Here is a 57,671-nt window from a genome sequence, read left to right on the forward strand (position 1 = left end):
TTAAACGCCCTACTTAATTGGGCGGGACATCAACAAAGCGAAGCGTTTAATTACACAGCTTATCGTGAAAGTGAAATTGAACGGCTTGCCGACAGCGTTGAGCAACACATGGATATAGATGAGCTTATTGAGACCTGTTGTGGGTTTAACCGTATCTAGTATAAACCAATGTAATTCTCTCTAATTGCCCCTTTCCAAGAGGGAACGTCTAGTAATTTTTTCCCTCCCCTTACAAGGAGAGAACTAAGGTGGGATGTATAAATTACCCTTCACTAAATCCATTAGGATTTTCACTTTGCCACTTCCATGCGTCGCGACACATGTCATCTAAATTCATACTTACTTGCCATTCTAATTTGGCTTTTGCTTTACTTGCATCAGCATAGAATTCTGCAATATCACCAGCTCGCCTTGATTCAATCCCATAAGAAATCGGCTGTCCACACGCTTTTTCAAACGCTGCGATCACCTCTAATACGCTGTACCCTTTACCAGCACCAAGATTGTACGCTTCAATGCTAGTTTTAGTCTGTTTAGCAAGCCGCTCTAGGGCTTTAATATGACCAAGCGCCAAATCCACCACATGAATGTAATCCCTCACGCCAGTGCCATCATGAGTTGGATAATCACCGCCAAACACACTTAGTTTGTCACGTTTACCTACAGCCACTTGCGCGATATAAGGCATCAAATTATTAGGAACACCATTAGGATCTTCACCAATCAACCCACTAGGATGAGCACCTACCGGATTAAAGTAGCGCAGTAATGCAACATTCCAACGAGAGTCTGCGACAAAAGCGTCTTGCAGAAATTGCTCGATCATGACCTTAGTACGCCCATATGGACTGGTAGAGCTCAGTGGAAAATGCTCAACATAGGGAATAGGATTGTTCTCACCATATACGGTTGCTGATGAGCTAAAGACCAAATTGAAAACCTGATGCTTAGCCATTACATCCAGCAAAAGTAAGGTGCTGGTGAGATTATTATGATAGTAAGTTAAGGGTATTTGAGTTGACTCACCAACTGCCTTGAGACCAGCAAAATGAATAACGGCTTCAATGTCATGCTTAGTGAAAATCGCATCAATGGCAACCTTATCGAGCAAATCAGCCTGATAAAAGATCACGGATTGCTGTGTGATGGTCTCAATTCGATTTAGCACCTCAGCATTAGAATTACATAGGTTATCAATCACAATGACCTGATATCCTTGCTCTAACAACTCAACACAAGTATGGCTACCGATAAATCCTGTGCCGCCCGTTACTAAGATTTGTTTCATATTCATTCCTATACTAAACCCTAAGATTATGTATATCTAAATCAATAGAAAATCAGGCCACCTCACGCGGCGAGGCAATACGCTTTCCTTGGTAGCGTTTTAATACCACTCGAAAACGCAAAATTAAAATGCACGCCAATAAAGTCAGTCCAGCACCTAAGCCCAAATAAAAACCACGTAAAGACAGAGTTTCAGACCAAGGACTATAATGTGATAACCAAAAGCCTAGCGGAATACTTAAGCCAAATAAGGATACACCAAAGGCAATCATAGAAGACCGCGTATCTCTAAAACCTCGCAAAGCCCCTGTGAATATTGTTTGCAGCATATCTGGGAATTGATAGAAAGAAGAAATTAACAAAATACTTGCGGCCAGCGCCACTACTTCTTCATCACGGCTGTAAAGATAGGGGATTTGCTGATGAAATACCTGTGTCGATATAAAACAAACACAAACATAGACCAAACCCAAGATCACAACCACACGCAGGCGTTTCATCACCCCTTCAACACCTTCTTTTGACATGGCTTTTGCAACAATAATGGCCGTTACCGCACTCATGGCCATCAAAGGTGTGAACAAAATCGAGGTATAAGACAGCACGATTTGACCGCCACCCAAGGCTAAATCACCAAAGGAAGAAATTAGCCAAGTCATTGAAGAAAAAAGGCCTACCTCAAACGCAAAAGCAAAACCTGCTGGCATGCCCACATTAAGTAGAATGCCAAATTGACGTGTATAACGCCAAACAACATGGGTAAACAAAGGCGACTTAGTAATAAAGCGGTCATACAAGAAAAAGACTAACACGGCTATATAAAGCGACAAACAAGAAGCAATGGCCGCACCTTTCGCACCAAGTTCTGGAAAACCAAATTGCCCAAAAATTAACACGTAATTGAATACAATGTTCAGCAATAAACCAATACTAGCAACAAACAGCGGTAAACTAGGACGCCCAGCGGCTTCAAATAAATTTTTGTACGCTGTCATCAAGGCCAACATAGGTAATGCTGGTGCAAATAGGTACAAATAGGCCACTGACACATCACGAGTTTCTGGTTCAGTCGCCATGGCTTCAGCAAACTGAGGTAAAACAATAATGGTAATAAGAACAGCCACCAAACCCAAAGAGACAGACAAACCTAGGGCTTGAGACATATATAGATTGACCAGCTTGGGCTGTCGACCATGCAAATGACGAGTAACCAATGGCGTAATACCAAAGGTAACACCAATCAAAAAACAGCCAATTGGCATCCATAAACTGGACGCTAATCCCACCGCAGCCAAATGCAAAGCGTCATAGTGCCCTAACATCACAGTATCCACCACACTAATCGACAACTCCAAGGTCATGGTCAAAATCATGGGAAACAGCAAATGCAGAACTTCTTTTAATACCACAAAACGCTTAGACACAGGCAACCAATCCATACAGCCAAAATAAAGCCGCTAATCTAACACCCTAGAAGAAACAATGCATCATTGCAGAGGCATCCAATGTAAAATCTCCTCTTAAAATCGTGGGCAGGATAAGTGAAGCAACATCCAACGTTAAAAGACAAAAAATACAATCCGAAAATAAAAAAGCCTCTTAAAAACCACGAGAATGTTGAACTCCTCACCAATAACCGACAAAATACCGCCTCTTTTTCATCTTGTCTGGGACTACGTATTCATGGCAATACTATCTACTCTTGGCCCATTACTATCTACTCTTGGCCCATTACTCATTGCCTTACTGATTGGTTACTGGCTTGATCTAAAACTTTTCAACGCAAAAAGAGTTTCAAAGTGGTTAGAGCAGCTGGTTTATCTCATTCTAGCACTCATCGGTTTTAGTCTAGGTTCGCTCGATAATCTGGTTGAAAAACTTATGATTGCGGGTTACCAAGCCATCATCATGATGCTCTTGGTTAGCGTTTTCAGCCTAGCTGGTCTCTACTTATCAGGTCGTTATTTCAACAACGAAATCGAGCAAAATACAGAACAACAAGCGCAAGCTAGTTTAAAACAAGCCCTATTGGATGCATTAAAAACCATCAGCTGGGTCTTGGCTGGGGTTATTATGGGCGTGATAGGCAAAAACTGGGCACTGGATATAGAAGAATACGTTACCGGGTTATTATATTTTCTCCTTTTCTTAATTGGCTGCCAACTTAGACAAGGTAACTATCGACTAAGAAAGATCTTTCTGAATAAACAAGGTGTCATCATCGCTCTGACCACCATAATAACCACTCTGTTGGCAGGCTGGTTTGGTAGCATGATCTTAGGTCTGGCGTGGTATCAGGGTCTAGCCGTGGTATCTGGTTTCGGCTGGTATAGCTTATCTGGCATCCTAATCACAGGATTGGGGGATCCCGTACTTGGCACCACTGCTTTCTTGATGGATTTAGGAAGAGAAATCATCGCATTGATGTTTATCCCTATTTTAGCTCGCATTAATAGCCACTTGTCCGTTGGCTACTGTGGCGCCACCGCAATGGATTTTACCCTACCTATTCTTGGTAAATTCCACGGTGCTCAAATCATTCCAGTGTGTATTGCCAGCGGTTTTATTATGAGTATATTGGCGCCCATTTTGATTCCCTTGTTTTTAAATATAAATTATTAAATAAAATATTCTGAATTATATTATTCATCTGTATAATATAATAAAATACAGTTAAGGAATGTATTTATGAGAACATTAGTGGTGGTAAGAACATTAAAAACGGGGGGGATGGAGCGAGTTGCGGTCAATCTAGCCGATGCCTTTTCAGAGCAAGGTCATGAAAGTCATCTTATGTATTTTAAGAAACGCTCTAATCCTATAAGTCCTAAAAATCGAAATGTAATAGTTCACCATTATGGCATAAACACTATCAGTTTTTTTAAACCAACAACCTTTTTTTTTACTCTAGTAGCAAAAATATTAAATCTATTTATCCGTAAATCATATTTTTTATTCTTTGGTTGGCATGGAGGCAAGCTACTTCAAAAAAAAGTATCACAACTTGAAAAAAATCATGGAAAATTTGATAAAATTATTTTTAGAGGTGAAGGCACTTATGAGATTATATGGTCTTTCAAGCATGATAAAGCAGTTTATGTATTAGAAAATATTGTTAAATCAAACACAAATAATTTTTTTATAAATACACAACGCAATAAAAAATTATTTCATCATAAAAATCTAGTAGCTGTTTCAACAGGTGTAAAAAATAGTGCCGATACATTTTTTTTAGAGAACAATATCACTCCAAAAAGTCTAAACGTTATTACAAACCCATGCCCAGTTGAACAAATTAGAGTATTAGCCGAAAAAGAAAGACCTAAAAGAGCTCCAACTGGCTCTTATATCGTCAATGTTGCTAGACTTGTTCCACAAAAAAATCACCACTTACTTATACAAGCTTACTCTAAAAGCAGTAAAAAACTTCCCCTCGTTATAGTTGGAGCTGGTAAACTTGAGTCAGAACTCAAACTATTAGCAATAAAATTAGGAGTTGAAGAAAATATTTACTTTGTCGGAAATCAGTCTAACCCTTATGTATGGATGAAACATGCAGAATTATTCGTGCTGAGTTCAAGCTTTGAAGGCTTGGGTATTGTACTTTTTGAAGCCCTTACTTGTGGTACTCCAATCATTTCAGTTGACTGTCCCGGTGGTGTTAGAGATATCTTAAAGGGAGAATTAGAAGCTTACCTCTGTCCCGCAGATCCTATAGAGCTTGCGAACAAAATCGACCACGTCCTTGAAAAAGGTGGTTATTCAATAAAAGAAGAATGGCTAGAAGATTTCAAGCCTGAAAATATCGTTTCAGCTTACTTAAAATGATAATCCCATACATTGGACCAAATAAAAGTAAGCTTTACGTCAAGAAAGAATTACAAGAAAACACGCTTTTGCAAACAGTGTCATGCTTTTGTAAAAGCGGTTGTTTCAAGCTATACACTCACATTAATCTCACTTTACGTCTTGTGCTTTGTAGAATCATTCTCTTAATAAAAGAGAGATCTTTTGGAACTCAAACAAAGTGTGCAGGTGAAGGGGTCGCTTTGGTATAGTGAGACACATAAGATTGGCATAACCTAACTAGGTTATGTTAGAACACTTATGTTATAAAAGAGCGATGGATCTGATTTTACAAAGCACAAGACCAATCATGTTCTTTGTCGTAACCTTGTAAAACTGCTGACACATAAATAGTAACAGAATCAAACTCCGTCGAAAGCCAATCCACTCATGTGGTAATAAATTTAACAATGGAACACTTTTTATTATGAAAAAAACTCTCATCGCGACGTTAATGATGTCTTCCGTTGCCCTAGTATACGCTCACGACCATGACGTGACACTAGAAACCAAAGAACAAAAACTTGGTTATAGTATGGGCACTATGTTTGGTTCGCGTATGGCGCAAAATCTTCCTGAATTAGATATCGATACTTTTATTGAAGGATTCAAATCGGCTTATCAAGGTGAAGAACCTAAAATGACAATGGAAGAAATCACTCAGTCGATTCAAAGTTTCCAACAAGAAGAAATGGAAAAAGCTCAACTGGCTCAGCAAAAGGCGATGGAAGAGTCAAAAGCCGCATCAGAAGCTTGGTTAGCTGAAAAAGCCATAGAAGATGGCGTGATGAAAACAGACTCAGGTTTGATGTACAAAATCATCACTAAAGGCGCTGGCGATATGCCAAGCGCAACAGATACAGTAAAAGTGGATTACGAAGGCTCACTAATCGATGGAACCGTATTTGACAGCTCTTATGAGCGTGGTGAGCCAATCACTTTTCAGCTTGATGGTGTCATTCCTGGTTGGACAGAAGGCTTACAGCTAATGCCTGTTGGCTCTAAGTACGAGTTGTATATTCCATCAGACCTAGCATACGGCCCTGGCGGCACAGGCCCAATTCCACCCAATGCAGCGCTTAAATTTGTCGTTGAATTGCACAAGATAGTAAACGAAGAAAGCGAAACAGAAGCCGCCAAGTAAATACTTTGCTGTGAAAAATAAATGGATTCAAAATGGTCATCAGTTGATGACCATTTCTTTACACCAAGTACCTAAGCGAATTACTTTGCATCAGTCTCCGCCATTACAATTTCACCGCACCAAATCGCAACTTTCAGTCATATCTTATATACCTAAACCCATAATTATTTGTATACTACGCACCGATCATTTTTTCCTTAACACTGATATGAGTTTACAATGATATTTTCTGCTACTAGATTTACCCGCTTATTTGAACGCAGAGCATCGGAAGAACAACCTGCTTGGCTTATATACATAGGTACTCTATCAGTAGTAATCTATGCAATTTCAAGAACAGGCTTCCCTAAAGTAGCAGAAATAACATCATCAATAGCGGTTCTTATTGGATTATGGGGACTGTTCAAATATGGAAAAATCGTAAATAGCCATATTTTATTAAGATTTCTGTGGATAGGAATTATTCTCCAACTAATATCTTGGGGGCTCGCCAATTATATTACCCCAGAGTGGGCGGAAAGCACGCCAAGGCTTAGTAACCTAAATGGCTGGTTTCTTTTTATTCCATTTGGATGGCTCATTGCTCAAAAGAAAAATGCAATTTGGCTAATATGGGGAGCTGCAGCATTAAGCGTACTACTATCTCCTTGGATAACTGGACAAGGATTTGATGAATTAATAGGAGGCATTAATGGTGGTAGAGTAGATTTTAACCTTTTAAATGCGCAACATACGGCTTTATTTTTTGGGTCAGTATTTATCGGCTTATGCTGCTTTTCTGTAAAGCTTTACAATAAAAACAAATTATTAACAATACCAATTTCGCTGTTAATATGTTACACTTTATTAGTTTTTTATATTATTCAAACACGTCAAGGGTGGATTTCCCTCCTCATTACAGCAGTAATAATGTCTATTTTTTTGGTTATTAAATATAGAAATAAACCATCAAAAAAAATATATATAGTTATCATTGCGTCTCTGATTATAAGTTTTATTTCATTAGCTTTTTTAACCTTTAAAAATGATAAAATAATACAAAGATTTATGGTGGAAAGAGAAGCTATATCTGCTATAAGCTCACTTAGGTTTGATGAGGTACCATATTCTAGTCTTGGAATAAGATTTCATTCTTGGGTAGCCGCTACCAACTTTATAAAGGAAAAACCCTTATTTGGATGGGGGGGAAATGGAAAGTCATTAGTAATGAAGCATACGCAATGGTTACCTGAAAATATTCAAAATCAATTTGGTCATCTTCATAATACTTATCTTGAACTACTAGTAAATTATGGTATTGTGGGCTTATTATTTTATTTTTCTATCTGGATAGTTATTGGTAGAATGCTTTATAAAGAAGTTAAAGCAGATAAAATTGATAAAGAATTTAGTTATATTTATATATCTATACTAATATTTTGGGGTATTATAAACTTCTTTGAATCATATCAGAACTTTTGGACTGGAGAGTTTTATTTTAATATTTTTATGACTGGAATATTATCAAGAATATGGCACTCAAAACTATCTCCTAAGTAAATAGAAACCAATTTAAGAAATAAAGAAGAGAGAAATGATTAATATATTATTGTGTTCTGATGAAAACTACGCAGCATATAGCTCTATTGTGATGATTTCTTCATTAATAAACACAACCTGTCCAGAAAAATTTTCCTTTTACTTATTAACACCTGGATTAAAAAAAGAAACAAAGAATAAACTATATAAAGCAGTTCAATACTATAGTGCTCAGTTAAAAATTATTGAAGTAGATAATTCAAACTTGAGCTATTCAAATATGGAATTAGGTCGATTTGGATTAAGTTCGATTTTACGTTTATTAATGCATATTCATCTACCTCCAAAAGTCAAAAGAGTTATTTATCTAGATTCCGACCTGCTTATATTGGGTGATCTGGAAGAGCTTTGGAAAAAAAACCTAGATAATTTCGCTTTAGGTGCTGTAACTGATCTTTGCTCTCCAGAAACTTTTATTAAAAGGAATTCTAATTATTTTAATAGTGGTGTACTTCTGATTGACCTAATAAAATGGAAGGAAGATCAAATTGGTGAATTATCATTATCTTATCTAAACAAGAACTCTGATATTTTAAAGTATCCTGATCAAGACGCTTTAAATTATATCTTAAGAGATAACTTTTTTCCCATTGATCTTAGCTGGAATTTTCAACCAACCTCTTACTCAGCTTATGAAAAGAGTTTTCATTATCTAGATAGCAGAAAAGATGAACTTTATCAGTCAATTAGAAAACCTAATATTGTACATTTCATTGGAGCATTGAAGCCGTGGCATGCAAATTGCACACATCCTTTGCAAGAATTATTTATTGATTTTTCTAAAAACACACCCTGGCCAATTAATATTAAAGAGCTACGAGCAAGCTTATCTATCTTTCAAAAAATAAAATTTTTTTTAAAGCAAAATAAAATTAAACGTCGCAAAATAATGTGCGATTATCAAAGACCTATTTAGTCACCCCTCAATAATGGCGTTTTAGGCTTTAAATGCCTTACGGCTTTCTCGATTTTCGCCATCAAAAACGCTATTACTGTCCACTTCCCCTAAACTGAGACAGACATAATTAGAGTTTTCTGTAATGATTAATACAGGAGACGACTATGAAAAAATCACGTTACACAGAGACACAGATCATCGCAGTATTAAAAGAAGTGGATTCCGGAATGAAGGTAGAGGAAGTATGCCGTCAGCATGGAATCAGCAGTGCAACCTATTACAATTGGAAATCCAAATATGGGGGGATGGAAGCCTCCGATGTGAAACGATTAAAAGAGCTTGAAGAAGAAAACGCTAAGCTTAAAAAAATGTACGCGGATGTCAGTTTAGAAAATCATGCGATCAAGGAATTAGTCGCAAAAAAGGGTTGGTGACAGCAGATAAACGAGATTGCGTTAGTGTATTGGTTGAAGCTGGTCTAAGTATTTTTAAGGCTTGTCAGTTTGTAAAGATTGGCCGTTCAACATTCTATCGCCCAGAGCAGGATTCTGGAAGTGTTTTGGTCGTATGCGATTTAAGGGCTATCCGTTTAACCATAAGCGTGTTTATCGTGTGTACTGCCAGATGGGGCTGAATTTAAAACGCAGAACGAAGCGTATGCTTCCAAAACGCGTTGCACAACCGTTGGCAGTGTTAGACCAAGTGAACCACCAATGGGCACTGGATTTTATGCACGATACTTTATACTGCGGCAAACGATTTAGAACACTTAATCTTGTCGATGAAGGGACACGAGAATGTTTGGCGATAGAAGTTGATACATCGCTTCCGGCTGAACGAGTGGTGCGCACTTTAGAACAGTTAAAAACAGAGCGTGGCTTACCTAATCAAATTCGAGTAGATAATGGTCCTGAGCTTATCTCAGCCAAGCTGACCGACTGGTGTGAGGCACATAATATCAACTTGGTTTATATCCAGCCTGGTAAGCCACAGCAAAATGGTTTTGTGGAGCGTTTCAACGGTTCATTCCGTAGAGAATTTCTTGATGTCTATCTGTTTGAGAGCCTTAGCCAAGTAAAAGAAATGGCTTGGTTCTGGCGATTGGATTACAACGAAGAACGAACACATGAAAGTTTGGGTAACCTGCCTCCGGCAGCTTACCGAGCAAAACTGGAAAACTCTAGTTTAGAGCTGTGCCATTAATGGGGAAGTGGACACTCCTGTGTTTAGATTATGAGAAAATTCTACTTTTGGCTGCTACTAATTTTCGGGAGGATTACCGGTAGATAAGATTGTACTGATTGAACACCTATCTCAATGTGGCAATTTTACAACTTCTAATGAAGTCTGTTTTTACTAGATCACTCATATTAAAGGAGAAACTGGGAGAAAGTTCTGTTCTTGGCCTTCAACCTTCTAAACTTGTTTCTTTAACGAAACCACCTTAGATTCAGCCGTATTTACTCTAGTCATTTTCTTTGTATTCCAAACTAAATCGCCAATACCATCAGTTGGATTAAAGTCCGTCGGCGCACTTAACAAAATCTCTCGAATACGCTCATGTTGAAAATCATGACAAGCTGCATCTAAATCAGACATCACACATTCGAAATCATCTAACGGAAGAAATCTCTCATTTGCCGTCATAATCCTTTCGTGCTGAGTTTCTTTAACATTATCCCCAATCAATAGCTCTTCGAAAAGCTTTTCACCAGGACGCAACCCAGTGAATTGGATTTCGATATCACCCTCTGGATTATTATCCGATTTTACTTCAAGACCAGATAACCGAATCAAGTTCATTGCAAGATCAACAATCTTGACTGGCTGCCCCATATCCAAAACAAATACATCGCCACCTTTACCCATGGCCCCAGCTTGTATGACTAATTGAGCGGCTTCTGGTATGGTCATAAAATAACGAATGATTTCGGGGTGAGTGACAGTAATCGGAAAGCCTTCTTGTATCTGCTTTTTAAAGACGGGGATTACAGAACCTGAGGACCCCAAAACATTACCAAAACGAACCATGCAAAAACGTGTGAATTTCTTTTGTCTAGTAGCCTTTTCCATTTCAGCTTCTGCCAAAGCTTGTAAACCAAGCTCTGCCATACGTTTTGTTGCGCCCATTACATTGGTCGGCCGAACAGCTTTATCAGTAGAAATTAAAACAAAAGACTCCACTCCACTCTCGATGGCCGCTTTTGCACAATAATAGGTACCAAAAGTATTATTGCGCACTCCTTCTACAACATTGTACTCTACTAAAGGCACATGTTTATAGGCTGCAGCATGGTATACCGTCTGAACCCTAAAAGCCTTCATAATTGACGCTAGACGATTGACTCGTTGAACAGACCCAATCAAAGGAACCAATTCAATGTCAGTATCGTTATCCAGAAGCTCTTTAAGCTCTTTGTCAATTTGATAAACCGCATATTCAGACACATCGAAAATTATCAAGACTTTTGGTTTAAAAGTAATAATTTGACGACATAATTCAGAGCCAATCGAACCACCAGCACCGGTAACCATAACCACTTTATGCTTTATGTTAGCAGACATTAGAGTGACATCAGGTTCAACAATTTCTCTACCTAAAAGATCATCTACCGCAACATCTTGTAGCTCACTGATTTTTGCTTTACCTGAGACAATGTCATTAAAATCTGGGACGGTTAAGACTTCAACAGAATATGGAAGAAGATTATCAATCACTTTCTTTCGCTCAGCACGAGTCGCTTTAGGAATAGCTAAAAGGACTTTGTCGATATCGTATTTTTTTATCAAATAATCAATATCATCAACTTTGTAGACAGGAACCCCTTGGATAATGGTATTTAATAAAGATACATCATGGTCAATAAAGCCTTTGACTCGAAAGTCACTAGTTTGACGAAGTGCCAGTGTTAATTGGCGACCAGTCGAGCCAGCACCGAAAACCAAAACAGCTTGGCTCCCTTTTCGAGGCACTTGCGACACTAGGCCGCGAATTACAGCACGAGAACCACCTGCAAGCAAAACAAGAAAAGGAAAGTAAATTATTGGTACAGTACGTGGTATCTGCGCATCAAAAAAATAAGCCAAGGATGTCATCGCAAGTGAAGATAAAGCAGAACCTAACAAAATAGTACTGAATGCATGAAAAGTTAAATAACGTAATACGGCTCGATATAAACCAAGTTTCACATTACCAATTAAAGTAAAAACTAGCGTGCCGGTTAATACCCACATCACTTCATTGTTAATAAACGAAGAAAACTCTCCGAGGCGAGCCCAATAAGCTAAAGAAAAGGCTAGAATGATAAAACAAGAATCAACGACGAGACTAATAATTCGCTTATAAAGTCTGGGCAAAGACCATATGAAATTAAAACTATTCATCATTAACACTACCTATTTTATCGCATGCCATTTAAAAATATACATCCTTAAGCCTGCCAACATCTAAAAATTAAATGCTACTACTTAGGCATCTAATCAAGAAGAAAGCAAATAGCAAAGTCAACTAAGTTTTCCGCCTCAACCAAAGCACCAATAGCTTAACGCTTTAAAACAATGAGTTAGTAAAATTAGTTTTTTACTCTGTCTCCTAAGCCACTTCCAGTCAGGGTTTTAATGACATAAACAAAGTAATTTTTAATAGACATGTCATTTATCATCTTTGCATCAGTTTCAGCCAGCAACTCAGGTGTCGACATATCAATATCCGAAATCTGTGCTAAACCCGTAATACCCGGACGCACAGCAAACACACCTTTTGTTTCACGGGCTTGCGTCAACTCAGTTTGATTAAACAACCCAGGGCGCGGACCAACTAAGCTCATATCACCTTTTAGTACATTCCACAGTTGTGGCAATTCGTCTAATTTCGTCTTACGGAGATAACCACCTAACCGTGTGATAGAACTAGTAGAAGCCAAATGACTCGCCACGGAGGCGGTATCTACTGACATAGTACGAAACTTCACCAGAGTAAACGGCTTCTGATGACGTCCCACCCGTTCTTGTCGAAACAGCGGAGAACCCGTGTCAAAAAGACCAATAATATAAATCAGCAAGAGAACAGGAAAGCCACATACTAAGCCCAACAAAGAAAACACAAAATCCAATAACCTAATCATTCACTTCATCCAATTTTTAATTTTTCTTCTTAGCTGCTAAGGCAAAACCATGCTCAACAGAATAAGGCGGGGCCCAGTCTAACGTATTTTTCGTATGTTCAATGTCCAGTTGCAAAGACCCAACCAAACGATCCGCCACGTCCTCTTTTTTAAACAGTTTACCAGCCAGTTTAAAACACCATACAGGTGCAGGAAGCGATAAATTGGCTTTGCCTTGTGCCTTTGCCATTAAATCAACCATACGAGATGTCGACATATCATCGTCATCAGACACTAAAAATACTTGGTTGGCAGCCTTAGGGTGATCGATACAGATCTTAATCAAATCAACCAGATTATAAACAGAAACCAAGCTACGCTTATTCTGATTAATAGCACGAAATGGCAAAGGGAAGCCTTTACCAACCAGTTTAATCAAAGAGGCAAAATTGGCTTTAACCCCTTCACCATAAACCAGCGGTGGACGGACAATAACAACCTCCATGCCAGTTTCTTTGCCTAGCGCTAATAACTGTTCTTCTGCTTCAGACTTAGACTGACCATAAGGGTCTTCTGGACTACGCGCATCAAACGCTGTAAAAGGCTGACGACCAGACGTGGATTCACCATTTACCTTGATCGAGCTCAAAAAAATAAAGCGCTTTACACCTGCTTCTACGGCTTGGCGAGCTAGGTTTAATGTTCCTTCTGTATTGACAGCACGAAACTCAGCAAGCGGATCAGAAGAAGAGTCATTCATAATATGGACGCGGGCGGCACAATGAATTATACAATTCACTCCGGATAAGGCATCACCCCATTGCGTTTTTTTATCAATTTCGGAAATTTCAACACATTCACAAAAATCTGCTGAGAGTTTATCTCGAACAACAGACAAAACTTGACGAGATTTTATAAGGACAGTGTAAAGTTGCTTACCTACAAAACCAGTAGCGCCAGTAAGCAAAATATTTGATTGCATTTTCATGTTTCCAAAAGATCTCTGTAAATCACCATATGTTGATCAACAATTTTTTCAATTGCAAAGACCTCTTCTGCCAAAGTTCTACCAGCTTCGCCCATTGATTTTCGTAATCCAGCATCTTGTACCAAAGTCTCAATTACATCAGCAAGGGCGACAGCATTTTTCACAGGAACAAGATATCCTGTTTTTCCAGGTATTATCGCATCTCTACATCCAGGAACATCAGTAGTAACAACCGGACGACCACACGCTGCTGCTTCAACCAAACTTTTTGGCAAACCCTCACGGTAAGAAGGCAAACAAATTATGTTTGCCTCACTATAATGTTTGGCAATGTTTTTTTGGTAGCCAAGCAATTGCACGTAGCCAGAAGCGGCCCATTGATCAAATTCAGTTTGAGTAACACTAGTAGGATTACCTATATCGGGCGAACCAATCAACCTCATATCAACCAAAACATTCCGGTCATTCAGTATTTTAGCCGCTTCAATAAACTCAATTACACCTTTGTCCTTAAGCAAGCGCGCAGCCATAGCAACAACTGGAACCCCTTCAGGGGCAGGTACAAAAGGATAATCCAAAAGGTCAACACCAGACCCTCGGATCATTCTTACCTGATATGCCTTTAATGTTTTTAAAGACAACAAAACATCACGATCGTCTGGGTTTTGAAAAATAACCGACAAGCGCTTCTGGTTAAAGGCAAAACGATACATCAGAATCACTAACCAGCGACGCAAACGAGCTATGATTGTTTCTGCTATAAAAACCGTCCCTAAACCAGATACCGCACTTACAACAGCTTCAATCCCGATCACACGTGCCGCGATACCACCATATAACACTGGTTTAATAGTAATAAGATGAACCAATGATGGCTTTAACGCCTTAAATAATTTAATCAAACTAATTAACGTTTTTAACTCATTAAGCGGATTCTGACCGCTTCTAGCAAAAGGCACAAGATGATGAGTAAAACCTAGGGACTGGATAGATTTAACTTCCGGTCCTTCAGCAGTAGCTACATGAACATCAAAACCTGCTTTTTGCGTCGCTAGAGCGAGAGGCAGTCTATGAGATAAGAAAAACTCGGACGCATTTACCACAAAAAGGATACGTTGTGTTTCTTTAATCAAAGCCCATCAACCTACATTTTTAATATACCAAGGCATAGCCTTGGCGATCCCATCCATAATACAGTATTCAGGTGCATAGCCTAATCTACTTTTGGCTTTGCCAATATCAGCTTGAGAATGGCGCACATCGCCAGCACGAAAATCACGATATACCGCTTGTATATCATAAACCAGACCGTTTTTAGCTAACGCAGTTTGCAGCGCATGAAATAAATCATTTAAGGTCGTACGGTCACCGAGAGCAACATTATACACTTCGTTTTTAGCATCTTCTGGAGCAGTGGCGGCAAGAATATTCATTTGAACGGTATTTTCAATGAAACAAAAATCTCGACTTGTTTCGCCATCGCCATTAATAAATACTTCATGTCCTTCGATCATAGACGCAGTCCACTTTGGAATAACGGCCGCATAGGCACCATTGGGGTCTTGTCGCTGCCCAAATACGTTAAAGTAACGCAAGCCTATCGTTTCAAAACCATAAGTTTTGGCAAACACATCTGCATAAAGTTCGTTGACATATTTCGTTACTGCATAAGGAGAAAGCGGCTTGCCGATATTATCTTCTACCTTGGGTAATGCAGGGTGATCGCCATAAGTAGAACTGCTTGCTGCATAGGTAAAACTTTTCACTTCTGCATCACGCGCTGCTACCAACATGTTCAAGAACCCACTGATGTTGGTTGCGTTTGTAGTGATAGGGTCGTTTATTGAACGAGGAACAGATCCAAGTGCTGCTTGATGCAACACATAATCCACACCTGAACAACCTTTTCTACAGTCATCCAAATTACAGATATCACCTTCAATAAAAGTAAAGCCAGCCCACTGCTCAGCATTGACCAATCCTTTAACCTCATCTAAGTTGTGCTGATGCCCCGTCACAAAGTTATCTAAACCAATAACTTTTTGGTTAAGCTTCAACAAATGCTCCAATAAATTAGAACCAATAAAGCCAGCAACGCCGGTTATCAGCCATGTTTTAGGCTGTAATTTTAATGTTTCAGTTGATTTTTGATACGCTGTCATTCTATTTATCTGTCCTTTCTTGTTTACAAGCGTAAATCAGCTTGTTCGCGAGGCAATACATATTTCAGATCATACAGTACATGCTCGCTCTTACCCAATGAGCGAATTTTAGCTGTCCCCATCTGTGCGAATTCATCATGAGCAACCGCTAGAATAATGCCGTCATATTGACCAGCAGCTGGGTCATCAATTGGAGAAATATCATATTCATGTTCCGCTTCTTTTGCATTGATCCAAGGATCATAGCAATCAACTTGCACACCGAAGTCTTGTAGTTCCTGAATAATATTGACAACCTTGGTGTTACGTAGATCAGGACAATTTTCCTTAAAGGTTAAACCTAATACCAATACCCGAGCACCATCTACATGAATACGCTTTTTCAGCATGGCTTTCACCAGCTGGCTAGCTACATAGACCCCCATACCATCGTTTAAACGACGACCAGCTAAAATAATCTCTGGATGGTAGCCAACAGATTGTGCCTTATGGGTAAGATAATAAGGATCAACACCAATGCAATGCCCACCCACCAAGCCAGGACGAAACGGCAAGAAATTCCATTTAGTTCCTGCTGCTTTAAGCACTTCTTCGGTATCTATACCTAATTTGTTAAAAATCAACGACAGTTCGTTGATAAGTCCAATATTGACATCACGCTGAGTGTTTTCGATGACTTTAGCCGCCTCGGCTACCTTAATAGAAGATGCTTTATGTGTGCCAGCAGTAATAATAGAACGGTACAATTGATCAATGGTTTCCGCTATTTCTGGTGTGGAACCAGATGTCACTTTCAAAATAGTCGTCACACGATGCTCTTTATCACCTGGGTTAATACGCTCTGGGCTGTATCCACAGAAAAAGTCTTTATTAAAAGTTAGTCCAGAAACACTCTCTAGAACTGGAACACAATCTTCTTCGGTCGCACCAGGATATACAGTAGATTCATATATCACGATGTCCCCCCGTTTAAGCACTTTACCAATGGTTTCACTTGCCTTAATAAGCGGAGTAAGGTCCGGCTGTTTATGCTCATTGATCGGTGTTGGCACGGTGACAATAAATACATTACAGGCTTTTAAACCATCTAACGAATTACTGTATGTTAAATATTCAGCCGACGCTAACTCAGCATCATCCACTTCTAACGTACTATCATGACCATTAGTCAATTCGGCCAAACGAATGGAATTAATATCGAAGCCTAGTACTGGATATTTCTTGCCAAATTCTACCGCTAGCGGAAGGCCTACATAACCTAAACCAATAATAGCAAGTCTAAAATGATTCATTAATTTACTCCAAAACTTCTTCTTTAAAATACAAAACAGAATTTGAATATTTAACCTACTATATCAGCGATTCTGATCTAACCAAGCTTGAAACATCAACACAGTCCATAGCTGAGCTTGCCAGTTTCGTTTACCCGCAATGTGCTCTTGCCATTTTTGACGTACTAGCGATACATCAAAGAAGCCCTCTTCCTGTAATCGTTGTGTATCTAATAAATTTTCTGCCCATGCTTTTAATGGTCCTCTTAGCCATTCAGCCAAAGGCACACCAAAGCCCATTTTAGGACGTTCAATAAGCTCCTTAGGCACATGTTTATACAAAACTTCTCGTAGTACCCATTTACCAACACCATTACGAATTTTATATTCAAGTGGTAACGATGCAGCAAACTCTATAACAGATGGATCAAGAAAAGGAACACGAGTTTCTAGAGACACAGCCATTGCAGCACGATCTACCTTAGCTAATATATCAGTTGGCAAATATCCGACCATGTCTTGTACCATCATTCTTTCTATAGGCTTTAAAAAACTAAGATCTGGGGTGGCTAATACTCCCTTATTCCGATTTATCAACCACATATCAGGTTCATCAACACTAGATATTAAGCTTGTATACAAATCATCAACATTTTTACTAGATAAAACCTTAGCACCTTTATGAAGCTTATCGCCTATATTTACCTGAGGCCTATTCGAGGGAGTTATAATATTGAATAATTTAGACCAATGCTCGGGTGAAACAGATTGAATGCTACTGCTAACTAACTTACGTAACGGTACTGGAATTGGCGATAAATATTTCCAAATATTGTTAGTCATAGTGTAACGGTTATAACCACCAAACAACTCATCACCGGCATCACCAGATAGACTAACGGTGACTTTTTGCTTAGCTATTTGAGAAACCAAGTACGTCGGAATTTGAGAGGAATCAGCAAATGGTTCGTCATAAATGTGTGGCAGCTTAGGAATAACATCTAAAGCATCTTGCCCAGATACATACATATCGTAATGATCTGTGCTTAAATGCTGAGCAACAGCACGTGCATGTTCTGCTTCGTTATACTCTTTGTCATCAAAACCAATAGAGAAGGTTTTTATTTTTTTCATTGATTGAGCTTGCATCAACGCCACGATAGCACTTGAGTCCACTCCGCCAGACAAAAAAGCACCAAGCGGAACATCGGCATTCATTTGCAATGCAACCGCGCCTTTTAGAGTTTCTCCTAATCGAGCTACCGCATCATTTTCAGTGCCGCTGAAGGGACTCATCATTCCGCTTCTTTGCACCTCAACTGTTGACCAATAAATAGCCTTATTAACTGCATCATCACCTATTTTAACGCTGACAATACAGCCAGGCTCTAATTTATAGAGATTTTCATAAATAGAATAGGGTGCTGGAATAGCGTTATAACGAAGATATAATGCTAGCGCATCATGAGAAATCAAGTTATTAAATTTTGGCAATGTTCTAAGAGCTTTTAATTCTGAAGAAAATACGAAGTTATCATTGACCCAACCATAATAGAGTGGTTTTTCCCCCATTCGATCACGCGCAAGTGATAACGTTTCATTTTCCTTATCCCACAAAGCAATGGCAAACATGCCTTTGCTCTTTTTTAGGGTTGCTTCTAATCCCCATTTCTCGATCGCTGCTAATAATGTTTCTGTATCAGAATGACCACGCCAAAGCCTTGTCTCATCGCGCTCTAATTCAGTACGTAATAAATGATGATTATAAATTTCACCATTGAAGACTAATGCATACCTCTCAGATATTGATTGCATAGGTTGATGCCCAGCAGAGCTTAAATCCACAATAGATAACCTAGCATGTGCCAAACCGATACCCGCACTTTGGTCAAACCAAATCCCTTGATCGTCAGGGCCACGATGCCGAATTGCATTAACCATATTAGATAAATCAATATCTGGCGAAGTAGACTTCCCTAAAAAACCCGCTATTCCACACATTATCTTTTGTAGCCTTCTAGTTCTTTATACAGATCTATATAACGAGACACCATTTTATCTACAGAATACTTCTCAACTATACGTTGATTCAGCACTAGCCCAAGCTCATTTCGCTCCTCAACTGTTTTTTCCAACAAATCGATAAGTTTATTAGCTAAGTCGATAGAGTTATTAATTTCAGCAATAGGTACATTTTCCCCACCTAATGCTGCGGCATCACCAGCATCAGTAGATATACATGGAACGCCCGCTAACATAGCCTCTCCCAATACATTAGGAAACCCTTCACTACGTGAAGGCAAACAGAAAATATCCATTGCCTTTAAACACACAGAGACATCAGAACGTTCACCAACTAAAATAAAATTATCAGGATAAGATGTTTTGTTAATCCATCCAGTGACTTTCGAATTAGATAATTCCAAATCACGACCAACCATCAAAAATTTTATACTTGGAAACCGTTGTGAAATTAAATCAGCAGCAGCTATAAAAACGTCTTGTCCTTTATCTTGTGATAAACGACCGATACAACCAATAACAAAATCATTTTTTGATATACCAATATCTTTTTTAAATAAAGACACAGAACTAAGATCGACCTGAGACGCCTCTATATCAAAACCATTGGGTATGACCTTCATTTTAGAGGCATCATACCCAATTTCTATATGTTTCTCTTTCGCTTTTTCAGCGACGACAACAATTTTAGTAGGAATCCAATAAGACAACCAAGACAAAACTTTACGAATAATAGCCGTAATATAAGAACCTTTTTTTAGTTCCGTTGTCCGAATTCCCCAGATAATTTTTTGCCCCCCTGATAACATACTCGCAAAACTAGCAACCAGATCTGAATAATATAACCACGATTGAATAATTTCAGGCCTTTCATCTTTAATTATTTTATTTAACTGCAAAATAGCACTGGGGAAATGCATGATACTTTTAACATTCAAACAAAAAACATCAATACCTTCTAACCTTAGGTCGTCTGCAATTTTGCCTTCACTTTTCAAAGTAACAACTTTGACTTGAACTCCATCAGGTAGGTTTAATATTAGTTTCTTAAGTGCTATTTCGGCACCGCCTACGTCTAGACTATTAATCAAATAAAGAATCATAATCTAATATCGTTTATCATAGAGAGTTGAATACGAATCTGTAAGATCCTTCCCACCCCAGTCAAACCAGGATGCGTATATAACATCATTTACAGATAGTGATATTATAGCGTTAATAAATGTAGGTCTATCAAACATAGAAAAAAACAAAAACAAAAAAATAAAAAAAGAATAGAAATAAAAGAAATAAAATGGCACACAAATCGATTTTAAAAAATTAAACCTCTTAAAAAATTTATCTTTTCCCATATAAAACACAATAGAAACAATTATCAGACCATAAATTTCTTGACGCTTTCTATCAAAAACTTCTTCAAGCAAATTCATTACACTATACTCATTAATATAAAATCTTATAGGTGCAGGAATTGAGGATGTAAACAACACAGAACTAGTAGAAACATAGAAAAAAAACAGTAAAAGAAAAAAAGTACATAAGAAATAAACAATATTTCTCCTAAAAAACACCACACCAGCTAGACATAACAAAAATCCGACAGGGTGAAAAAAACCACCCAAAAGAAACACTCGCCTACCTGTAATCAAATATCCAACAAACCACATTAAAACCAGAGAAAGCCCGGAATAAAAAAAGGCAAGAAGATAAAGAAAAGTAATAAAAAAAACATCAAACAACAAAATAGATTGCTTATTATTCTCCTGACGATTACGCATTATTTTCTTGGCCGAATAATATACTGGAAAAGATATCAGGAATGAAGCAAGATAGCCAGCTGGAATACCAAGCCTTGATAATATTTCATATAAGTAACTTAAAAGCCAATATCTTGGAAAAACAACCTCACCAAAGAGAAGGTCCACTTGGTTTAATGTTTCATCATAAAAATAATAAGATACACTATGAGCATAGAAATCAAATCCTGTAGAGTTGTTCATAAAGACTAGTACAGAAAAAAAAGAAACAACCAAGCCAAACTTACTGATTCGAACACTCACAACTTAGACCACACAAAATTTATTGAATAATAAGCTAACCGCAAAAAAACCTTTGATAAATTCTTTAAACTCAAAAAATACCAATATCTAAGCAATCGAAAATTAAATAAAACCATTTTAGAAGAGCGTTTATGAATAGCAGCGGGAGCACATAATCTATCTTCTCCCTCCGAATCATATACTCTACAAATCAGATCAGAAAGAAAACCACCACGTTTATACTTATGAAGTATTTTGTAATATGCTAGTGATTCACACCCTCTCAAACTGGTTGGATAAATAAACTCAGAAATGGCCATTTTCGCTAAAACAGGTAGACATTCTCCAGAAACGCCTCCATTAATTAAAAAACTTAAATCAAATCTTCTTGCATCAAGGGGGGGGCCAATCAATTTTTTTTTCTGAGAGTCAATGCATCTAAAAAAATAAATCGAATAATTTGGATTTGCTGATATAGTTGACAGTATACTAGCGCCAGCATTATTAGTAAAAATATCATCCGAGTCCATAAAGACAATATAGTTACCGCTGGCATTATCAACACCTATATTTTTAGCACCCGTAACACCAATATTTTCTTTAAGCGCTATTAATTTTAAAATCCCTTGAGAAATTTCTTTAGAAAACCTTTCAGACAAAAAATCATATGTTCCATCTTGTGAAGCATCATCAACCACTATTAGTTCTTGAAAAAAACCTTCATCAATAATTCTCAAGGAGGATTCGATCGATGAAACCACTTTTCCTTTTCTATTATAAGTAGGAGTTACAATAGAGATCATTTCTTTATTCCAAAGAAACTCAGAGCATAACCAAAAAATGCTTTTGCATTAAAATTAGATCTCATAGAAGCTAATAAGTACTTTCTATAATACAAGCCTCCTTTATACCAACGCATTCCTCGCAAATGATGAGACATAACGCGAGAGACATCTTTATAATAAAAAGGGTATTTTGATAATATTATAGAGGCTGATATTAGATGATCTTGAAGCAATTCAATTCTAAAATTATTTTTTTCATTGGATGTAATATTATCATTATGACGACGATGTTTACTGAGAATATAATCCAAATAATTTATTTTCCCACCGTTTTCTAACGATTCAACCCAATATAACCAATCACTTGCGATCGGTACACGACTATCAAATCCGTGTTTAGGAGTAGAGTTTCTTCTAACCATAGCGGTGCATCCACCTACAAAACAGCCATAACGAATCATATGCCGTATATTCCCATCTATGCGTGGAGACAATTTACTTGAGTATGCAATAGTTTTCCCCGAAGAGGAATCAAAAACTTCAGAATCAGAATAACAAATTGCACAATCATCATTAGTTTCCATATAAGAAACCTGCTTGCTAAGTTTCTCTGGCAACATCAAATCATCTCCTCCCATCCAAGCAATATATTTTCCTGAGCAAGCAAAATGGGCAACATTTGAATTTAGTGTTATTCCCTGATTTTTTTCTGCTAAACACAAGACAAATTTTCCTGGGTACTCGAGATCATAACTACGCAACATATCTTGAGTACCATCAGTTGAATAGTCGTCAGCCACAACAATCTCAAAGTTTGGATAATCTTGCTCAAGACACGATTCAATACACTCCTTTAAATAATCTCTTTGATTATAAGTAATAATTGCGACACTAACTAATGGTAAATCTTGTTTCATTTAGTTTTCTCGATATCAATATCATGTAAATAGCTTAAGCGTGCTTTGCCATTTCTTTGAACATTATATTACGGTGCAATAATTCTTCGTAGTTTCCTTCATCAATAACTTTGCCTTTATCCATCAAATAAATAATGTCACATTTTTGAACCGTTTTTAGCCTGTGTGCGATCATAATAATGGTTTTTTTTCCTCCAAAATCATGAATAGCCTCCATAATAATTTTTTCGGTAATACCATCCAAAGCGCTAGTAGCTTCATCAAATATCAGAACATCAGCTTCATGATATAAAGCTCTAGCAATGCCAATGCGTTGACGCTGTCCTCCTGACAATTTAACGCCACGTTCACCGACATATGTATTAACACCATTAGGAAGCTGCTCAACTAACTCAGTCAAATGAGCTAATGCTAAAGCTTTATTAACTTGATTAAGATTTATCTCAGAACTAGGCAAACCAAAAGCAACGTTTTCAGCAATAGTCCCCTCACTTAAATAGATACTTTGCGGTACAAAGCCTATTGCCTTCTGCCACTTATATTTATTATTTTCGGTTATTTCAAGCTCATCAATCATTAATCTTCCTGAATTCGGAGTTAATAAACCAATAAGTATGTCTATTGTAGTTGACTTGCCAGAGCCTGATGATCCGACGATACCAATCACATTATTTACAGGAAAAACCATATCCAACTCATTTAATACATGACTTTCTTTTCCTGGATACTGAAAACTGATGTCTTTCAATACTATTTTATTTTTTGGCGAATAGCTTTTTCCAGTTGAAATCATCATAAGCCTTTCATCCTTTAATGACTGAACCAAATCCTCTTTAATTACTTCAAAAGCAGCTAAACTACCTTTAATTTGAGTAGCACTACTATAAATTTGTTGCAAAGCTGGTAGCAATTTAAAAGCGGCTAATGCATACACACCTAATACAGGCAATACAGAACCGAGGTCGCCCTGATATAGCTTGATCAAAAGCAAAACCAAAATTATCATTGCTCCGAAAGCAGTTAGCTCTATAAAATAACGAGGCACTTGACTTATAGCCGAGTTTGTTCCTTTTGCATAAGAAATTTCTTTACCACCTTTCTTAAATTCAAGGATGTATTCGTTATACCTATTCAATAAAATAATATCCTTTATACCGCCAAACCCTTCGTTCATTAGTCTAAAACGATCAGTTAAAATATTAGAAACTTTATTTCCATTAACACTCAACTGCTTACGAACTATTCTATAAAGAAAAAAATACGCTGTAAAAAAAATCCCTCCCCCTGTAATTGCAACAATTGGGTCATAAACAAAAATACTAATCGATATAAATATTGCCAAAATCACTTTCGAATTCATCAACATAAGAGGTTGAATAATACTATCACTAACACGTACAGCTTCTGTTGAGATTTTCTTTGTTAATACAGCACTGCTTTCAGAAGAATGGAACAACCAGTCTTTCCCCATATAATATTCATAAAGGCGGTCAGATATTTCAGTACCAACAATCGAACCATATAAAGATAACCGCCAGATAGTAAACATCGAAATGGTTGTTGACACAGTCAGCAAAAACAAAACGATCAAACCGCAAATAAAAAGAAAATCCATTGGCTCTTTTAATCCGGACCATTGATAAATTTGAGAGAAAATGCCCGGTTTATCCAATAACCCAATATCTCCTACCACTGCCATAAAAGGTGCAATTGATGCAATACCAACTAGCTCAGTAAAAGCCATCAAAATCACTAACAACTGAAGAATATAAAACTGTTTTCTTTGATGCGGCAAAAGGATAGAAAAAATCTGTCTAATAGCATTTAACATTTTATATTTTCCTTAATGATTTTAAAATTCTTAAAATCCTTTCTGAAAGTAAAGATCTAGCCAATACATATATAGAATTCCGATTAAGACAAATTAAATTCGAGGCCAATAAAAATTTTATAGAAGTCAGTTTACATCCATCATTCCAAAGATATTCAGACTGAGACAACATAATATTCGACAGAGCTTTTCTTCTATATTTTTCATCAACAAGACGAGAAGCAACATCTATTCTCATAGGGAAGGTTTTCCAATATTTTTTATAGGTGTTATCACCATGATTTCTATACAGAAAACATGGTATATCATAGTAGCCTACGCTATAATCTCTTAAAGCAACAATGATCATTGCCCAATCATCACTTTTGTAATCTCGTCTGATATGCATCAAATCCTTAAACAACTCAACCTTAAACAAGCCTGATTGTGCTAATGGCCCCCCCCAGTCTTGTTGACTAACATACTCTAAAGCCCTCCCAATCTTATAAAATTCCTTGAACTTATTAAGAAAATATTCTATTTTGTTGTAGCCATCATATATATACCCCCTAGAATATACACAATCAAAACTAGGGTTATTTTCGAGAAAATTAACTTGCTCTTTTATTTTATCTCTGCACATAACATCATCAGAAGCTAGGACTTGAATATATCGTCCTACAGAGTATTCTAACCCTATATTTAGAGAATGATTTATTCCACAATTAGATTCTTTAAATACAACTTCTATAGATCTATTATCAGCTTTATAGTTAGTATATTTTTTTAAGACTTGCCTTGTAGAATCAGTTGAACAATCATCGATAATTACTATATCAATTTGGCCTTCATAATTCTGATGCAAACAGCTTTCTATGGTTTCATCGATATAGTCAGCATGATTATATGAAGGTATTATTACAGTTACTTTATCCATTATTGCTCTCATAACTATTAATTATCCCTATAATTTCTATTATTTCATCATCTTCAATCATAGGACTAATTGGCAAGCTGAGTATTTTTTGATGAATAGCTTCTGTTATTGGGTAAACACTGCTATTCCAAGCTTCATAAGCCTTTTGCTTATGGGGAGGTATTGGATAGTGTATCAGTGTTTGTATGCCAGCTTCAGTAAGGTATTCTTGAAGGTTGTCACGGTTTTTTGTTTGCATTACGAATAAATGAAAAGCGTGGTTGGCTAGGCTTTCTAGGGTTAAATCAGGGCTTATTGGTAATTTTATCGCTGGGTTGGTAATGCCTTTTACGTAGGATAGGGCAACCTCACGACGGCGCTGTGTTTCGGTATCTAAATGGCGAAGCTTAACCCTAAGCATGGCGGCTTGGATTTCATCTAGTCGGCTGTTTACGCCTTGGTAGAGGTTTTCGTATTTTTTATTGCTGCCGTAGTTACCTAATGCTCGTATTGTCTGTGCAAGTTCATCGTCATTGGTCGAAATAGCACCTGCATCACCTAGTGCACCTAAATTTTTTCCTGAGTAAAAACTAAAACCACTAGCATGTCCCCAATTACCCGCTTTTATGCCATTTATACTTGCACCGTGCGCCTGTGCAGAATCTTCGAGGACTAATAAATTATGACGGTTGGCAATATCCATAATGGCTGGCATATCGGCCATTTGGCCATATAAATGAACAGGTAAAATAACCCGTGTTTTTGAGGTGATTGCCGCTTCTGCATTCTTTGGGCATAAGTTGTATGTCAACAGATTTGGTTCAACCAGCACTGGAACTAAACGATTTTCCGTTATCGCCAACACACTGGCAATATAAGTATTCGCAGGGACAATAACCTCATCCCCCTCTTTTAGCTTGCCCATTTCTTTCCATGCACGTAACGTCAGGATCAAAGCGTCCAAACCATTTGCCACACCGATACAGTGTTTAGTTCCGCAGTAATCAGCAAACTCTTGCTCAAAAGCTTTGACTTCTGTGCCTTGAATGTACCAACCTGAGTCAATAACACGCGCCGCGGCTTCAACAAGTTCGTTACGATATTGGGCATTAATTGCTTTAAGATCTAAAAATGGAATCATTTCATATACCTAATAATTTTTGCAGGGCTTCCAACAACAATCGCATAATCTGGAACGTCTTTTGTTACTACAGAACCAGCGCCAACCATTGCTTCAACGCCTATCGTAATGCCTGGTAATATTGTGGCATTCGCACCAATACTTGATCCTCTTTTTAACGTTATCCCTAAAAATTTTTCTGGGTATGCTTTAGAGCGCGGCATTAAGTCATTAGTGAAAGTGACATTTGGACCAATAAAAACATTATCTTCAATGCGAGTCCCATCCCACACGAATACACCTGATTTAATAGTAACGTTATTACCGATGGCAACATCTCCCTCAATTAGCGTATGAGCACATACATTACAATTACTTCCAATTTTAGCACCGTTTAAAATGACCACAAATTGCCATATTTTGGTATCCTCACCAATAATACTGGGCGCAACATCTGCTAAAGGATGCACATAAGCCATTATTTTATTTTCCCTATAAATTCAACATAATCACGAATATAGTCACTTTCATCGTAGTATTCACTGGCTAACACTAAAAGCACGCAGTCTTCACTGAAATCATGCATTTCTCGCCATACCATGTCTTCAATTAAAATGCCTTTTGAGGCCGAATCCAACCACACTTCTTCACGATACTTACCATCATCTAAAACCATACGGCATCGACCTGTCACACAAACCGCTACTTGCTTTAGCTGCTTATGCGCATGAAAACCACGAGCAACACCTTCCTGAGTACCAAATATGTAGTAAACGCGTTTAATATCAAATGGAATGGATTGCTGACTCTCTAACGCGACTAATGAACCACGATCATCACCTAAAGAAGGGAAATTAATTAACTGAATCAAACTCACTTGCTTTCCTTAATAATTTCCAGTAAATATTGGCCATAGCTGTTTTTTTGAAGTACTTTTGCCTGTTTTTCAAGCTCTTCTTTTGTTAACCAGCCATAATTAAACGCAATCTCTTCCAAACAGGCTATTTTGTAACCTTGTCGCTTTTCAATGGTCTCGACAAATTGCGCAGCTTCTAGCAAACTCTCATGAGTACCAGTATCTAACCAAGCAAAGCCTCGACCTAGCATCTCCACATTTAGCATATTTTCCTTGAGGTACATTTCATTGAGACAAGTAATCTCAAGTTCATCACGTTCAGAGGGTTTTATCTTTTTAGCCAACTTAACGACAGAGTTATCGTAAAAATACAGTCCCGTTACCGCAAAATGAGATTTTGGTTTAATCGGCTTTTCTTCTATCGAAATGGCTTTTTGGTTTTCATCAAATTCGACAACCCCAAAACGCTCAGGATCTTTCACTTGGTAACCAAATACAGTTGCACCTTGACCATTTTTCGCGTTTTCCACAGCATGCTTTAACTTAGGTGTAAAACCTTGACCGTAGAAAATATTATCTCCCAAGACCAAACACACACTATCACTGCCAATAAAGTCTTCACCTAGAATGAAGGCTTGAGCAAGCCCATCAGGGCTCGGCTGCACCACATAACTTAATTTAACACCAAACTTCGTCCCATCATCCAAAAGACGCTGAAAGCTTGCTTGATCTTCCGGCGTGGTAATAATGAGTATCTCTCGAATACCGGCCAACATAAGCACAGAAAGAGGATAGTAAATCAGTGGCTTGTCATAGACAGGAAGTAGTTGTTTAGACACCCCAATGGTAATTGGATAAAGCCGCGTACCTGAACCGCCAGCTAGTACTATGCCTTTCATTGTTGCAACTCCTGATCTAAAGTACCCAAGCGCTCACGCTGATAAGAACCATCTTGAACATTGTTACACCAATCTTGGTTAGCCAAATACCATTCAACGGTTTTACGTAGTCCTGTTTCGAAAGTTTCACGTGGTCGCCAGCCCAATTCACAACTCATCTTTGATGAATCAATGGCATAGCGACGATCATGACCTGGGCGATCGGTCACAAATGTGATCTGTTCCGCGTATTTAGTTTCTTTAGGACGAAGTTCATCCAAAATCGCACAAATGGCTTTAACCACGTCAACGTTTTTCTTTTCGTTGTGACCGCCGATATTGTAGGTCTCGCCTACTTCACCTTCAGTAACAACTTTATACAAGGCTTGAGCATGATCTTCTACATACAACCAGTCGCGTACTTGATCACCTTTGCCATATATAGGCAAAGGCTTACCTTCTAATGCATTTAGAATAACCAATGGAATTAGCTTTTCTGGAAAATGATATGGTCCATAGTTATTAGAACAATTAGTCACTATCGTTGGGAAACCATAAGTGCGCAACCAAGCACGAACCAAATGATCACTGGAAGCTTTACTCGCAGAATAAGGGCTGCTAGGTGCATAAGGTGTGGTTTCTGTAAATAATGGTAGCTCACCTTTGATTTCATCAGGGTGTGGCAAGTCACCGTAAACTTCATCTGTGGAAATATGGTGGAAACGAAATGCGTTTTTTCGATTTTCTTCCAAAGAATTCCAATACTCACGAGCTGCTTCCAACAATGTGTAAGTTCCCACTATATTGGTTTGAATAAAATCGGCAGGACCAGTAATAGAGCGATCAACGTGACTTTCTGCAGCTAAATGCATCACAGCATCTGGTTGCTGTGTTTGAAAAACACAGTCTAGCGCTACTTTATCACTAATATCAACCCGTTCGAAGGCATAACGAGCTGACTTATCAACATCAGTAAGACTTTCGAGATTTCCCGCGTAAGTCAGCTTATCAACATTCACTACACTGTCTTGGGTATTTTGGATAATGTAGCGGATTACTGCAGAACCAATAAAACCCGCACCGCCTGTTACTAATATACACGCCACTGTGCAATAACCTCTTCATTCCAGTACATAATCTTGATATTACCTCCTAACCCTTACCTATCAACCCAAAAAACACTAAAAATAAAAGAAAAACCAAAAAAACATTACCAAAGCAGCTATTAAGATTAATTATTAAAAAAACATCCTCTATCGCAAACTATTCTACTACAATCCAGTCTGCTGGATAATAATCTTCAGGATAGTTATATTTTTCAATGCCACATGCCTCTCTAGCTCTTAAAACAATTTTATTGGGATTTCTATTAAGGTATGCAGCCCACCAAGCAAAAGAACTAAAACCAGTCGTTATATTATTCTGGCAGCAGCTCATTAAATATAAATCTTCATACCCATGGTCAGCGTCATTATGATCAACCAATCGATAATTCTCTGGAAGATTAAAATTCTCTCTAACCCAATCCATATCGTTAGAAAATATAAAAAACACTGGATCCTCTATTCTATCCAAAAAATAATTTATAGCTTTTTTATAATACTCCCTATTTATAATACCTTTATACCATAAAGAAACTTCATCAATACTTACAGCATCACCTCTTCTTATATGAACAGATATAGAATTAACACTTTCAATATGAGACTTAACATCTCTACCAATATCACTCAATGGAACCTTCAAGGTCGAAAGCTCTTCAATCAGATCTTCTTTAATAAAATCAAAATACTTATAACTTGAAAAAAAACCTCTCAAAAAACAATCTTTATCGACTAAAAATATATCTTTACGAAAGCTTAACGTCCAATCTACTCTATCATCTTCTAAAAAGACTTTTCTATTATCAAAAACACCATCAGAACTAGGCAATTTAATTATTTTACTAGATCTTAACCTTCTAGCCAAAAAAAGCAAAATACGATTTTTTCTAACAAAGTCTACAAACCAATTAATCAACCCTTTCTCTTTTTTTACTCCTGATATAAAAAAATCAACCTCATCCTCTGAAATAAAATCTAACTCTTCAACAAATTTATCTAAACCAAACCACTCTTCATCTAGATTTATCGGATCCTTATACAATTTAAGAGTTGTACCTTTCATTTTAGCAATAGCTTTACCTGTACTATACTGAAAAAGCTGATTACCTAGACCGCATTTCAAGTTAATTATAATCAAAACCAACACCTAAAATTAAATTTCTATTGAACTAAACCATGACACTTAGCTAGAACTTTACCAAAAAGTATCACAACTCAGCGATATTACCTTCTAGCAAAAATTTTCCATAGGCTCTACATTTTTTCAATATCACAAATAGAACTGAGCACAAAATCAGAATTCAGTGTAGTAGTGAAACTGCCCACCTTGGGCTGTACTAAATAACATCATTATCTTTACTAAAATTAGCATTTAACACTCATTTGATTCGCCAAAAACCACTCATAGCTTTTCGTCAAACCTTGCTCCAAGCCAACCTTCGCAGTCCACCCAAGCCTTCCCAAACGAGATACATCCATGAGCTTTCTAGGTGAACCATCTGACTTACTGGTATCCCATTCAATTTTCCCTTGGTAGCCCACCACCTTCGCAACCGTTTCTGTAAGCTCTTTGATCGTACAATCAACCCCACTGCCTACGTTAATGTGTGACAGCATCGGCCGAGTTTCTTTCTGATAGGTCTCATCGTCTAAATTCATTACAAAAATAGACGCTGCTGCCATGTCATCCACGTATAAGAACTCACGCATGGGCGTACCCGTTCCCCATGCAATCACCACTGGTGAATTAGCTTCTTTGGCTTCATGGAAACGACGAATCAACGCTGGAATAACATGACTATTTTCTGGGTGAAAATTATCGTTTTCTCCATATAAATTTGTTGGCATGACACTACGGTAATCACAACCATATTGACGATTATAGCTTTCACAGAGTTTGATACCAGCAATCTTAGCAATAGCATAAGGCTCATTTGAGGGCTCTAATATTGCTGTAAGTAATGCATCTTCTTGCATCGGTTGCTTTGCTAACTTTGGATAGATGCAGGATGATCCTAAAAACAAAAGCTTTTGAACATCATTTTTGTGTGCAGCATGAATAACATTAGCTTCAATCATGAGATTTTCATAAATGAAATCAGCTGGATAAACATTGTTTGCATGTATGCCGCCAACTTTTGCTGCAGCTAAGTAAACTTGGTCTATAGACTGTTCTGCGAAAAAATTTTGTACCGCTTGCTGATTCGTCAGATCAAGCTCATTTCGATCAGCTGTAATAATATAATTATTCAGATCTTGGGACAGTTGGCGAACCAGCGCACTCCCCACCATCCCATTATGACCAGCTACAAAAATTCTTACACTCATTTAAATATCTACCTTTTATTTCATAGCCTCAATATTCAAACTCATTAAAAGCCCGTTTTCCTTATCCATATGAGGCAGATATGCCTGTGAAAAATCATCTAAATCACAGTGTTCAGTATTTCTCCAGTCATATAATGCAACTTCTCTAAAGCCCACACACTTCAACTTTTCTGTTAGTAAATTTTCATCAAAAATCATGTTGTGATAGTCATTCTGATTAGCTTTCTGCCCCCCCACCACCAACCCCAAAAGAAGCTCTAGATCTTTAGGATTATCATTATAATACTTAACAACTGCACCAAAATCAGGCACTGCAACCCTTAAAATACCGTTTGGCTTTAACACTCTAAACCATTCCATGAGCACCTTTTTATACTCATTTCTTCCAAAATGCTCTAGAACGTGTGAAGCATAAATAAGATCAACAGAGTTATCCCCCGCAAAATGTAAATCATCAACCGAAGTTTTATAATCTATGTGATCTAAATCTAACAAATCTATATGAACAAACCCTGCTATAAATTTTTTACCACATCCTAAATGTAGCTTCATAAATTACTCCTAATTTCAATTTCAAAAGAAAATTTCTTGTCTTAACCATAACTATTTAGCAAAGAATAACGTTTAGCGAGCTTTAAGTCTTCTCCGACCATTTCAGCACACATTTCTTGCACAGTAATCTCTGGTATCCAACCCAATTTTTGCTTCGCTTTACTTGGGTCACCCAATAGGGTTTCTACTTCTGCAGGGCGGAAATAACGTGGGTCTATCTGTACCACCACATCACCGACTTTAAGTGAAGGCGCTTTATCACCCTCAATTTCGGTAACAATGGCCTTTTCATTTATCCCTTCACCTTCAAACTTCAAACTAATACCCAGCTCTTTTGCCGACCATTCGATAAACTGGCGCACAGAATATTGCACACCTGTGGCAATTACAAAGTCTTCCGCTTGTTCTTGTTGAAGCATCATCCACTGCATGCGCACATAGTCTTTAGCATGGCCCCAGTCACGCAAAGCATCCATGTTCCCCATGTACAGGCATTTCTCTAAACCTTGTGCAATGTTTGCCAAACCACGGGTAATCTTACGAGTTACGAAGGTCTCACCACGACGAGGCGATTCATGGTTAAACAAAATGCCATTACACGCATACATGCCGTAACATTCACGATAATTCACCACAATCCAATAAGCATACATTTTCGCTACAGCATAAGGCGAACGAGGATAAAAAGGCGTGGTTTCTTTTTGAGGTATTTCCTGCACTAAGCCGTAAAGTTCAGAAGTAGAGGCTTGATAGAATTTGGTTTTTTTTTCTAAACCCAACAAACGAATCGCTTCCAACAAACGTAGTGTACCCATAGCATCTACATCCGCTGTATATTCAGGTGATTCAAACGAAACCGCCACATGAGACTGAGCTCCAAGGTTATAAACTTCATCCGGCTGTACTTCTTGTAAAATACGCGTTAAGTTCGAAGAATCGGTCAAATCACCATAGTGTAAAATGAAGTTAGCATTATCCACATGAGGATCTTGAAGAATATGGTCGACACGCTGCGTATTAAATGAGGAAGCACGACGTTTAATACCGTGTACTTCGTAGCCTTTTTCTAATAAAAACTCGGCTAGATAAGAACCATCCTGGCCTGTTACACCGGTAATGAGTGCTTTTTTCTTCATTTGAACTCCAAACTATTCTTTTCTTTGTAATTAATATCTAGTTAACTAAATCTATAACTTTTTTAACTATTTGAATTGATTGCCAATAACTACTAGCTTCCACATAACACCTCAGCTCAGGTGCATTCCCAGAAGGTCTTAAGTGAATAATATCGTCGTTATTTAGCGTTATTCGCAGTCCATCGGTTTCATCCATAGAAACCACTTTTAGCGTTTCGCCTTCCACTGATATAGCTGACAATAGTTCAGCTTGCTTCACTTTACTGTTTTTTAACTCGGTAATTAATTGCTTACTGTTTTCTGTTGGTATGTCTTTAACTCGATCACTCGCAGTATATCTTGCAGCAAAGTTTTCGGATAAACGGCTAATGGGCTTATTCTCATTGTGAGACATGGCGAAGACGATGAGGATAGGTAATATAGAGTCGCGCGTTGGTAAGGCTTTCAAAATTTGTTCATTCAGAAGCAAATCTGATCTAACCAAAAAACCACCGTTCGCTTCATATCCTACAACACTAGCATTCTCATTCGATTCAGCCAGTTTTTCCATCCCTGCAATCACATAAGGAGAACCTATCTTGGTTCTTAAACTGGCTCTTTTAGGAATCTGTTTTATTCCTTCCAACTCCAAAACAGAGTTCACATTCACCGGCGCTGCGACATGCGTTGCCTTAAGGTAATTTGCACAGAGCACACCAAGAATATCACCTCGTAACCATTCGCCTTTGTCGTTGGCAATAAGCGGTCTATCACCATCTCCATCCGTCGAAACAATAGCATCCAGTAAATGATCTTTCGCCCAGTTTAATCCTTTTTGCACATCCTCTTGTGATACCGCTTCGGTATCAATTGGCACAAAGGTATCTGTTCGCTCTAACGAAACTACTTCGGCACCAAAGTGCACCAAAAGATCTTTGATGACATCACGGGCAACACTGGAATGCTCATATACGCCAATACGCTTTCCTTGAAGCATGTTTTTTGGGAACAAAGTAGTGTATCGCTGCTTAAATGACGCAATCGCAGAGGTATCTATTTTCGGTAAAGTAAAATTAGCAACTTGATCGACAATGGATTCAGGGATCTCAAAACTGCCCTCCAAGATAGCCGCTTCATCCATTTTACTTATTTCACCATCAGGTCGATAAAATTTGATGCCATTGCGATCAAAGGGAATATGGCTACCAGTAATCATTACGGCTGGCATGGTGTTTTGCATGGCATAAAAAGCAAGAGCGGGGGTTGGCAAATCCCCACAGTAAATCACTTCCACCCCTTTAGATTCAACGGCAAGAATGCAAGCCTTAGCCATATCAGGACTACTGGGTCGCAAATCGATCCCTATCGCAACTCGATCAGCAGTAGGGCAAACCGTTTGCAAAAACGAGCGAACATAAGCAAAGCATAAGGCAGGAGTAAGGTCCTTAACCAATCCTCGCACACCACTGGTACCAAATGCCACACCCAATGCCTCACTCAGCTGTTGTACTTTTAAGGCCTTTAACATCATATTCATTATCGCCCATAACGATCGCTGAAGCGCACGATATCATCTTCGCCCAAATAACTACCGGACTGCACTTCCACCAGCTCTAGTGGTATTTTGCCTGGGTTTTCCAAAGCGTGAACCACACCGACAGGAATGTATGTGGACTCATTCTCGGTAAGTAAAATCTCTTGGTCGCCATTTTGTACTTTGGCGGTGCCAGATACCACCACCCAATGCTCTGCACGATGGTGATGCATCTGAACACTGAGTTTCTCTCCGGGCTTGACCATAATACGCTTTACTTGGTGACGATCACCCAAATCCACCGTTTCATAGGTTCCCCAAGGGCGATGCACCGTCGTATGGAACATATGCTCTTCGCGGTTTTCTTGTTTGATACGCTTCACGATTTTTTTAACGTCTTGGGCTTGGTTTTTATCCATGACCAAAACGGCATCAGCGGTTTCGACAATAACTAAATCTTTAACACCCACTGCGGCAATCAAACGGGACTCAGAACGAATCAAGGAATTGCTGGTCCCTTCCACCATCACATCACCTAACAGTACGTTTTGATTTTCATCTTTATCGGCATAGTCATACAAAGCATCCCAAGCCCCAATGTCACTCCAATCTCCCGTATAAGGCACCACTTTGGCTTTATGGGTCGGCTCCATGACAGCAAAGTCAATCGACTCTTCAGGACATTGTGCAAAGAGTTCTGCATCAATACGCACAAAATCCATGTCTTCATTGCGCTTTTCATAAGCTGCAATAACAGCATCTGCAATGTCTTTTCTATGAGTATATAATTCCGCTAGATAAGAAGCCGCTTGGAATAAGAACATGCCGCTGTTCCAAAGATACTCTCCCGAAGCTAAATAGCCTTGCGCGGTTTCAAAATCAGGCTTCTCAACAAACTCAGCAACTTGGTAATTTTCACCAGAACGAATGTAACCATAGCCGGTTTCAGGACGAGTTGGCTGAACCCCGAAGGTGACGAGAGCATCCTCTTTAGCAAGTTCTGCCGCTTTTAAAATACTGGTTTCAAACGCCTTAACATCGCGAATCACATGATCGGCAGGCAACACTAACATAAGCGCATCTTCGCCGTATTTTTGTTTCACTTCCAATGCTGCTAACTCAATGGCTGGCGCGGTATTACGACCTTCTGGTTCTAGTACAATGCTCGTTTGTTTAAAACCAATCGATTGCAACTGTTGCGCAATCAGGAATCGGTGATCCTCATTACAGACCACAATAGGATCGGAAACATCCAATGAGTGAGTGCGAAGTAGAGTTTGCTGCAGAAGGCTGTATTCTTGATCCGTAAAAGGCAAACACTGCTTAGGGAAATGCTCACGAGAAAGCGGCCAAAGGCGGCTACCAACACCGCCCGATAAAATTACTGGTATGATTTTCACTTTGTATCCTTGGCTATTTCCTAATTTTAATTAAGTTACTTTTTTGCAGACACCTCAAGACGAAGCTGTTCTATTTCTTTTTCCAGCGCCTCGTATTCAGCTACTTTTCTTTTCAAAAATTTCTTGGTTAGAGAAACTTTTTCCTCAATACCCTTTGGCGTTAAAAGGTACAAATAACCAACTTTATTGGTATTGTTTTTAAAGTTATCTACTTTGACTAGACCCTTTTCAATTAACGCTTTTAAGCAAAAGTTTGTTTTTCCTAAACTGATACCTAAACGCTTAGCCAACTCACGCTGACTGATGTCGGGGTCTTGCTCAAGCTCTTTTAAAATTTTCAAACGATACTCATCGATCGACACGAAGCAAGCCTTTTTAAAGTGTTAAGCAAACTAATCCCTAAAACAGGAAACTATGCGAATAATAGCGAACACCGTTCACAATGTGAACAATGCTAAAGCAATGTTTAGATATATGCAAAGAGGAATATTTGATTTTCCATACCCATTATGGCTTTCCATACCCACTTGGCTCCCCGGCATTTTTGGTTTAGTCTTTTAAACTGTCTGTGCGGTACAGGGATACTTATGCTAACGATCAAACACCACGGAGCAGTACGCGGGGTGACGGGTTCTTGTCACGAGTTGATGGTTGATGGTTGATGGTTGATGAGCAGAATTCCATTTTGGTTGACTGCGGTTTGTTTCAAGGAGCTGAGACATCTGGAATTGGGGCGAACACCAATCAACTAGAGATAGATTTTGACCTTTCTGCCGTTCGCGCTTTGGTGGTAACGCACGTTCATATTGACCATGTTGGGCGCATTCCTTATTTACTAGCTGCTGGCTTTGATGGGCCAATTTACTGCTCTAAGCCCAGTGCAAAATTATTACCTCTGGTGATTGAAGATGCCCTGAAAGTTGGCGTCACCCGCAACAAAAGCATTATCGACGCTTGTTTAGAGCGCTTAACAGATCAAATCGTCGCTTTGGACTATCAAGAATGGACTAAGGTGGTGGTTTCTTCCAACACTAAAGTGCAGTTAAGGTTGTCACGAGCAGGTCATATTTTGGGGTCGGCTTATGCGTCTTTCCGAGTCAGTAATGAAGCACTCAAGAACAAAACCAAAGACAAAGCGTATCATGAAGTAGTGTTTTCCGGTGATCTTGGAGCAACACACTCCCCTTTATTACCCGCTCCCAAATCCCCACATCATGCCGATCAATTGGTGATTGAAAGCACCTATGGCGACCGCAATCACGACGATAGAAGTAGCCGAGTCAATCGCTTACAGCAAAGCCTTGAACATGCATTAAGTGATTCAGGCACGGTATTGATTCCTGCTTTTAGTATCGGCCGAACGCAGGAGCTGTTGTATGAACTTGAATCTATTATCCATAAAAATCGACAAAAGCCCGTCAGCCATACGACATCTGGTAAGAAACTAGACTGGCAAGACATTGATATCATTGTCGATTCCCCTCTCGCCAATCGCTTCACTGAGGTTTATCAGTCATTAGCTCCCTATTGGGATGACGAAGCACAAAGCCGTCTAGCTGATGGCCGTCATTCTCTAGACTTTAAGCAAGTGACCACTATAGATGACCACGAAACTCACCTGCAAACTGTCGATTATCTTAAACGTCAGACACGACCAGCTATTGTGATCGCAGCATCTGGCATGTGCGCTGGCGGCCGCATTGTCAATTATTTAAAAGCACTATTAGGCGATGAGCGAAACGACATTCTTTTTGTGGGTTATCAAGCTATCGGCACACCTGGACGCGACATTTTAACTTACCACGACAAAGAAGATGGCTATGTAGAACTTGATGGTGAACGCTTTGCTATTAAAGCGCAGGTACAGCAAATTAGTGGCTACTCCGCCCATGCTGGACAAGAAGATTTATTGAACTTCATCCGCCGCATGCGCAGCCAACCAAAGCAAATTTATCTCGTCCATGGTGATGACAAAGCCAAGCAAGCCCTAAAAAAATGCATTAGAAAAGAGTTCAAAGGAATTAAGATCTTTGTGCCCGCATAAAATCACAAACTTTTGTGTCTCTACCTCCTCTCATTAAAGCGTTAATCCATACATAAAAATCAATTTATTTCGACACTTTAATGGGAAGTTCACAAAGATAAGGGTACAATTGCGCGAATTTTATCCCATATCAAGATCCGATGTGCTTGAAAGTCTGTTTCGCATGGGCGAAACGGCACTCCCATTTTGAGCCACGCTTATTACAGAGAAAGAAGATGTCTATTGATATTAGTAAGTTACGCAACGTTGCTATCATTGCACACGTTGACCATGGTAAAACTACGCTGGTTGACCAGCTATTAAGTCAGTCAGGTACACTAGATCGTAAAGATCAAGGTGCAGAACGCATCATGGACTCTAACGATCAAGAGAAAGAACGTGGTATTACCATCTTAGCAAAGAACACGGCAATTAAATGGAATGATTACCGTATTAATATCGTAGACACACCAGGACACGCCGACTTCGGTGGAGAAGTAGAACGCGTATTGTCTATGGTAGATTCAGTATTACTATTGGTTGATGCTGTCGATGGACCAATGCCACAAACTCGCTTCGTAACCTCTAAAGCCTTTGAGCGAGGTCTAAAGCCTATTCTTGTTATCAACAAGATTGACCGTCCAGGTTCTCGTCCTGACTGGGTTATGGACCAAGTATTTGATCTGTTTGACAGCCTTGGCGCTACGGAAGAACAGTTAGACTTCCCTGTTATCTATGCCTCTGCCTTAAACGGTATTTCTGGTGATGATCCAGAAGACATGTCAGATAACATGGAACCTTTGTACCAGATGATCGTTGATAACGTTCCTGCACCTGAAGTTGATCCTACTGCTGCTTTCCAAATGCAAGTTTCTGCCTTGGATTACGATAGCTACGTTGGTGTTATTGGTATCGGCCGTATCACTCGCGGCACCTTGAAGCCGAACCAACAAGTTGTGGTGAAATCTTCTGATGGCAAAGAACGTAAAGGTAAAGTCCTAAACGTAAAGGGATACCATGGCCTTCAGCGCGTCGACACAGAGCTAGCATCCGCTGGTGACATAGTCTGTATCACAGGTATCGACGGCCTTAGCATTTCCGACACATTATGTGATCCTGACCATATTGAAGCTCTACCAGCATTAAGTGTTGACGAGCCAACAGTAAGCATGACTTTCTTGGTAAACGACTCTCCATTTGCAGGTAAAGAAGGTAAGTTTGTCACTTCTCGCAATATCAAAGAACGTTTGGATCAGGAATTGATTCATAACGTAGCACTGCGTGTGGAGCAAGGCGATACACCAGATAAATTCATCGTTTCTGGTCGTGGTGAATTGCATTTATCTGTATTGATCGAAAACATGCGCCGCGAAGGTTTCGAGCTCGGTGTGTCTCGTCCTGAAGTAGTTCAAAAAGAAGTAGATGGGCAAATCCAAGAACCGTTTGAGCAAGTGGTGATTGACGTAGAAGAACAACACCAAGGTTCAGTGATGGAAGAGCTTGGTTTGCGTAAAGCAGAAATGACCAACATGGAGCCAGATGGCAAAGGTCGCGTTCGTCTTGAGTTCGTCGTACCCTCACGTGGTTTGATTGGTTTCCGCGGTCTATTTCTAACCCTTACCTCCGGCTCTGGTATCATGACCAGCGTATTTGATCACTACGGTCCAGTAAAAGACGGTGAAGTATCCAGCCGTCAAAATGGTGTTTTGGTCAGTATGGTTAAAGGTAAGACCTTGTCTTACGGTCTTTACAACCTGCAAGATCGTGGTCGCCTGTTTATGGGTCATGGTGAAGAAGTGTACGAAGGCCAGGTCATTGGTATTCACTCACGCTCAAACGACCTAGTGGTCAACCCGACCAAAGCGAAACAATTAACTAACGTTCGTGCCTCTGGTACAGACGAAGCTTTGACGCTAACGCCACCAATTCGTCATACTCTTGAGCAAGCGCTTGAGTTCATCGAAGACGATGAGTTAGTGGAAGTCACACCAGAAAGCATTCGTATTCGTAAAAAACTATTAACGGAAAATGAGCGTAAACGCGCTGGCCGTAAATAAAATTTTACTTTCTGTTCCATATGAAGTGAGCAGATGCGAAAGCGAGCAGCAGCAAATAAGCCTTTTGGCTTAGGAGCGACAAAAGCGCCTTAGGGCGCTTTTGTTTTATCTAGTAGACCAAACAGTAGGACAAACAAAGATGAAAGTATTGGTACAAAGAGCATTGAATGCCAGTGTCACTGTCGAGGGCCAAGTGGTTGGCGCCATAGATCATGGACAACTCGTTTTAGTTGGCATTGAAAAAGGCGATAGCGAAGCCGATACTCAGCGTTTGGCCGACAAGTTACTAAAATACCGCATGTTCAGTGATGAAGATGGCAAGATGAATCTAAATGTCCAACAAGTGAGTGGTGGCATCTTGCTGGTCTCGCAATTCACCTTAGCTGCAGAAACCAAAAAAGGCTTGCGCCCTGGTTTTTCTAGTGCTGCATTACCAGCTGAAGGAGAACGATTGTTCAATGATTTTGTAGAAAAAGTACGCGCTCAATACGACAAAGTGGCCACAGGACAGTTTGGCGCGGACATGAAAGTGGCTTTCATTAATGACGGGCCAGTCACTTTTATACTGGATTAATAGGGTGTTGACTGACCATTTCGACGAGTAGTTAGCTTTAAAAAGACTTTAAGATTCAGAAACTTGCGAACTGTCCTGTTGCTCTTCTTCGTTATCTTGGTTTTTTACTGTTCGTCCCGCCAACAAACCTAATTCAAACAACATCCACATAGGAATGGCTAGCAAGGTTTGCGAAAAAATATCCGGTGGCGTGATAAGCATCCCGATAACGAAACAACCTAAGAAAATATAAGGACGCTTTTTCGACAGTTTGGCAACCGTAGTCACTCCTGCCTTAATCAGCAAATAGGTAGCAACAGGGATTTCAAAGGTCACACCGAACGCAAAAAAGAGTTTCAAAACGAAATTTAAATACTGATTAATGTCTGTCATAACAGTCACTTCACTAGGCCCTACACTGGTGAAGAAACCAAAAATAAGTGGCAAAACCACAAAATAAGCAAACAAAATTCCTAAATAAAACAATAGAATACTAGAAATCAGCAGAGGAATAGCGATCTTTTTTTCGTTCTTATACAAAGCCGGGGCGATGAAAGACCAAGCTTGAAATAGGGTGTAAGGCACTGATAACAAAACCGCAACAGCAAAGGTCAGCTTTAGTGGAGCCAAAAAAGGTGAAGCCACTTCTGTGGCAATCAGCGAGCTACCTTCTGGCAGCAGCAAGCGCAGAGGTTCAGACACCATAAGGTAAAGATCATTGGCGAAGTAATACAAGCCAACAAACAAAACAAGAATTGCCAATACGGATTTTAATAATCGATTGCGCAACTCAACCAAATGTGTGACTAATGGAGCTTGATGGGAAGCGTCTGTACTCATAAAAGCTTAGCGTATTACCTCTTAACCACTGACTTTATTCTGCTGAGATGAATCGGATTCGACAGCATTTAGCTCATTTAAAGCATTATTTTCTGATTTTTTATCTTCTTCTGCAGGAACTTTTTCAGCCACTGGCTCAGGACTAGCATCAGTTAGCGCTGTTTCAGGCAGTGGTGTAATGGCATTTTGAATGGCCCGCTCTTCTTGTAATATTCGCTTATTGGATTCGGCAATTTTTTGTTGCATCTCTTCATTATCAAGCTGAGCGTTTATCTCACGTTGTACCGAGTTAATGCTACGACGAATTTTACGCACCCAAAGCCCTGCCGCTTTGGCGGCATGGGGCAAACGCTCTGGTCCTAGTATCAATAGGCCAACAACAAAAACGACCAATAATTCCGAAAAGCCAATATCGAACACGACTTATGCACTCTTATCGTCTTTTTTGGCCTCACCATCGATGACTTTCTGTTGAGCCGTTTTATTGCTCTCGTCATCACCATCTTTATCAACCGCTTCTTTAAAGCCTTTGACAGCTCCACCTAAATCAGAGCCTAAATTTTTCAACTTTTTCGTACCGAAAATAAGCACAAGGATGGCTAATACGATAAGAAGTTGCCAAATACTGATTCCGCCTAACATAACTTTTCTCCTGCTTATTCATTTTTACTGCGAATCGTTTTTTACGTTATTTCGTTCTACTGGCTTTTTCTTCTAAGCCAGACAAATTAAATCGACGTGCTAATTCATCCAGTATAGCATCAGGACCAATGTCCAAATGAGACAACATGACTAATGTATGAAACCAAAGATCTGCAGTTTCGTACACTAGATCCGATTTGTCACCAGACACAAGCGCATCTTTCGCTGCAATAATTGTTTCAATACTCTCTTCACCAACTTTTTCAAGGATCTTATTTAATCCTTTGGCATGCAGGCTAGCGACATAAGAAGAATCTGCTGAAGCGGTTTTGCGTTGCTCTAACGTGGCGGCTAACTCCGCCAAAACATCGGTTTTCATTATAGTCTCTCAAATATTACGGTTTTAAGACAAGTAAATACAGACCCAATATAAACAATCCAATACTGGCTATATCCAGATGTCGCAATTGATCAAGTGTATCTGGCTGTGTCGCCAACCAAGCCGCCCCTAAACTGAACACACCCAACAAACGAAAAGGCCAACTTTTACGGCGTTGTTTAAGCTCTTGCGTTAACTGTTTAATCTCGTCTGTTTGCGCTTGCATACGCTCTTCTTGATGAGACAATTGTGTTAATGCACTAAAGACCAAATTGGGTATTTGTGGCAAATGCCCTGCCCATTGTGGTGCTTGCTTACGAACTTCTTCCATCACGCGTTTAGGGCCCATTTGTTCGCGCATCCACTTTTCCAAAAAAGGTTTAGCCGTGACCCACAAATCCAAATCAGGATACAACTGACGTCCCAAACCTTCGATGTTTAATAAGGTTTTTTCCAGTAACACTAACTGGGGCTGCACTTCCATATTAAAACGACGCGCAGTTTGGAATAAGCCAATCAACACCTGACCAAAAGAAATGTCTTTCAATGGTTTGGCAAACATGGGTTCACAAACACTGCGAATGGCCGATTCAAAAGCGTGTACAGGTGTGCCTTTAGGAACCCAACCACTTTCCACATGCAACTCTGCCACTAAGCGATAATCACGTCGGAAAAACGCCAATAAATTACGCGCCAAATAACTTTTATCTTCATCATCTAAGCTGCCCATTATGGCGCAGTCAATGGCAATGTATTTAGGTTTGTCTGGATTACTCGGATCAACGAAAATGTTACCAGGGTGCATGTCGGCATGAAAAAAACTGTGCGAGAATACTTGTGTAAAAAATATCTCCACACCTCGCTCTGCCAAACATTTCATGTCGACCTTAGCCTTATTAAGCGCAGCAATGTCTGCCACAGGAATGCCTGAAATACGCTCCATGACCATCACATTACGATGGCAATAATCCCAATAGACTTGTGGCACATACAGTAATTCGGAATCAGTAAAATTTCGCTGTAGCAAACCTGTGTTGGCAGCTTCTTTGGCCAAATCCAACTCATCTAAGATGGTGTATTCGTAATCCGTTACTACTTCAATGGGGCGCAGACGACGACCATCTTCACTCACTTTCGCAACAAAATACGCCAAACTGTAAAGCAAACTAATGTCTTTACTAATAGTTAATTCGATTTTAGGACGAATCACCTTTACCACCACAGCTTCACCGCTATGTAATGTGGCTGTATGCACCTGAGCAATGGATGCTGACGCCAAAGGCGTTTCGGAAAACTCAGCAAAGAGCTGATCAATTGGCGCTTTTAAATCCCGCTCGATAATGGCTTTTGCAATTTGTCCGGAAAACGGCGGCACTTTATCCTGAAGTTTAGCCAACTCATCTGCTAAATCATCATCTAACAAATCCCGACGGGTGGATAGGATTTGTCCAAACTTAACAAAGATGGGACCAAGAGATTCCAATGCCAAGCGCAAACGTTCACCACGATTTTTACTAGCGTGTTTACGACCAATCGAGCACACCACGCCTAAACTGTAGCGTATGTACCAAGGCAAAAGATGAAAGGGAATAAAAACATCCAGACGAAAGCGCACCACGGTATAAAAGATACGCAAAAAGCGAAACACACTGGTGAACATAGTTAGAATTTAAATCCTTTATGAAGTGCCACAATGCCACCCGTTAAATTTTGAAAACTGGTTCGCTCAAAACCAACATCATCCATCATGCTTTTTAGTGTCTCTTGATCTGGGTGCATACGAATGGATTCGGCCAAGTAACGATAGCTGTCCGCATCATTGGCAATTAATTTGCCCATCGCAGGCAGTAGTCGGAAAGAATATTGATCATACACTTTTGATAAGATTTCAGATTCTGGCTTGGAGAACTCCAATACCAATAAACGACCACCCGGCTTTAACACACGATACATGGATGCCAAGGCCTTAGATTTATCCGTCACATTACGCAAACCAAAGGCGATGGTAATGCAATCAAAAGTATTATCAGGAAAAGGCAACTCTTCTGCATTAGCTTGAACAAATTTAACATTACCCACCACACCTTGATTGGCCAGCTTGTCACGACCTACCTTAAGCATAGAATCGTTAATATCAGCCAAAACAACCTGTCCTTCACTGCCAACAAGACGAGAAAATTTCAGTGTCAAATCCCCTGTACCACCAGCGATATCGAGAACTTTATTACCCGCACGAACACCAGACTGACTAATGGTATGACGCTTCCAAAGACGATGAATTCCACCCGACATAAGATCGTTCATTATGTCGTACTTGGCTGCTACAGAGTGGAACACCTGCGCCACCGCTTGCACTTTTTCATCGGTAGGGATTTCTTTGAAACCAAAGTGGGTGGTTTTGTTTTGCTCATCTTGCATAAATTCATCCTAACAAACTGCTGGCAAACCAAACTAAAGGGTCGCGCTGGATATGTTTAAACTGCTATTGGACGGTATTGTACCTGTCGTAGCCAGAGGCTGGTACTGATATTCGTCTATTTTTCTGCCACCACACGGTTTCGTCCTGTTTCTTTGGCTTGGTACAAGTGTTTATCGGCGCGCTCAAATAAGCTTTCGGGGGATTCTTTCGGTTTGTGCTCTGCTATTCCAATGGACACAGAAATGGACACAGGCTCACCCTGCATATTAAAAGGTGTTTTCTCAACCGTTTGACGAATCACCTCAGCACGCTCTATGGCTTTGTTAAGAGAGGTATTTGGAAACACAATAACGAACTCTTCACCACCATAGCGAAAAACCAGATCTTCTTTTTCCAACACAGTGCGGATTTGTTTTGGTACTAAACGTAGCACTTTATCACCCGCCAAGTGGCCCCAAGTATCATTTACCTTTTTAAAGAAGTCGATATCACATACCGCCAAGCAAAGCGGCTTCTTGGTTTTTTGCATTACTTGACACAAAGGTAAGATAGCGTCTTGATAAGCAGTACGATTAGGCAACTCAGTCAGAGCATCTGTCATCGCCTGAGCCAACTTTTCTTGTAACATAGAACGCAAGGAAGCAGAGTCTTTTTCCATACGCGTCACTTTATTTTTTAATGCGGTAATTGATTGAGTGGCTTCTTTTTCCTGTTCCTGCATACGTGAGCGGTATTCTGACATGGTGCTTGAAATACTGCTCAAGCGCTCATCTATTAGATTCTTTAGACCGTCTAAATCATTGATTCCTCGAACAGCTACACTGGTGTCTTCTACCTGTTTCTGTAATTTAGAATTGAAGCCCTCACGACTTTCAGAGAGGGATTTTTGTGATTGATAACTGCTGGTAACCGAAGCATTAATACTGGCCAGTTGTTTGTTTAATTCATTAAGGTATTTAGTAAGGCTTTCCTGAGTTTTACCAATGGCAATCATCACTAATGCGATGACTTCATCAAGTAAAGTAGGCAATTGCTCAAGATTGCTATTGCCTGTTAATGCTTGTTTTAAGCTATTCATTTCATCTTGATAATGTTTCGGTAATGACAAATTATCAATCAAACCCGCCAGTGTATGACTGATCTGCTCCATGATGGCCTGATCGTTCACCACATCACCTTGATCAGTTTTATTGCGGTTAAACAAGCGTTTTAGTAATGAGCTTTTTTCATTGACCGTATCACTAGTCTGACTGAAGGTTTGTTGAGCCAACTCTAGAAATAGCTTGAGTAAATTAGGCCACTCATAAGGCAATTGCCATTTACTGCGAATTTCATATTCCAGTTGCTTTTTGAGTGGTGCAGGAAGCGGCTGATGGGCATTTTTATCCAATACATCGATCAAACTCTGCAAACTGGCTCTCACCAGCTTGGCTCGTTCTTCTTGGGCTTTATCACTGGTAAGTAATAATGGTTCAGCTTGATTAAGAAGCTTTTCTATCTCGTTAGCATCCACTCCTTTAGTAATGCTCTGCCGAATTTGACGGACAACGGAATCAAGCTCGGGATAATTCCCTTCTGCGAGCATGCTGGTTCTTGAAACTGCCTTACGTAAAACTTCAATCAACTTGTCGCTAGATGATCCCGCCATACCACCTCATCTCATATTATTTCTGACGTTCTTTGTCGATTAGGAAATCGACCACTTTGAAAATATTCTCATTGCCATTGGCTGTTTGAGCCGACACCAAATATTTGCCATTCACAATAATGCCCGGTACGCCACGTGCACCATAAGCTCGGATTTTAGCGTCCGCTTGACTTAAACGGCTATTAACGGAAAACGAATCGAATAATTTGCGGAAATCGTCTTCATTAACACCGTAATTTGCAAAAAACTCAGCCAAATCGTCTTCTGAGTTTAGACGACGATGCTCAACATGGATAGCATTAAACAAATCTGCACGCAGTTTATCTTCTACACCCAAGATATCTGCAATGTAATAGGCTTTTGCATGAGCAAGCCAACCACGGCCAAATACTGCTGGCATGTATTGAAAATCCACATCGGCTGGCAGGTCTTTTTTCCACGCCTGAACCAATGGCTCAAGGGCGTAACAATGCGGGCAGCCATACCAGAAGATTTCGGTAACTTCGATTTTATTTGGATCATTGGTGCGTACCGGATTTTTAATCTCAGTATAGCCATTACCATCAGTGTAACCGGCAGCCATCGCCGTTAATGGCATCAAAAGTGAAAAAAGCAGAGCTGTAAACAGCTTTTTCATAACAAACTCCTAACCGTATAAATGAAACTTTTAGAAACATCATGCACTTAAAGATAAAAGACTTCGATGCTACGCAACCTGATTGGTTCTACCTTTTCAGCAAGTTTACACAAAACTTACAACAATGGGGCCTTCTAAAGCCAACCAAATGCCTTTTACATGGCAACTTAGGGCGTTTGCTGGCATCATATGCAGCTTAAATCTGACATCTGATAATGTATTAAAAACAACCCAACGGCAAACAGCAATTTTATGACTCCTTACGACTCCATTTTTCAATCGGCTTATTTCATTAAAAGTGCGGAGAAGCTTTCCCAATGTCCGCTTGATCAAGGGGTAGAAGTGGCTTTCGCAGGTCGCTCTAACGCAGGCAAATCTACTGCTCTTAATACTCTAACGAGTCAGAAAAAATTAGCTCGCACATCAAAAACCCCTGGACGAACTCAGTTAATCAACTGTTTCGGACTGAATCTAGATGACAGACGCTTGATCGATTTACCCGGTTATGGCTTTGCAAAAGTGCCTATCGAGATGAAAAAAGTCTGGCAAGCGCATATGCAAGATTACTTAATGAACCGTCGTTCATTAAGTGGTGTGGTGTTGGTGATGGATATTCGACATCCTTTAAAAGAATTTGATGAAATGATGCTAGATTGGGCAAAAGCCAATGGTATGAAGGTACATGTATTGCTCACCAAATCCGACAAGCTTAAACGCGGCCCTGCCAAATCCACCATGCTATCCATCAAACGTGTTCTCAAAGAACAAGGCATCGATGGTTCCGTACAAACTTTCTCGGCGCTCAATGGTGATGGTGTAGACGATTTACGTCTCAAGTTGGCACAATGGCTAGTACTTGATAACCCGGAAGAGATCCCCGTTTCTCCAAATGCCTAATGGTACTTAGTTTTCAATAAATCTCGCCATTGTTGTCTGTAGAGATTCAACAAAGGTCTTAATTGAACGTCTTGAGTAACGAGGCTCAAACGCCCTTTCAGTTTTAGACCTTTATTTGATAACAAGGCTGCGCCTCCTGATGTTCCTGTTACGTCTCTGGAGGCATATATTTCATTATTTACTCGCATACTGGCTAATAAAGTCAGAAAATGCGCGTTGTTACTAAATGCCCCTTCCACGATAACCGTTTCACTCGAATCCATTTCATCTAAGCAATAATCTGTCATTAAGGCGACATATATGTCTGCAAGAGCAGATCTCTGCTCCTCAGTAAGTTCGATATCTCGATCAATAATATAGCCATTTCGCTCTTTAAAAGGACCGCCGCCCTCTGCAAAAGATGGCATTGCCATCACTCCATGCTCAAGTATAAAGCTAATATCTTCGGAACAAGCCGGGTGACTGGTACGCAAAGCCTCCCACTCTCGCCCCCCCATAAATCTCATGGTGGGCGTTGCTCTACCAAACGCATCTACATTAGCCAACATGTCTTTCTTTTCACAAAGAGAATCAAGTTCACCATTAATAGTTGCCAAAACAGTCCAGGTACCACTGGAAATAACGGTTAATTTTTCGCGGGGCTGACCAAGATATGGCACTAAAGAGGCGTTAGAATCATGAATGCCATTAAAAATCACACAATTTAGCGGTAATCCTAATGCTTCTGCTAACTCAGGTAGAATCGTTCCTAATTTGGCTCCCGTTTCTAATAAATCCGGAAAAAGGTGATGCCAATTCTGCTCATCACATAATGATGAATATTGGCAACTGGTGGGGTTCCACAAATCCGTATGACATCCTAACGACGTGACTTCAGAAACTTTCACTCCGGTAAACTTGTATCCCCAATATTGTGGATAAAGCAATAAAGAGTCCACCATTGAAAAGGAATCAGGGTATTTATTTTGCAGCCAATATAACTGTGCGCCAAGATTCAAACCCAGTGGTAAATGAGGGCTATAAGTTTCACTATATAGAGGACGAATCTGCCTATATTCCTCTTTTAACTCTTCAATAGCCTGATATTCATAATCTAATATTGGCATCGCCAATTTATTTTCCGATAAACAGGCAATGGTTGCTCCATGGGTTGTGATCGCAATACTGTTGACTTCAAATTGTTGAGAAAGCTCTCTAAATGTTGTTTGAATCCATTGCCAAATAAGCGCTTCATTCACATGAGGATAAGGAGGTTGATCAAGAACTTGATTTGTCGTCTTTGCAATATGCAGCAATGCTCCGGATTGACTATCCATAAGACAAATCTTGATATTAGTCTTACCTATATCCAAAACCGCCACGACTCGCTTTCTCTCGGACGTCATTAAATTAAAACAAAACATTTCCCTTAGCGGATCTGCAACAGGTTCAAAAGAAGAAGCTTTGGTTTGCATAATATCCGCCATATATTCCCACCAGCGTTGCATTACTGGATGTGCCGCTAAGGCCTGTGTATCAAGTTGATCTGCATCAAACGAAGCAAATAAACAATTCGTCTTCTGATCAAAATGAATGTAATAATTTTCCAGCCCTTGCTGCATCAAGTGTTCAGCTAATTCTGGCCATAGCTCGTCATGACGTTTTTTGTACTCATTCTCGCAACCTGGGTTTAAGTACATTACAGAAGCATACCTCATGACTGGTGCACCTCTTTTTTGCTCAAACGATTTTTATAGAAAGAGATAAGAGCAGGCAAACTCACAACCGTAATCAACATCACACCAACAATGATAGTCATCACAATGCCTGGAATATTCAACAACCCCATTCCAAAAGTCACCATACCCATTAATACCGCCGCCAAGACTACGCCACCAATAGTACCGCTGCCCCCGAGAATGCTTACACCACCCAATACAACCATGGTAATAATGCTGAGTTCCCACCCCATTGCGATACTTGGGCGTGTGCTGCCTAAACGAGATGTTAATAACACCGCAGCAATGCCAGACATAACGCCAACTAAGGTAAACAGAATTAAGCGATGTTTATCGACTTTTATACCTGAATAATATGACGCTGTCGGATTATTCCCTATAGCATAGGTGTATCGGCCAAAGGTGGTACGATGTAACAACCAATAAAACAGCAAGGCAAATAAAACCAATAACAACAGCTCAAACGAGAACACCCAATACACATAACCCTGCCCAAAAAATTCAAAGCCATCTGGATAATCACGAACCACTTGATCACCCAAGAGTATGTAACTAATGCCTCGGAACAAACTCATGGTACCAATTGTGACCACAATGGACGGGATCTTAAATTGCGTCACCAAAACGCCATTAAACAAACCACAAGTAGCCCCCACTAACACTCCCACCAATACCACCATATAAATAGGTGCCCCCATCTGCGCTACTAAGCCCATTAAGGTGCTGGAAAGTGATATGATGGCCGCCACAGAAATGTCGATTTCTTTGGCAATAATCAACATTGCCATCGGTAAAGCGATTAAGGCTTTTTCGGTAAAGTTAAAGGTCGCATCTGATAAATTCCATGGGTCTAGAAAGTAAGGTGATAAATAGGAGTTCATCACGCATACCAGAAAGACAATCAGAATTAAGAAGGCCTCCCAACGCAAGAGCGCTTGTAACCTACTCGTTGAAAGGGCATCTGGTGTTGTGGATTTTTTTATTATTGTGTCCATATAAAACTCTTTCTTTTAATGTGATTGTGCCGACAGGGAAGTGGAAGCTTGATCCGGTTTACGCAAGATAATGCGCGCTTTCTCTTTATTCGATGAGGCATTCGCAATAACGGCAATAATGATAACAGTGCCTGAAATGGCCATTTGCCAAAAAGGCGAGACACCAATAATCGGTAAAGCATTATTCACCACACCGATAAAGAGTGCTCCAATCACACAGCCGATGACAGAACCTAACCCGCCAACAATGCTGACACCACCAATTACACATGCGGCAATGACCTGCAACTCAAATCCATTTGCCACATCCACATAAGCCACAGCAAAACGTGAGACCCAAAAATAGCCACACAACCCCGCTAAGGTTCCAGACACTAAAAACCCGTAAAATTGCACTTTACCTACGTTTACCCCAGAATAAAAAGCCGCCATTGGATTACCGCCCGCAGCATAGAAATTGCGCCCCCATACACTGAATTTCATCGTCCAGAAAGCCAGAATAATCAGGGCTATTGCTGTCCAGCACAATACAGGTATCGACAAAACCTCATAACGAGGCAGCCCAATAAAAGATTCACTCATTTGGTGAGAATTCACCCAAGCCCCATCCGATAACAAAAATGTCGCACCACGATAAATACTCATGGTGCCAAGGGTAATGACTATGGAAGGGACTTTTAATAACCAAACAAACAAACCATTGATGGCTCCTAAAAAAGCCCCCACTACCAAAGATAAGAGAATCAAAAAAGCCATATTGATGTCAGGAAACGCCTGATTCACCATTGCCACCAGCATACCGGTAAAGGCCACATTGGCCGCAACGGAAAGGTCGATACAACGGGTCAATATCACCAGCATTTGACCTAACGCCAGCATGATCAAAATGGCGGTATCGTTAAAAATACCAATACTGTTCGAGAGGCTAATAAAGTCTGGACTAATCGCCCCGACACTAAAAAACATCGCCAATACAATCAGGCTCAATATGCCTTCGCGAGAATAAACAAACCGCTTTAACATGCCAAACTACCTCCGGTCGCCATGGCAACCACCTTTTCTGGTGTGGCGTCCAGCCGTGACAATTCACCAACTATTAAACCTTCGTTCATGACCAAAACTCGGTCTGACATGCCCAAAATTTCTGGTAATTCGGACGACACCATAATCACCGACAAACCAGCTTCTACCAGCTCAGACATAAATTCATGTACGGCGGCTTTCGAGCCGATATCGATCCCCTTGGTTGGTTCATCCAGAATGATGACTTTAGGATTGGTAGCAAGCCATTTGGCAATCACCACCTTTTGTTGATTCCCACCGGACAAATTCATGACTTTCTCATTCCAACTAGAGGCTTTTACTTGTAAACGCTCACAATATTGACGAGCCAAGCGCATCTCACTTTCTTGATCTATTTGACCTTGTTTCACTAAGCCTTTCATTTGCGGCAAACTGACGTTCTGATAAATGGGCAATTCCAGCACGACACCTTGTTGCTGGCGCTCTTCTGGCACATACACAATTCCATTATCTATAGCTTCCTTAGGTGAGTGAATGGTCACTTCTTCTCCATTCATTTTGACGCTACCAGAAAGATATTGAGTGGTGCCAAACAGGGCTTGCATCACTTCAGTCCGCCCCGAACCCACTAGACCATAAACACCAAGGATTTCACCTTTTTTCAAACTGAAACTGATGTTGTCGAACTCGGTGGCATGACACAAATGACTCACTTCTAACAATGTTTCGCCTATCTCTACCTGTTTTTTCGGATAAGTGGCTTCGATACTTCGGGCTACCATCATCTCGACTAAGGCCGCTTCATTAGTATCCTCAATGAGTCCTTCTGCTACGTAACAACCATCACGAAATACCGTGTATCGATCCGCCAAGGTAAAAATTTCATCAAATTTATGAGTAATAAAGAGTATCGCTTTCCCTTGTTGTTTTAGGGTATTCACGAGTTCATACAATTCTTGAATCTCATGGTGAGACAAGGCCGCCGTTGGCTCATCTAAGATCACTACTTTGGCATCAATAGACAAAGCACGGGCAATCCCCACCATGTGCTTCTGGCCAATGCTCAGTTCTCTTAAGATTTGCCTTGGATCTATTTCAGCTTTGATTGCAGACAATATTTCTTCGGAACCTGTAAACATTGAAGGCCAATCAATGGCTAAGTGTCGAGCAAACCGTCCCTTTTTCATCGGATAATTACCAAGAAAAATATTCTCTGCCACCGTTAAATCATCAAACAAAATGGTTTCCTGATGAATCGCTGTAATGCCCAAAGCATGAGAATCATGAGGAGAATGAAACTGTACAGGCTGGCCGTTAAAGATAATCTCCCCACCATCAGGCTGATAAATGCCCGTCATGGTTTTCACTAGGGTCGATTTACCCGCGCCATTTTCTCCAATCAGTGCGGTAACTTGACCGGGGTAAAGGTGAAGATCAACACCATCCAGTGCTTTCACACCAGGAAAAATCTTACTCACCTTTTTCAGGCTAAAAATTGCATCGTTCATAACGGCTGCTCTTATTGTTATTCATTATGAAATTTGTGAATGAGTTATCGCCTCATCCTAGGTCTCTCTCTTGTATGCTCAAAGAGAAAAGACAAACTTTCCAGCTCCCAGTTCAATAGGGAGGCTGGAAAGACGTTTCGAGCCAACTAGAAAATAGAAGAGAATTGATCAACGTTAGACGCGTCGTAAACAAAAGGTTTTGCCATCGCACCGTCACCATTGCTGTCAACTTCAAGTGTTCCCATACGTCCCATTGGCACTTGAGTTTTGCTACCCTCACCTTTTACCAGATTGTAAGCAAGCATAGTGGCCGAGTAACCTAGATCAATTGGATTCCAAATGGCGAAACTGTGAATGGCGCCACTCTGTACATGGCCCGCTAATTCTGAGGGCAAACCTAACCCTGTGACATAGACTTTACCAGTCAAACCCATGTCACTCACAGCTTGTGCTGCCGCCAAGATACCTACTGTGGTAGGTGCTACGATGACGTCTAGGTCTGGATAATTTTTAATCAAAGCGGTTGCTTCACGGAAACTTTTATCCGCCAAGTCATCACCATAAACCGTATCAACCAATGTTAAATTAGGGAATTTACTAAGAGACTTTTTCATTTCATCAATCCAGATATTCTGGTTGGTCGAAGTAGGGGTCGCACTTAGGATGGCAAAAGTACCTGAAGATTTGCCTTTCACTTTAATGGCATCAGCGGCAAGTTGTACGTTCATTTCGCCAATCAAACTATTACTAGAAGGGTTTAGATGAATTTGTCGACCGGCTTTACCAACACCTGAATCCCAAGAAATGACTTTAATACCACGTTGTTGAGCTTTTCTTAGGGAGGGCACTAAAGCATCAGCATCGTTTGCTGACACAGCAATGGCATCAACACGTTGAGCGATTAAAGAATTGATGATTTCAATCTGGCCTTCCGCCGTGGTTGACGTTGGGCCTGTATATATAATTTCAACATCGCCAAGTTCTTTGCTGGCCTCTTCCGCGCCACGATAAGCCGCTTCAAAAAAGCCAATTCCCAAAGCCTTTACTAAGAGCGCAACGCGAACCTGATCGGCAGCATACGCACCAGAAGTAAATAAAGTAGCACAAGCCAGCAACACAGTGATGAGTTTCGTTTTCATAATTATCTCCAAGAGCGCGCTCATCACCACACAATCAGATATTGCCAAGTATGAGACGCGGTTTATTGTTTTTGTTTTTCCACTATGATCAAACGACAACCTGCCGATTGAATCACTTCTTTACTCTTGTTATCTATGCCATCGTCTGTAATGACGATGTCTATTTGAGACAGAGGACAAATGACCATACTTGATCGGTTTTGAAACTTTGAACTATCAACCAAAAGCACCCGCTGATTGGCTCGATTGATCAGTTTCATCACCGCTTGTACGATTTGCGGATCTGTCTCCATTACACCATGAGAATTCACACCATATGCACCGATAAAAAGAATGTCTGCGTAGGTATGATTGGAAATATCACTCGGAAACGGACTCAAAATAATGTTCTGTTCCCGGTGAATTTTTCCACTCGGCACTGTGACGCTACATTTGCTCTTTTTTATCAATTGATCCGCAATCGAAAACGAGTTCGTCAACACTTGTAACTTCAAACTTCGCATATACTCAGACATAGCCGCGGTGGTTGTCCCACCACTGATCATAATCGACATATTGTCCGACAATAATTCTACGGCCGCTTTTGCTATGCTCCGCTTTACCTCCATATTCATCGTTTGACTGACTGAATATGGTCGCCCAAGCAAACTGACATCCGAAGGTGGATTGATGGCCTCAGCCCCTCCTCGCACTCGTCGCAACTTTCCTTCCTGATCTAGAGAAGCAATGTCCCTTCGCACTGTAGCTTCGGATGCACCTAGCACATCTGCTAGGTGCGTCACCGTCACAATGGGTCGAGCCTCTACTTCTGACAGGATAACTCTGTGCCTTTCAATTTCGTGCATTGATCATCCTCGGTATTCAATATAATTAATTTTCAATCATTATCAAGCAAATTTAATCAAATTATAGAAATAAAAGATAAATAATGCTTGATAATGATTGTTTTTGTTTTAGTATGAAAGCTATCGATCATTCTAACCCGCTGGTTGTGCATAACAAAAATAAAATTTAAGTCTGCGTTTTATCTGCCTATTCGAACAAGACTCTAGGCCAATAAACGAGACAATACTTGAGGTTAAACCATGTCTACTAATTTACTAGCCAATCTTTGGAACGATGCGGATGCGTCCCTAATGTCTGAGCCAGAATTATTGCAATATCGATCAAACTTGCTTGGTTCTGACATGCGCGTGACGAATTACGGTGGCGGCAATACCTCAGCCAAACTTCAAATGAATGACCCACTGACAGGACAAACTACTTCTGTTTTGTGGGTCAAAGGCTCTGGAGGGGATATTGGCTCCATGGGGCTGGAAGGTTTCTCAACACTTTATATGGATAAACTGAATCAGCTTTTGCCACTTTATCGTGGTGTCGAATTTGAAGACGAAATGGTCGCGTATCTTCCCCATTGTACATTCAACCTGAATAGCAGAGCGGCAAGTATCGATACGCCTTTGCATGCCTATTTGCCTTATCTGCATGTTGACCACCTGCATCCAGATGCAGTAATTGCTATTGCTGCAAGCAAAAATAGCCAACAACTTACAAAGGAAATTTTTAACGGTGAAATTGGCTGGCTTCCTTGGCGCCGTCCTGGATTCCAACTGGGCATGGACTTACATAAAATTGCCACGGAGAATCCACATCTGAAAGGTGTGGTACTTGAAAGTCACGGACTATTTACCTGGGCTAACGATAACAAAGAATGCTACCTCAATTCATTAAACATCATTAACAAAGCACAAAGCTGGTTAGAACAAAAAAGTGCTGGCAAAGCCACATTTGGTGGCGAACGATTTACCTCTTTGTCTGAAGACAAGCGTCGTCAAGTTGTTGCCCGCTTAATGCCACTGATTCGCGGCAAAACCAGTAAAAAACAACGTCAAATTGGTCACTTCAATGCTTGCGATGAAGTACTACAGTTTGTTAACTCTATGGATTTGGATCGTCTGGCAAAATTAGGCACTTCTTGTCCAGATCATTTCTTACGAACCAAAATCCGCCCTTTTGTGGTGGCTTATGACCCTCAAAAAGATAACTTGGATGAAGTCATCAAGTCCCTAGATAAAAGCTTGGCTGATTATCGTGATGACTACGCCGGGTACTATCAACGCTGTAAACACGACAACAGTCCAGCCATGCGCGACCCAAACCCTGTCATTTATTTGATTCCAGGGGTCGGTATGTTGTCCTTTGCAAAAGACAAAGCCACAGCACGAATTGCCGGTGAATTTTACGTGAATGCCATTAATGTAATGCGCGGCGCCGATAGTGTTAGTGAATACGTTGGCTTACCTGAACAAGAGGCCTTTGATATTGAATATTGGCTGTTAGAAGAAGCAAAATTGCAGCGTATGCCGAAGCCCAAATCCTTAGCGGGTCACATTGCCTTGGTCACAGGCGGCGCTGGTGGCATTGGTTTAGCAACCGCAAAACGACTCGCAACAGAAGGTGCCAACATCGTACTGATGGACATTGATGAAGAAGCATTGACCGTTGCTAAAAATGAATTGTCCAACGAATTTGGCAAAGATT

At 39.9% G+C, this 57,671-nt stretch carries 52 protein-coding genes and 1 pseudogene (2 of these 53 cut by a window edge); 12 read left to right on the forward strand and 41 right to left on the reverse strand.

Annotated elements, in window-relative coordinates:
- Window positions 1–159: the final stretch of a cobyric acid synthase gene (locus tag ABXS85_RS09185; RefSeq protein WP_353669715.1), read on the forward strand. Its footprint begins 1,320 nt before the window's first position; the window shows 159 of its 1,479 coding nt (coding positions 1,321–1,479); its start codon lies beyond the left edge, outside the window; its stop codon occupies window positions 157–159.
- A 103-nt stretch (window positions 160–262) separates the two neighbouring features.
- Here the strand turns inward: ABXS85_RS09185 and galE are convergent, their stop codons facing one another.
- Complete coding sequence (gene galE, locus ABXS85_RS09190; protein WP_353669716.1) at window positions 263–1,288, reverse strand: UDP-glucose 4-epimerase GalE; 1,026 nt, start codon at window positions 1,286–1,288, stop codon at window positions 263–265.
- A 52-nt stretch (window positions 1,289–1,340) separates the two neighbouring features.
- Window positions 1,341–2,711 carry an MATE family efflux transporter gene (locus tag ABXS85_RS09195; RefSeq protein WP_353669717.1) on the reverse strand — a complete coding sequence of 457 codons (1,371 nt, stop codon included), beginning with the start codon at window positions 2,709–2,711 and terminating at the stop codon, window positions 1,341–1,343.
- A gap of 259 nt (window positions 2,712–2,970) precedes the next feature.
- On the opposite strand from ABXS85_RS09195, the gene ABXS85_RS09200 reads away from it, so the two are divergent.
- The 6 genes and pseudogenes from ABXS85_RS09200 to ABXS85_RS09225 all read left to right on the forward strand — a co-directional run.
- The gene (locus ABXS85_RS09200; protein ID WP_353669718.1) at window positions 2,971–3,909 is read left to right on the forward strand and encodes a lysine exporter LysO family protein; all 939 of its coding nucleotides are present in this window, start codon (window positions 2,971–2,973) and stop codon (window positions 3,907–3,909) included.
- Between the two features lie 66 nt (window positions 3,910–3,975).
- Window positions 3,976–5,115 (forward strand): glycosyltransferase, encoded by a 1,140-nt coding sequence (locus ABXS85_RS09205; protein ID WP_353669719.1) that lies wholly within the window; start codon window positions 3,976–3,978, stop codon window positions 5,113–5,115.
- Window positions 5,116–5,560: 445 nt separating this feature from the next.
- The gene (locus ABXS85_RS09210) at window positions 5,561–6,277 is read left to right on the forward strand and encodes an FKBP-type peptidyl-prolyl cis-trans isomerase (protein ID WP_353669720.1); all 717 of its coding nucleotides are present in this window, start codon (window positions 5,561–5,563) and stop codon (window positions 6,275–6,277) included.
- Between the two features lie 219 nt (window positions 6,278–6,496).
- Complete coding sequence (locus tag ABXS85_RS09215) at window positions 6,497–7,816, forward strand: O-antigen ligase family protein (RefSeq protein WP_353669721.1); 1,320 nt, start codon at window positions 6,497–6,499, stop codon at window positions 7,814–7,816.
- A gap of 34 nt (window positions 7,817–7,850) precedes the next feature.
- Window positions 7,851–8,771: a glycosyltransferase family 8 protein gene (locus ABXS85_RS09220; RefSeq protein ID WP_353669722.1), complete on the forward strand. Its 921-nt coding sequence runs from the start codon at window positions 7,851–7,853 to the stop codon at window positions 8,769–8,771.
- Window positions 8,772–8,917: 146 nt separating this feature from the next.
- Window positions 8,918–9,953 (forward strand): annotated as a pseudogene (locus ABXS85_RS09225) (transposase); the annotation flags it as partial.
- Between the two features lie 216 nt (window positions 9,954–10,169).
- Here ABXS85_RS09225 and ABXS85_RS09230 read toward each other — a convergent pair.
- The 25 genes from ABXS85_RS09230 to ABXS85_RS09350 form a co-directional block, all read right to left on the reverse strand.
- A complete protein-coding gene (locus ABXS85_RS09230; RefSeq protein ID WP_353669723.1) occupies window positions 10,170–12,140 on the reverse strand; it encodes a nucleoside-diphosphate sugar epimerase/dehydratase in 1,971 nt (656 codons plus the stop codon).
- Window positions 12,141–12,325: 185 nt separating this feature from the next.
- Window positions 12,326–12,877 (reverse strand): sugar transferase, encoded by a 552-nt coding sequence (locus ABXS85_RS09235; protein ID WP_353669724.1) that lies wholly within the window; start codon window positions 12,875–12,877, stop codon window positions 12,326–12,328.
- Between the two features lie 16 nt (window positions 12,878–12,893).
- Entirely contained in the window at window positions 12,894–13,838 is a 945-nt protein-coding gene (locus ABXS85_RS09240; RefSeq protein WP_353669725.1) for an SDR family oxidoreductase, read from the reverse strand.
- Window positions 13,839–13,840: 2 nt separating this feature from the next.
- On the reverse strand, window positions 13,841–14,977 hold the full coding sequence (locus ABXS85_RS09245) for a glycosyltransferase family 4 protein (RefSeq protein ID WP_353669726.1): 1,137 nt from the start codon (window positions 14,975–14,977) through the stop codon (window positions 13,841–13,843).
- 6 nt (window positions 14,978–14,983) lie between these two features.
- Window positions 14,984–16,006: an NAD-dependent epimerase/dehydratase family protein gene (locus ABXS85_RS09250; RefSeq protein ID WP_353669727.1), complete on the reverse strand. Its 1,023-nt coding sequence runs from the start codon at window positions 16,004–16,006 to the stop codon at window positions 14,984–14,986.
- A gap of 23 nt (window positions 16,007–16,029) precedes the next feature.
- The gene (gene tviB / locus ABXS85_RS09255) at window positions 16,030–17,298 is read right to left on the reverse strand and encodes a Vi polysaccharide biosynthesis UDP-N-acetylglucosamine C-6 dehydrogenase TviB (protein WP_353669728.1); all 1,269 of its coding nucleotides are present in this window, start codon (window positions 17,296–17,298) and stop codon (window positions 16,030–16,032) included.
- A 63-nt stretch (window positions 17,299–17,361) separates the two neighbouring features.
- Entirely contained in the window at window positions 17,362–19,278 is a 1,917-nt protein-coding gene (asnB, locus tag ABXS85_RS09260; protein ID WP_353669729.1) for an asparagine synthase (glutamine-hydrolyzing), read from the reverse strand.
- Window positions 19,278–20,402, reverse strand: coding sequence for a glycosyltransferase (locus ABXS85_RS09265; protein WP_353669730.1), 1,125 nt, complete (start codon window positions 20,400–20,402; stop codon window positions 19,278–19,280). Before ABXS85_RS09265 ends, asnB begins: the two co-directional genes overlap by 1 nt.
- A 3-nt stretch (window positions 20,403–20,405) precedes the next feature.
- Window positions 20,406–21,359 (reverse strand): hypothetical protein, encoded by a 954-nt coding sequence (locus tag ABXS85_RS09270; protein ID WP_353669731.1) that lies wholly within the window; start codon window positions 21,357–21,359, stop codon window positions 20,406–20,408.
- Window positions 21,356–22,141, reverse strand: a complete 786-nt coding sequence (locus ABXS85_RS09275; protein ID WP_353669732.1) for a glycosyltransferase family 2 protein — start codon at window positions 22,139–22,141, stop codon at window positions 21,356–21,358. Before ABXS85_RS09275 ends, ABXS85_RS09270 begins: the two co-directional genes overlap by 4 nt.
- Entirely contained in the window at window positions 22,138–23,040 is a 903-nt protein-coding gene (locus ABXS85_RS09280) for a glycosyltransferase (RefSeq protein WP_353669733.1), read from the reverse strand. Before ABXS85_RS09280 ends, ABXS85_RS09275 begins: the two co-directional genes overlap by 4 nt.
- A gap of 34 nt (window positions 23,041–23,074) precedes the next feature.
- Complete coding sequence (locus ABXS85_RS09285) at window positions 23,075–24,871, reverse strand: ABC transporter ATP-binding protein (RefSeq protein ID WP_353669734.1); 1,797 nt, start codon at window positions 24,869–24,871, stop codon at window positions 23,075–23,077.
- Window position 24,872: 1 nt separating this feature from the next.
- Window positions 24,873–25,787: a glycosyltransferase family 2 protein gene (locus ABXS85_RS09290; RefSeq protein ID WP_353669735.1), complete on the reverse strand. Its 915-nt coding sequence runs from the start codon at window positions 25,785–25,787 to the stop codon at window positions 24,873–24,875.
- Entirely contained in the window at window positions 25,780–26,907 is a 1,128-nt protein-coding gene (locus tag ABXS85_RS09295) for a DegT/DnrJ/EryC1/StrS family aminotransferase (protein WP_353669736.1), read from the reverse strand. The genes ABXS85_RS09290 and ABXS85_RS09295 overlap by 8 nt, the downstream gene beginning before the upstream one ends.
- Window positions 26,904–27,365, reverse strand: a complete 462-nt coding sequence (locus tag ABXS85_RS09300; protein WP_353669737.1) for an acyltransferase — start codon at window positions 27,363–27,365, stop codon at window positions 26,904–26,906. Before ABXS85_RS09300 ends, ABXS85_RS09295 begins: the two co-directional genes overlap by 4 nt.
- The gene (locus ABXS85_RS09305; RefSeq protein ID WP_353669738.1) at window positions 27,365–27,763 is read right to left on the reverse strand and encodes an FdtA/QdtA family cupin domain-containing protein; all 399 of its coding nucleotides are present in this window, start codon (window positions 27,761–27,763) and stop codon (window positions 27,365–27,367) included. Before ABXS85_RS09305 ends, ABXS85_RS09300 begins: the two co-directional genes overlap by 1 nt.
- Window positions 27,760–28,641 carry a glucose-1-phosphate thymidylyltransferase RfbA gene (rfbA, locus tag ABXS85_RS09310; protein ID WP_353669739.1) on the reverse strand — a complete coding sequence of 294 codons (882 nt, stop codon included), beginning with the start codon at window positions 28,639–28,641 and terminating at the stop codon, window positions 27,760–27,762. The genes ABXS85_RS09305 and rfbA overlap by 4 nt, the downstream gene beginning before the upstream one ends.
- On the reverse strand, window positions 28,638–29,726 hold the full coding sequence (rfbB, locus tag ABXS85_RS09315) for a dTDP-glucose 4,6-dehydratase (RefSeq protein WP_353669740.1): 1,089 nt from the start codon (window positions 29,724–29,726) through the stop codon (window positions 28,638–28,640). The genes rfbA and rfbB overlap by 4 nt, the downstream gene beginning before the upstream one ends.
- 157 nt (window positions 29,727–29,883) lie before the next feature.
- Window positions 29,884–30,861 carry an alpha-1,2-fucosyltransferase gene (locus ABXS85_RS09320; RefSeq protein WP_353669741.1) on the reverse strand — a complete coding sequence of 326 codons (978 nt, stop codon included), beginning with the start codon at window positions 30,859–30,861 and terminating at the stop codon, window positions 29,884–29,886.
- 227 nt (window positions 30,862–31,088) lie between these two features.
- On the reverse strand, window positions 31,089–32,051 hold the full coding sequence (locus ABXS85_RS09325) for a GDP-L-fucose synthase (RefSeq protein WP_353669742.1): 963 nt from the start codon (window positions 32,049–32,051) through the stop codon (window positions 31,089–31,091).
- A 15-nt stretch (window positions 32,052–32,066) separates the two neighbouring features.
- Window positions 32,067–32,603, reverse strand: coding sequence for a methyltransferase domain-containing protein (locus ABXS85_RS09330; RefSeq protein WP_353669743.1), 537 nt, complete (start codon window positions 32,601–32,603; stop codon window positions 32,067–32,069).
- Between the two features lie 41 nt (window positions 32,604–32,644).
- On the reverse strand, window positions 32,645–33,739 hold the full coding sequence (gmd, locus tag ABXS85_RS09335; RefSeq protein ID WP_353669744.1) for a GDP-mannose 4,6-dehydratase: 1,095 nt from the start codon (window positions 33,737–33,739) through the stop codon (window positions 32,645–32,647).
- A gap of 37 nt (window positions 33,740–33,776) precedes the next feature.
- Window positions 33,777–35,249: a phosphomannomutase gene (locus ABXS85_RS09340; protein WP_353669745.1), complete on the reverse strand. Its 1,473-nt coding sequence runs from the start codon at window positions 35,247–35,249 to the stop codon at window positions 33,777–33,779.
- Window positions 35,250–35,254: 5 nt separating this feature from the next.
- Entirely contained in the window at window positions 35,255–36,652 is a 1,398-nt protein-coding gene (locus ABXS85_RS09345) for a mannose-1-phosphate guanylyltransferase/mannose-6-phosphate isomerase (protein ID WP_353669746.1), read from the reverse strand.
- Window positions 36,653–36,687: 35 nt separating this feature from the next.
- Window positions 36,688–37,014, reverse strand: coding sequence for a MarR family EPS-associated transcriptional regulator (locus tag ABXS85_RS09350; protein WP_353669747.1), 327 nt, complete (start codon window positions 37,012–37,014; stop codon window positions 36,688–36,690).
- Between the two features lie 299 nt (window positions 37,015–37,313).
- Here ABXS85_RS09350 and ABXS85_RS09355 point away from each other — a divergent pair, with 299 nt between their 5' ends.
- From ABXS85_RS09355 to dtd, 3 genes are all read left to right on the forward strand, one after another.
- A complete protein-coding gene (locus tag ABXS85_RS09355; RefSeq protein WP_353669748.1) occupies window positions 37,314–38,696 on the forward strand; it encodes an MBL fold metallo-hydrolase in 1,383 nt (460 codons plus the stop codon).
- Window positions 38,697–38,911: 215 nt separating this feature from the next.
- Window positions 38,912–40,732: a translational GTPase TypA gene (gene typA / locus ABXS85_RS09360; protein ID WP_353666260.1), complete on the forward strand. Its 1,821-nt coding sequence runs from the start codon at window positions 38,912–38,914 to the stop codon at window positions 40,730–40,732.
- Window positions 40,733–40,871: 139 nt separating this feature from the next.
- Window positions 40,872–41,306 carry a D-aminoacyl-tRNA deacylase gene (gene dtd, locus ABXS85_RS09365; protein WP_353666261.1) on the forward strand — a complete coding sequence of 145 codons (435 nt, stop codon included), beginning with the start codon at window positions 40,872–40,874 and terminating at the stop codon, window positions 41,304–41,306.
- A 48-nt stretch (window positions 41,307–41,354) separates the two neighbouring features.
- Here dtd and tatC read toward each other — a convergent pair whose 3' ends face one another.
- The 8 genes from tatC to ABXS85_RS09405 form a co-directional block, all read right to left on the reverse strand.
- A complete protein-coding gene (tatC, locus tag ABXS85_RS09370) occupies window positions 41,355–42,125 on the reverse strand; it encodes a twin-arginine translocase subunit TatC (RefSeq protein WP_353666262.1) in 771 nt (256 codons plus the stop codon).
- A gap of 21 nt (window positions 42,126–42,146) precedes the next feature.
- Window positions 42,147–42,545, reverse strand: a complete 399-nt coding sequence (tatB, locus tag ABXS85_RS09375; RefSeq protein ID WP_353666263.1) for a Sec-independent protein translocase protein TatB — start codon at window positions 42,543–42,545, stop codon at window positions 42,147–42,149.
- A 3-nt stretch (window positions 42,546–42,548) separates the two neighbouring features.
- Window positions 42,549–42,767: a Sec-independent protein translocase subunit TatA gene (gene tatA, locus ABXS85_RS09380; RefSeq protein ID WP_353666264.1), complete on the reverse strand. Its 219-nt coding sequence runs from the start codon at window positions 42,765–42,767 to the stop codon at window positions 42,549–42,551.
- A gap of 46 nt (window positions 42,768–42,813) precedes the next feature.
- Window positions 42,814–43,146 carry a phosphoribosyl-ATP diphosphatase gene (locus ABXS85_RS09385; RefSeq protein WP_353666265.1) on the reverse strand — a complete coding sequence of 111 codons (333 nt, stop codon included), beginning with the start codon at window positions 43,144–43,146 and terminating at the stop codon, window positions 42,814–42,816.
- 16 nt (window positions 43,147–43,162) lie between these two features.
- Window positions 43,163–44,806, reverse strand: coding sequence for a ubiquinone biosynthesis regulatory protein kinase UbiB (gene ubiB, locus ABXS85_RS09390; protein WP_353666266.1), 1,644 nt, complete (start codon window positions 44,804–44,806; stop codon window positions 43,163–43,165).
- A gap of 2 nt (window positions 44,807–44,808) precedes the next feature.
- The gene (gene ubiE / locus ABXS85_RS09395) at window positions 44,809–45,564 is read right to left on the reverse strand and encodes a bifunctional demethylmenaquinone methyltransferase/2-methoxy-6-polyprenyl-1,4-benzoquinol methylase UbiE (RefSeq protein ID WP_353666267.1); all 756 of its coding nucleotides are present in this window, start codon (window positions 45,562–45,564) and stop codon (window positions 44,809–44,811) included.
- Between the two features lie 116 nt (window positions 45,565–45,680).
- Window positions 45,681–47,213, reverse strand: coding sequence for a GGDEF domain-containing protein (locus ABXS85_RS09400; protein WP_353666268.1), 1,533 nt, complete (start codon window positions 47,211–47,213; stop codon window positions 45,681–45,683).
- A 16-nt stretch (window positions 47,214–47,229) separates the two neighbouring features.
- Complete coding sequence (locus tag ABXS85_RS09405; RefSeq protein ID WP_353666269.1) at window positions 47,230–47,850, reverse strand: thiol:disulfide interchange protein DsbA/DsbL; 621 nt, start codon at window positions 47,848–47,850, stop codon at window positions 47,230–47,232.
- Window positions 47,851–48,102: 252 nt separating this feature from the next.
- Between ABXS85_RS09405 and yihA the strand changes: the two genes are divergently transcribed.
- Window positions 48,103–48,747 carry a ribosome biogenesis GTP-binding protein YihA/YsxC gene (gene yihA / locus ABXS85_RS09410; RefSeq protein WP_353666270.1) on the forward strand — a complete coding sequence of 215 codons (645 nt, stop codon included), beginning with the start codon at window positions 48,103–48,105 and terminating at the stop codon, window positions 48,745–48,747.
- On the opposite strand, the gene ABXS85_RS09415 is transcribed toward yihA, so the two are convergent.
- The 6 genes from ABXS85_RS09415 to ABXS85_RS09440 form a co-directional block, all read right to left on the reverse strand.
- Complete coding sequence (locus ABXS85_RS09415) at window positions 48,744–50,444, reverse strand: L-rhamnose mutarotase (protein ID WP_353666271.1); 1,701 nt, start codon at window positions 50,442–50,444, stop codon at window positions 48,744–48,746. The two genes, yihA and ABXS85_RS09415, sit on opposite strands and share 4 nt — an antisense overlap.
- Complete coding sequence (locus ABXS85_RS09420) at window positions 50,441–51,460, reverse strand: ABC transporter permease (protein ID WP_353666272.1); 1,020 nt, start codon at window positions 51,458–51,460, stop codon at window positions 50,441–50,443. Before ABXS85_RS09420 ends, ABXS85_RS09415 begins: the two co-directional genes overlap by 4 nt.
- A 15-nt stretch (window positions 51,461–51,475) precedes the next feature.
- Window positions 51,476–52,483 (reverse strand): ABC transporter permease, encoded by a 1,008-nt coding sequence (locus ABXS85_RS09425; protein ID WP_353666273.1) that lies wholly within the window; start codon window positions 52,481–52,483, stop codon window positions 51,476–51,478.
- Window positions 52,477–53,991, reverse strand: a complete 1,515-nt coding sequence (locus ABXS85_RS09430) for a sugar ABC transporter ATP-binding protein (RefSeq protein ID WP_353666274.1) — start codon at window positions 53,989–53,991, stop codon at window positions 52,477–52,479. The genes ABXS85_RS09425 and ABXS85_RS09430 overlap by 7 nt, the downstream gene beginning before the upstream one ends.
- A gap of 146 nt (window positions 53,992–54,137) precedes the next feature.
- A complete protein-coding gene (gene rhaS, locus ABXS85_RS09435) occupies window positions 54,138–55,130 on the reverse strand; it encodes a rhamnose ABC transporter substrate-binding protein (protein ID WP_353666275.1) in 993 nt (330 codons plus the stop codon).
- 62 nt (window positions 55,131–55,192) lie between these two features.
- Entirely contained in the window at window positions 55,193–55,975 is a 783-nt protein-coding gene (locus ABXS85_RS09440; protein ID WP_353666276.1) for a DeoR/GlpR family DNA-binding transcription regulator, read from the reverse strand.
- A 240-nt stretch (window positions 55,976–56,215) separates the two neighbouring features.
- Here ABXS85_RS09440 and ABXS85_RS09445 point away from each other — a divergent pair, with 240 nt between their 5' ends.
- A protein-coding gene (locus ABXS85_RS09445; protein ID WP_353666277.1) for a bifunctional rhamnulose-1-phosphate aldolase/short-chain dehydrogenase crosses the window boundary here: on the forward strand, window positions 56,216–57,671 show its 5' portion. 635 nt of this gene lie beyond the right edge of the window; 1,456 of the gene's 2,091 nt are visible here — the first part of the coding sequence; its start codon is at window positions 56,216–56,218; the stop codon falls past the right edge of the window.

It is taken from the genome of Marinomonas sp. THO17, assembly GCF_040436405.1.
Classification (GTDB): Bacteria; Pseudomonadota; Gammaproteobacteria; order Pseudomonadales; family Marinomonadaceae; genus Marinomonas.

Excerpts from the sequence above, each read along its gene's own strand:
- galE (WP_353669716.1), bottom strand. The coding sequence starts at position 1,288 with ATGAAACAAATCTTAGTAACGGGCGGCACAGGATTTATCGGTAGCCAT.
- ABXS85_RS09200 (WP_353669718.1), top strand. The coding sequence starts at position 2,971 with ATGGCAATACTATCTACTCTTGGCCCATTACTATCTACTCTTGGCCCA.
- ABXS85_RS09205 (WP_353669719.1), top strand. The coding sequence starts at position 3,976 with ATGAGAACATTAGTGGTGGTAAGAACATTAAAAACGGGGGGGATGGAG.
- ABXS85_RS09210 (WP_353669720.1), top strand. The coding sequence starts at position 5,561 with ATGAAAAAAACTCTCATCGCGACGTTAATGATGTCTTCCGTTGCCCTA.
- ABXS85_RS09215 (WP_353669721.1), top strand. The coding sequence starts at position 6,497 with ATGATATTTTCTGCTACTAGATTTACCCGCTTATTTGAACGCAGAGCA.
- ABXS85_RS09220 (WP_353669722.1), top strand. The coding sequence starts at position 7,851 with ATGATTAATATATTATTGTGTTCTGATGAAAACTACGCAGCATATAGC.
- ABXS85_RS09230 (WP_353669723.1), bottom strand. The coding sequence starts at position 12,140 with ATGATGAATAGTTTTAATTTCATATGGTCTTTGCCCAGACTTTATAAG.
- ABXS85_RS09235 (WP_353669724.1), bottom strand. The coding sequence starts at position 12,877 with ATGATTAGGTTATTGGATTTTGTGTTTTCTTTGTTGGGCTTAGTATGT.
- ABXS85_RS09240 (WP_353669725.1), bottom strand. The coding sequence starts at position 13,838 with ATGCAATCAAATATTTTGCTTACTGGCGCTACTGGTTTTGTAGGTAAG.
- ABXS85_RS09250 (WP_353669727.1), bottom strand. The coding sequence starts at position 16,006 with ATGACAGCGTATCAAAAATCAACTGAAACATTAAAATTACAGCCTAAA.
- tviB (WP_353669728.1), bottom strand. The coding sequence starts at position 17,298 with ATGAATCATTTTAGACTTGCTATTATTGGTTTAGGTTATGTAGGCCTT.
- asnB (WP_353669729.1), bottom strand. The coding sequence starts at position 19,278 with ATGTGTGGAATAGCGGGTTTTTTAGGGAAGTCTACTTCGCCAGATATT.
- ABXS85_RS09265 (WP_353669730.1), bottom strand. The coding sequence starts at position 20,402 with ATGATTCTTTATTTGATTAATAGTCTAGACGTAGGCGGTGCCGAAATA.
- ABXS85_RS09275 (WP_353669732.1), bottom strand. The coding sequence starts at position 22,141 with ATGATCTCTATTGTAACTCCTACTTATAATAGAAAAGGAAAAGTGGTT.
- ABXS85_RS09280 (WP_353669733.1), bottom strand. The coding sequence starts at position 23,040 with ATGAAACAAGATTTACCATTAGTTAGTGTCGCAATTATTACTTATAAT.
- ABXS85_RS09285 (WP_353669734.1), bottom strand. The coding sequence starts at position 24,871 with ATGTTAAATGCTATTAGACAGATTTTTTCTATCCTTTTGCCGCATCAA.
- ABXS85_RS09290 (WP_353669735.1), bottom strand. The coding sequence starts at position 25,787 with ATGGATAAAGTAACTGTAATAATACCTTCATATAATCATGCTGACTAT.
- ABXS85_RS09295 (WP_353669736.1), bottom strand. The coding sequence starts at position 26,907 with ATGATTCCATTTTTAGATCTTAAAGCAATTAATGCCCAATATCGTAAC.
- ABXS85_RS09300 (WP_353669737.1), bottom strand. The coding sequence starts at position 27,365 with ATGGCTTATGTGCATCCTTTAGCAGATGTTGCGCCCAGTATTATTGGT.
- rfbA (WP_353669739.1), bottom strand. The coding sequence starts at position 28,641 with ATGAAAGGCATAGTACTAGCTGGCGGTTCAGGTACGCGGCTTTATCCA.
- ABXS85_RS09325 (WP_353669742.1), bottom strand. The coding sequence starts at position 32,051 with ATGAGTGTAAGAATTTTTGTAGCTGGTCATAATGGGATGGTGGGGAGT.
- ABXS85_RS09330 (WP_353669743.1), bottom strand. The coding sequence starts at position 32,603 with ATGAAGCTACATTTAGGATGTGGTAAAAAATTTATAGCAGGGTTTGTT.
- gmd (WP_353669744.1), bottom strand. The coding sequence starts at position 33,739 with ATGAAGAAAAAAGCACTCATTACCGGTGTAACAGGCCAGGATGGTTCT.
- ABXS85_RS09340 (WP_353669745.1), bottom strand. The coding sequence starts at position 35,249 with ATGATGTTAAAGGCCTTAAAAGTACAACAGCTGAGTGAGGCATTGGGT.
- ABXS85_RS09355 (WP_353669748.1), top strand. The coding sequence starts at position 37,314 with ATGGTTGATGAGCAGAATTCCATTTTGGTTGACTGCGGTTTGTTTCAA.
- typA (WP_353666260.1), top strand. The coding sequence starts at position 38,912 with ATGTCTATTGATATTAGTAAGTTACGCAACGTTGCTATCATTGCACAC.
- dtd (WP_353666261.1), top strand. The coding sequence starts at position 40,872 with ATGAAAGTATTGGTACAAAGAGCATTGAATGCCAGTGTCACTGTCGAG.
- tatC (WP_353666262.1), bottom strand. The coding sequence starts at position 42,125 with ATGAGTACAGACGCTTCCCATCAAGCTCCATTAGTCACACATTTGGTT.
- tatA (WP_353666264.1), bottom strand. The coding sequence starts at position 42,767 with ATGTTAGGCGGAATCAGTATTTGGCAACTTCTTATCGTATTAGCCATC.
- ABXS85_RS09385 (WP_353666265.1), bottom strand. The coding sequence starts at position 43,146 with ATGAAAACCGATGTTTTGGCGGAGTTAGCCGCCACGTTAGAGCAACGC.
- ubiB (WP_353666266.1), bottom strand. The coding sequence starts at position 44,806 with ATGTTCACCAGTGTGTTTCGCTTTTTGCGTATCTTTTATACCGTGGTG.
- ubiE (WP_353666267.1), bottom strand. The coding sequence starts at position 45,564 with ATGCAAGATGAGCAAAACAAAACCACCCACTTTGGTTTCAAAGAAATC.
- ABXS85_RS09400 (WP_353666268.1), bottom strand. The coding sequence starts at position 47,213 with ATGGCGGGATCATCTAGCGACAAGTTGATTGAAGTTTTACGTAAGGCA.
- ABXS85_RS09405 (WP_353666269.1), bottom strand. The coding sequence starts at position 47,850 with ATGAAAAAGCTGTTTACAGCTCTGCTTTTTTCACTTTTGATGCCATTA.
- yihA (WP_353666270.1), top strand. The coding sequence starts at position 48,103 with ATGACTCCTTACGACTCCATTTTTCAATCGGCTTATTTCATTAAAAGT.
- ABXS85_RS09415 (WP_353666271.1), bottom strand. The coding sequence starts at position 50,444 with ATGAGGTATGCTTCTGTAATGTACTTAAACCCAGGTTGCGAGAATGAG.
- ABXS85_RS09420 (WP_353666272.1), bottom strand. The coding sequence starts at position 51,460 with ATGGACACAATAATAAAAAAATCCACAACACCAGATGCCCTTTCAACG.
- ABXS85_RS09425 (WP_353666273.1), bottom strand. The coding sequence starts at position 52,483 with ATGTTAAAGCGGTTTGTTTATTCTCGCGAAGGCATATTGAGCCTGATT.
- ABXS85_RS09430 (WP_353666274.1), bottom strand. The coding sequence starts at position 53,991 with ATGAACGATGCAATTTTTAGCCTGAAAAAGGTGAGTAAGATTTTTCCT.
- rhaS (WP_353666275.1), bottom strand. The coding sequence starts at position 55,130 with ATGAAAACGAAACTCATCACTGTGTTGCTGGCTTGTGCTACTTTATTT.
- ABXS85_RS09440 (WP_353666276.1), bottom strand. The coding sequence starts at position 55,975 with ATGCACGAAATTGAAAGGCACAGAGTTATCCTGTCAGAAGTAGAGGCT.